Source organism: Pseudomonas syringae pv. coryli str. NCPPB 4273 (assembly GCF_000972175.1).
Taxonomy (GTDB): Bacteria; Pseudomonadota; Gammaproteobacteria; order Pseudomonadales; family Pseudomonadaceae; genus Aquipseudomonas; species Aquipseudomonas syringae.
The window spans coordinates 1-57,671 of sequence record NZ_AWQP01000023.1 but is presented as its reverse complement, the minus strand read 5'-3'; the positions used below and the strand labels follow the sequence as shown (position 1 = coordinate 57,671).

General features: G+C 56.5%; 45 protein-coding genes and 14 pseudogenes (1 of these 59 running past the window's edge). 38 read left to right on the top strand and 21 right to left on the bottom strand.

Going from position 1 to position 57,671, the window contains the following annotated elements:
• On the top strand, positions 1-622 hold the 3' portion of the coding sequence (locus tag P406_RS11820; protein WP_024642059.1) for a LysR family transcriptional regulator. 275 nt of this gene lie to the left of the window's left edge; the window shows 622 of its 897 coding nt (coding positions 276-897); its start codon lies beyond the left edge, outside the window; its stop codon occupies positions 620-622.
• Between the two features lie 22 nt (positions 623-644).
• Here the strand turns inward: P406_RS11820 and P406_RS11815 are convergent, their stop codons facing one another.
• From P406_RS11815 to P406_RS11805, 3 genes are read right to left on the bottom strand one after another with little or no spacing between them, the layout of a single operon-like run.
• Positions 645-1,253, bottom strand: coding sequence for a trimeric intracellular cation channel family protein (locus P406_RS11815; RefSeq protein ID WP_032607581.1), 609 nt, complete (start codon positions 1,251-1,253; stop codon positions 645-647).
• A gap of 7 nt (positions 1,254-1,260) precedes the next feature.
• Positions 1,261-2,517 (bottom strand): M20 family metallopeptidase, encoded by a 1,257-nt coding sequence (locus P406_RS11810; RefSeq protein WP_046236258.1) that lies wholly within the window; start codon positions 2,515-2,517, stop codon positions 1,261-1,263.
• Between the two features lie 50 nt (positions 2,518-2,567).
• The gene (locus P406_RS11805) at positions 2,568-2,996 is read right to left on the bottom strand and encodes a MarR family winged helix-turn-helix transcriptional regulator (RefSeq protein ID WP_024642061.1); all 429 of its coding nucleotides are present in this window, start codon (positions 2,994-2,996) and stop codon (positions 2,568-2,570) included.
• 202 nt (positions 2,997-3,198) lie between these two features.
• On the opposite strand from P406_RS11805, the pseudogene P406_RS11800 reads away from it, so the two are divergent.
• Together P406_RS11800 and P406_RS11795 are read left to right on the top strand one after the other, a co-directional pair.
• Positions 3,199-4,084 (top strand): annotated as a pseudogene (locus P406_RS11800) (alpha/beta fold hydrolase).
• Positions 4,085-4,186: 102 nt separating this feature from the next.
• Positions 4,187-5,002, top strand: coding sequence for a LysR substrate-binding domain-containing protein (locus P406_RS11795; RefSeq protein WP_370737599.1), 816 nt, complete (start codon positions 4,187-4,189; stop codon positions 5,000-5,002).
• Here the strand turns inward: P406_RS11795 and P406_RS30255 are convergent.
• On the bottom strand, positions 4,895-5,296 hold the full coding sequence (locus P406_RS30255) for an IS3 family transposase (protein ID WP_225650235.1): 402 nt from the start codon (positions 5,294-5,296) through the stop codon (positions 4,895-4,897). The two genes, P406_RS11795 and P406_RS30255, sit on opposite strands and share 108 nt — an antisense overlap.
• A gap of 59 nt (positions 5,297-5,355) precedes the next feature.
• On the bottom strand, positions 5,356-5,655 hold the full coding sequence (locus P406_RS11790) for an IS3 family transposase (protein WP_011266541.1): 300 nt from the start codon (positions 5,653-5,655) through the stop codon (positions 5,356-5,358).
• A gap of 65 nt (positions 5,656-5,720) precedes the next feature.
• Between P406_RS11790 and P406_RS11785 the strand changes: the two are divergent.
• Positions 5,721-5,921: pseudogene (locus P406_RS11785) on the top strand (LysR substrate-binding domain-containing protein); the annotation flags it as partial.
• Positions 5,922-5,994: 73 nt separating this feature from the next.
• Here P406_RS11785 and leuD read toward each other — a convergent pair.
• Together leuD and leuC are read right to left on the bottom strand one after the other, a co-directional pair.
• Positions 5,995-6,609, bottom strand: coding sequence for a 3-isopropylmalate dehydratase small subunit (gene leuD / locus P406_RS11780; RefSeq protein ID WP_046236257.1), 615 nt, complete (start codon positions 6,607-6,609; stop codon positions 5,995-5,997).
• Positions 6,606-8,027, bottom strand: a complete 1,422-nt coding sequence (gene leuC / locus P406_RS11775; RefSeq protein WP_024641766.1) for a 3-isopropylmalate dehydratase large subunit — start codon at positions 8,025-8,027, stop codon at positions 6,606-6,608. Before leuC ends, leuD begins: the two co-directional genes overlap by 4 nt.
• A 371-nt stretch (positions 8,028-8,398) precedes the next feature.
• Here leuC and P406_RS11770 point away from each other — a divergent pair, with 371 nt between their 5' ends.
• The 6 genes and pseudogenes from P406_RS11770 to P406_RS11740 all read left to right on the top strand — a co-directional run bounded on the left by P406_RS11770 (position 8,399) and on the right by P406_RS11740 (position 15,422).
• A complete protein-coding gene (locus P406_RS11770; RefSeq protein ID WP_046236274.1) occupies positions 8,399-9,715 on the top strand; it encodes an MFS transporter in 1,317 nt (438 codons plus the stop codon).
• Between the two features lie 40 nt (positions 9,716-9,755).
• Positions 9,756-10,916, top strand: a complete 1,161-nt coding sequence (locus tag P406_RS11765; protein WP_024641764.1) for an L-talarate/galactarate dehydratase — start codon at positions 9,756-9,758, stop codon at positions 10,914-10,916.
• 179 nt (positions 10,917-11,095) lie between these two features.
• Positions 11,096-12,205, top strand: a pseudogene (locus P406_RS11760) (MFS transporter); the annotation flags it as partial.
• On the top strand, positions 12,191-12,361 hold the full coding sequence (locus P406_RS30250; RefSeq protein ID WP_327138670.1) for a hypothetical protein: 171 nt from the start codon (positions 12,191-12,193) through the stop codon (positions 12,359-12,361). The pseudogene P406_RS11760 and the gene P406_RS30250, both read left to right, overlap by 15 nt.
• 227 nt (positions 12,362-12,588) lie before the next feature.
• Positions 12,589-13,641, top strand: a complete 1,053-nt coding sequence (locus tag P406_RS11755) for a LacI family DNA-binding transcriptional regulator (RefSeq protein ID WP_024641763.1) — start codon at positions 12,589-12,591, stop codon at positions 13,639-13,641.
• A 550-nt stretch (positions 13,642-14,191) separates the two neighbouring features.
• Positions 14,192-15,422: pseudogene (locus P406_RS11740) on the top strand (IS3 family transposase).
• On the opposite strand, the pseudogene P406_RS11735 reads toward P406_RS11740, so the two are convergent.
• Together P406_RS11735 and P406_RS11730 are read right to left on the bottom strand one after the other, a co-directional pair.
• Positions 15,375-16,239, bottom strand: a pseudogene (locus P406_RS11735) (DODA-type extradiol aromatic ring-opening family dioxygenase). The pseudogenes P406_RS11740 and P406_RS11735 sit on opposite strands and share 48 nt — an antisense overlap.
• Positions 16,240-16,259: 20 nt before the next feature.
• Positions 16,260-16,889: an NADPH-dependent F420 reductase gene (locus P406_RS11730; RefSeq protein WP_024642388.1), complete on the bottom strand. Its 630-nt coding sequence runs from the start codon at positions 16,887-16,889 to the stop codon at positions 16,260-16,262.
• 100 nt (positions 16,890-16,989) lie between these two features.
• Between P406_RS11730 and P406_RS11725 the strand changes: the two are divergent.
• Positions 16,990-17,890: pseudogene (locus tag P406_RS11725) on the top strand (LysR family transcriptional regulator).
• Positions 17,891-17,978: 88 nt separating this feature from the next.
• On the opposite strand, the gene P406_RS11720 reads toward P406_RS11725, so the two are convergent.
• The 5 genes from P406_RS11720 to P406_RS11700 all read right to left on the bottom strand — a co-directional run bounded on the left by P406_RS11720 (position 17,979) and on the right by P406_RS11700 (position 21,190).
• Positions 17,979-18,929: an alpha/beta fold hydrolase gene (locus P406_RS11720; RefSeq protein ID WP_024642371.1), complete on the bottom strand. Its 951-nt coding sequence runs from the start codon at positions 18,927-18,929 to the stop codon at positions 17,979-17,981.
• A gap of 49 nt (positions 18,930-18,978) precedes the next feature.
• A complete protein-coding gene (locus P406_RS11715; protein WP_024660247.1) occupies positions 18,979-19,773 on the bottom strand; it encodes an SDR family NAD(P)-dependent oxidoreductase in 795 nt (264 codons plus the stop codon).
• Positions 19,774-19,849: 76 nt separating this feature from the next.
• On the bottom strand, positions 19,850-20,464 hold the full coding sequence (locus P406_RS11710) for a nitroreductase family protein (RefSeq protein WP_024642369.1): 615 nt from the start codon (positions 20,462-20,464) through the stop codon (positions 19,850-19,852).
• An 80-nt stretch (positions 20,465-20,544) separates the two neighbouring features.
• Complete coding sequence (locus P406_RS11705; RefSeq protein ID WP_046236254.1) at positions 20,545-20,898, bottom strand: putative quinol monooxygenase; 354 nt, start codon at positions 20,896-20,898, stop codon at positions 20,545-20,547.
• A 94-nt stretch (positions 20,899-20,992) separates the two neighbouring features.
• The gene (locus P406_RS11700; protein WP_024642973.1) at positions 20,993-21,190 is read right to left on the bottom strand and encodes a tautomerase family protein; all 198 of its coding nucleotides are present in this window, start codon (positions 21,188-21,190) and stop codon (positions 20,993-20,995) included.
• Positions 21,191-21,406: 216 nt separating this feature from the next.
• Here P406_RS11700 and P406_RS11695 point away from each other — a divergent pair, with 216 nt between their 5' ends.
• On the top strand, positions 21,407-22,309 hold the full coding sequence (locus tag P406_RS11695) for a LysR family transcriptional regulator (protein WP_024642972.1): 903 nt from the start codon (positions 21,407-21,409) through the stop codon (positions 22,307-22,309).
• A gap of 262 nt (positions 22,310-22,571) precedes the next feature.
• Here P406_RS11695 and P406_RS11690 read toward each other — a convergent pair whose 3' ends face one another.
• A complete protein-coding gene (locus P406_RS11690) occupies positions 22,572-23,471 on the bottom strand; it encodes a LysR family transcriptional regulator (RefSeq protein WP_046236273.1) in 900 nt (299 codons plus the stop codon).
• Positions 23,472-23,614: 143 nt separating this feature from the next.
• Here P406_RS11690 and salA point away from each other — a divergent pair, with 143 nt between their 5' ends.
• From salA to P406_RS11660, 6 genes and pseudogenes are all read left to right on the top strand, one after another.
• Positions 23,615-24,898 (top strand): salicylate 1-monooxygenase, encoded by a 1,284-nt coding sequence (salA, locus tag P406_RS11685; protein WP_024642970.1) that lies wholly within the window; start codon positions 23,615-23,617, stop codon positions 24,896-24,898.
• Positions 24,899-24,956: 58 nt separating this feature from the next.
• Positions 24,957-25,894: pseudogene (gene catA, locus P406_RS11680) on the top strand (catechol 1,2-dioxygenase).
• A 44-nt stretch (positions 25,895-25,938) separates the two neighbouring features.
• Positions 25,939-27,072, top strand: coding sequence for an NAD(P)-dependent alcohol dehydrogenase (locus tag P406_RS11675; protein WP_024642969.1), 1,134 nt, complete (start codon positions 25,939-25,941; stop codon positions 27,070-27,072).
• 44 nt (positions 27,073-27,116) lie between these two features.
• A complete protein-coding gene (locus tag P406_RS11670; protein ID WP_024642968.1) occupies positions 27,117-28,568 on the top strand; it encodes an aldehyde dehydrogenase in 1,452 nt (483 codons plus the stop codon).
• A 175-nt stretch (positions 28,569-28,743) separates the two neighbouring features.
• A complete protein-coding gene (locus P406_RS11665) occupies positions 28,744-29,538 on the top strand; it encodes a SphA family protein (protein ID WP_046236253.1) in 795 nt (264 codons plus the stop codon).
• 265 nt (positions 29,539-29,803) lie between these two features.
• Entirely contained in the window at positions 29,804-30,946 is a 1,143-nt protein-coding gene (locus P406_RS11660) for an MFS transporter (RefSeq protein ID WP_225650040.1), read from the top strand.
• Positions 30,947-30,999: 53 nt separating this feature from the next.
• Here P406_RS11660 and P406_RS29815 read toward each other — a convergent pair.
• Both P406_RS29815 and grxB read right to left on the bottom strand, forming a co-directional pair.
• Positions 31,000-32,408, bottom strand: a pseudogene (locus tag P406_RS29815) (carboxylesterase/lipase family protein).
• A 329-nt stretch (positions 32,409-32,737) separates the two neighbouring features.
• On the bottom strand, positions 32,738-33,385 hold the full coding sequence (gene grxB, locus P406_RS11650; RefSeq protein WP_225650041.1) for a glutaredoxin 2: 648 nt from the start codon (positions 33,383-33,385) through the stop codon (positions 32,738-32,740).
• A gap of 345 nt (positions 33,386-33,730) precedes the next feature.
• Here grxB and P406_RS30025 point away from each other — a divergent pair, with 345 nt between their 5' ends.
• Positions 33,731-33,988, top strand: coding sequence for a LysR family transcriptional regulator (locus tag P406_RS30025; RefSeq protein WP_024642963.1), 258 nt, complete (start codon positions 33,731-33,733; stop codon positions 33,986-33,988).
• 18 nt (positions 33,989-34,006) lie between these two features.
• Positions 34,007-34,636, top strand: coding sequence for a substrate binding domain-containing protein (locus P406_RS11645; RefSeq protein WP_306345887.1), 630 nt, complete (start codon positions 34,007-34,009; stop codon positions 34,634-34,636).
• 379 nt (positions 34,637-35,015) lie between these two features.
• On the opposite strand, the gene P406_RS11640 is transcribed toward P406_RS11645, so the two are convergent.
• Positions 35,016-35,882: a LysR family transcriptional regulator gene (locus P406_RS11640; RefSeq protein WP_024642961.1), complete on the bottom strand. Its 867-nt coding sequence runs from the start codon at positions 35,880-35,882 to the stop codon at positions 35,016-35,018.
• 102 nt (positions 35,883-35,984) lie between these two features.
• On the opposite strand from P406_RS11640, the gene P406_RS11635 reads away from it, so the two are divergent.
• The 10 genes and pseudogenes from P406_RS11635 (at position 35,985) to P406_RS11590 (ending at position 45,943) form a co-directional block, all read left to right on the top strand.
• Positions 35,985-37,106, top strand: coding sequence for a muconate cycloisomerase family protein (locus P406_RS11635; RefSeq protein WP_024659596.1), 1,122 nt, complete (start codon positions 35,985-35,987; stop codon positions 37,104-37,106).
• Between the two features lie 26 nt (positions 37,107-37,132).
• Positions 37,133-37,423 (top strand): muconolactone Delta-isomerase, encoded by a 291-nt coding sequence (catC, locus tag P406_RS11630; RefSeq protein ID WP_024642959.1) that lies wholly within the window; start codon positions 37,133-37,135, stop codon positions 37,421-37,423.
• A 62-nt stretch (positions 37,424-37,485) separates the two neighbouring features.
• Positions 37,486-38,391, top strand: coding sequence for a catechol 1,2-dioxygenase (gene catA / locus P406_RS11625; RefSeq protein WP_046236272.1), 906 nt, complete (start codon positions 37,486-37,488; stop codon positions 38,389-38,391).
• Between the two features lie 102 nt (positions 38,392-38,493).
• Entirely contained in the window at positions 38,494-39,462 is a 969-nt protein-coding gene (locus P406_RS11620) for an AraC family transcriptional regulator (protein ID WP_046236252.1), read from the top strand.
• Between the two features lie 83 nt (positions 39,463-39,545).
• Entirely contained in the window at positions 39,546-40,937 is a 1,392-nt protein-coding gene (locus tag P406_RS11615) for a Rieske 2Fe-2S domain-containing protein (protein ID WP_024642956.1), read from the top strand.
• A complete protein-coding gene (benB, locus tag P406_RS11610) occupies positions 40,934-41,422 on the top strand; it encodes a benzoate 1,2-dioxygenase small subunit (protein WP_024642955.1) in 489 nt (162 codons plus the stop codon). The genes P406_RS11615 and benB overlap by 4 nt, the downstream gene beginning before the upstream one ends.
• A gap of 10 nt (positions 41,423-41,432) precedes the next feature.
• The gene (benC, locus tag P406_RS11605) at positions 41,433-42,455 is read left to right on the top strand and encodes a benzoate 1,2-dioxygenase electron transfer component BenC (RefSeq protein WP_024642954.1); all 1,023 of its coding nucleotides are present in this window, start codon (positions 41,433-41,435) and stop codon (positions 42,453-42,455) included.
• Positions 42,456-42,465: 10 nt separating this feature from the next.
• Positions 42,466-43,227, top strand: a complete 762-nt coding sequence (locus P406_RS11600; protein WP_024642953.1) for a 1,6-dihydroxycyclohexa-2,4-diene-1-carboxylate dehydrogenase — start codon at positions 42,466-42,468, stop codon at positions 43,225-43,227.
• A 56-nt stretch (positions 43,228-43,283) separates the two neighbouring features.
• The gene (locus P406_RS11595) at positions 43,284-44,627 is read left to right on the top strand and encodes an MFS transporter (protein ID WP_046236251.1); all 1,344 of its coding nucleotides are present in this window, start codon (positions 43,284-43,286) and stop codon (positions 44,625-44,627) included.
• A gap of 71 nt (positions 44,628-44,698) precedes the next feature.
• Positions 44,699-45,943: pseudogene (locus P406_RS11590) on the top strand (OprD family porin).
• A gap of 161 nt (positions 45,944-46,104) precedes the next feature.
• On the opposite strand, the pseudogene P406_RS11585 reads toward P406_RS11590, so the two are convergent.
• Positions 46,105-46,437: pseudogene (locus tag P406_RS11585) on the bottom strand (DUF3772 domain-containing protein); the annotation flags it as partial.
• A gap of 2 nt (positions 46,438-46,439) precedes the next feature.
• Between P406_RS11585 and P406_RS29950 the strand changes: the two are divergent.
• The 3 genes and pseudogenes from P406_RS29950 to P406_RS30245 form a co-directional block, all read left to right on the top strand.
• Positions 46,440-47,333 (top strand): annotated as a pseudogene (locus P406_RS29950) (acetyl-CoA C-acyltransferase); the annotation flags it as partial.
• 268 nt (positions 47,334-47,601) lie between these two features.
• Entirely contained in the window at positions 47,602-47,991 is a 390-nt protein-coding gene (locus P406_RS26780) for an MFS transporter (protein WP_050586788.1), read from the top strand.
• Positions 47,992-48,409: 418 nt separating this feature from the next.
• Entirely contained in the window at positions 48,410-48,802 is a 393-nt protein-coding gene (locus tag P406_RS30245) for an MFS transporter (protein WP_370737600.1), read from the top strand.
• 101 nt (positions 48,803-48,903) lie between these two features.
• On the opposite strand, the gene P406_RS11570 is transcribed toward P406_RS30245, so the two are convergent.
• On the bottom strand, positions 48,904-50,199 hold the full coding sequence (locus P406_RS11570; RefSeq protein WP_024642949.1) for a tyrosine-type recombinase/integrase: 1,296 nt from the start codon (positions 50,197-50,199) through the stop codon (positions 48,904-48,906).
• A 1,264-nt stretch (positions 50,200-51,463) separates the two neighbouring features.
• Between P406_RS11570 and P406_RS11565 the strand changes: the two genes are divergently transcribed.
• From P406_RS11565 to P406_RS11550, 4 genes and pseudogenes are all read left to right on the top strand, one after another.
• Complete coding sequence (locus P406_RS11565; RefSeq protein WP_046236250.1) at positions 51,464-53,317, top strand: TnsB C-terminal domain-containing protein; 1,854 nt, start codon at positions 51,464-51,466, stop codon at positions 53,315-53,317.
• Positions 53,317-54,165 carry a TniB family NTP-binding protein gene (locus tag P406_RS11560; RefSeq protein WP_046236249.1) on the top strand — a complete coding sequence of 283 codons (849 nt, stop codon included), beginning with the start codon at positions 53,317-53,319 and terminating at the stop codon, positions 54,163-54,165. Before P406_RS11565 ends, P406_RS11560 begins: the two co-directional genes overlap by 1 nt.
• A gap of 33 nt (positions 54,166-54,198) precedes the next feature.
• Complete coding sequence (locus P406_RS28845; RefSeq protein WP_156174827.1) at positions 54,199-55,290, top strand: TniQ family protein; 1,092 nt, start codon at positions 54,199-54,201, stop codon at positions 55,288-55,290.
• 491 nt (positions 55,291-55,781) lie between these two features.
• Positions 55,782-56,042, top strand: a pseudogene (locus P406_RS11550) (transposase); the annotation flags it as partial.
• Positions 56,043-56,303: 261 nt separating this feature from the next.
• Here the strand turns inward: P406_RS11550 and P406_RS11545 are convergent.
• Positions 56,304-57,321: pseudogene (locus P406_RS11545) on the bottom strand (IS110 family RNA-guided transposase).
• 74 nt (positions 57,322-57,395) lie between these two features.
• Between P406_RS11545 and P406_RS27555 the strand changes: the two are divergent.
• Positions 57,396-57,671 (top strand): annotated as a pseudogene (locus tag P406_RS27555) (IS3 family transposase); the annotation flags it as partial.

Sequence of the window (57,671 nt, the reverse complement as noted above, 5' to 3'; positions counted from 1 at the left end):
GCTGCGTCTTTCAGTGCCGCCCTCATTCTCGCCCTGGTGGCAGCTTGTTACTGACTTTCAGAATGAGCATCCCGATATCCGCGTTCATCTGCTGTCGACGGAGCGTCGTGTTCACCCGGTCGAGGACGGCATCGACGTGGCGCTTCGCGTCGGGGAGGTGGAACACGAAGCACTGATCGCACGGCATCTGCTCGATTATCGCCATGTGCTGGTCGCCAGCCCCCGGTTTATCGCGACCCACGGCCGGCCGATGACGCCGGAAGATCTAAGCCGTTTTCCCTGTGCGACGTGGAGCCTCGGCACCAATACCAACAGAACATGGCGATTTGCAGGTACCTCTGTAGCGCCAAACACAGTGCTGTCGACGAACGACAGCATGCATTTACTGCACAGTGTATTGGCCGGCGAGGTGATTACCGAACTCCCGCCCTTCATCGTAAAGGACGCCATTGGACGCGGCTTGTTAGTGCCGCTGCTATCGGAATGTCCGTTGCCGTCAGCGCCCTTGAATCTTCTCTATCCTGCCCATCGTCATCCTTCTGCCGTGGTGCGCACTTACCTTGAATACTGTCGCCGAAAAATCCCGTGGCTGGTGGAGGCTTGTACGGCAGACGCAACGTAGCGCATTCAGCGGCCCCGGGACTTCAGATGACGGGAAAGCGCCAACCAAAGCGCAACGACCCCAGACGCAGCACGATACAAACCGAGGCGGCGAACCATGGCGTCCACGCCGAGCCTGCAACCAGTTGACTGAGCGCAACCTCGGCAGCGGCCCCTGCCAGCGCGGCAGAGGCGTAGATCTCCCGTTGCAAAATCGTGGGCACGCGGGACAGCAACACATCCCTGAGCACCCCACCTCCCACAGCGCTGACCACGCCCAACGCAATGGCGACCTCGGCCCCCGCACCCACGGCCAGGGCTTTTTTTGCTCCCGCTACTGCGAACAGCCCCAGGCCGATGGCATCGAAGAGTTGCACCGGTGACCTTAGCCGATTCGCCGCCGGATCCGCCCATATCACCCAGGCCGCAGCCACCAGGGATACCCCCAGGTAGCGCCAGTTCGTCAGGCCCGCAGGCGGCAGTGTGCCCAGACACAGATCGCGGACAATTCCCCCTCCGCAGGCGACGACGAAGGTGATGGTGGCGATACCGAACAGGTCCAGTCGCTGCTGACGCGCCGCCACTGCGCCGCTGACGCCAAACGCAAACGTCCCCAGCAAATCGAGCAGTGTGTAGATCCAGTCACTGTGCATCGTGGGTTTACTCGGTGCCTGCGAACCAGGCGAATGACGCACAGAGCATGGTTTCCAGACCGGTGCGCAAGGTAGGGTGCAGCAACGGCGCAAATTTGGGCGAATGGTTGCTTGGAATGCGGTTGATCTGGTTATGCGCCTTGGCTTGAGCGTAGATCTCCGGGTCCGTACAGCCGACAAACCAGAAAACGTACGGCACTTTCCAGGTGCGGCCGAAAACGCTGAAGTCCTCGCTGGCCGCGGCGGGCGCGGTTTCAAATGCGCGCTCGCCAAACCAGTCACCGAATGCGTAAGCCAGACGCTCGGACGCCTCGGCATCGTTGACGGTCAACGGGTAGCGATTGAGCGTGGTGAATTCAGGCATGCGGGGCGCGTTGGAGGCCGAGCATTCGGCGCAGCAAATGCGCTTGATTGCCCCCAGCATGTGCTCGCGCACGCCCTCATCGTAGGTGCGCATGTTCAGCTTGAGGGTGGCGTCATCGGGGATGATGTTTTCCTTGGTGCCTGCCTGCAACGAGCCTACGGTCAGCACGGCGTGCTCCAGCGGAGATATTTCTCGCGAGACAATGGTCTGCAGGCGCAGCACGGTGGATGCCGCCATGATGACCGGATCAATCGACGTCTGTGGCTGCGAGCCGTGGGAGCCCTGGCCGAATAGCTTGATCTTAAAGCTGTCACCGGCCGACAGGATGGTGCCACTGCGGTGGCCGACTGTCCCGGCCGGCCCGACCATCACGTGCTGGCCCAAAATGATGTCGGGTTTGGGGAAGCGTTCGAGCATGCCGTCATCGATCATGTTCTGTGCCCCGGCCCCCACCTCTTCGCCGGGCTGGAAAACGGCTAACAGTGTGCCTTGCCAAGTGTCGCGGTGCTCGGCGAGTACCCGCGCCGCGCCCATCAGCCACGTGACGTGCATGTCATGTCCACAGGAGTGGCAAACGGGCACCTCCACGCCGTCTTCGTTTTGGCTGACCACATCGGCGGCGTAGGGCAGACCGGTGGCTTCGGCCATGGGCAGTGCGTCCGTGTCCGCGCGCAGCATGACTACCGGACCATCGCCGTTGCGCATCACGCCGACCACCCCGGTCACACCGATTTCACGTGTAACCTCGTAGCCATAGCGCTCCAGGTAGTCGCCGGCGATTTTCGCAGTGCGGTACTCGCACATCGACAATTCCGGGTGGCGATGCAGGTCTTTGTAGATAGCCTCAAGCTCCGGCAGCAGGGCATCGAGATCGGGAATCAACTTTTTCAGGGACGACATGGGTTACTCCTTATAAAAAGAGGGCAAAAGATGTGGGTAGATTTAGTGCGTTATGATAGTGGCAGGAGGCTGTTCACCAGCTTGGAAAGCAGTGCGTCCAGCGTTTCACGCTCCTGTGGCGAAAGGCTGCCGATCAGGCGCTTTTCAAGGTCGGCACCCACGATCGAGGAGTCCTCGGCAATCTGGGCGCCCAGGGCAGTGGAACGCAGCCCGACGCTTCGGCGATCGACAGGGTGGGTATGGCGAGAAATCAGCGCACGCGATTCCAGCAGCGCCAGGGTTTTGGACAGCAGGGTCTTTTCAAGCATGGCGCGAGCCGACACTTCCTTGGGCGTAATGTCCGGGCACGCCTGAATCAGGCGAAGCACTCGCAGCCCACGAACATCCAGATCCCAATGATCGCGGTAAACGACGTTGGCGCGCTCCATCAGCAAGGCGCTCGCCATATCGAGTTTGAAGTTCAGAAAGTCGGAATACATGGACGGCTCCAGTTGGATTGCTGAAGCATAACAATATAGTTGAATGTTTCAACTATATTTTGCTGGCGGTCATCCAGACAGCGGACAACTATGGTTCGCTTGCCGTGCTACACACTTCACGAACGTTGCCTCTACGTTTGGCCTATTGCCGCGCGCTTCGGTTGATCTCAGGATTCAGCCTGCGCCCTTACGGAGTCGAATCATGTTCGCTGGTTTCGAGAAACAACAACGCCAGGTCAATGGCCTCACCATCAGCTATCGCATCAGCGGCAGTGGCCCTGCGCTGTTGCTGTTGCACGGCCACCCTCAGACCCACGTCATCTGGCACAAGGTCGCCGAGCAGCTGGCGACGGAATTCACCGTGGTCGCCGCTGACTTGCGTGGCTACGGCGACAGCGATAGGCCGGCTGCCGATGCTGAGCATTTGCATTATTCAAAGCGTGAGATGGCGCTCGACGCTGCCGAGTTGATGAAGTCCCTAGGCTTTGCGCAGTTCAGCGTGCTTGCCCATGACCGGGGGGCGAGGGTGGCCCATCGTCTGGCCCTCGATCATCCACATGCCGTCAAGCAGATGGTGTTGCTCGACATCGCGCCCACCCTGACGATGTACACGCAAACGGATGAAGCCTTTGCCCGCGCCTACTGGCACTGGTTCTTCCCCATTCGCCCGGCGCCATTGCCGGAGAGCCTGATCGAGGCCAATCCCGAACTCTTTTCTGCGCAGTGTGATGGGCAGCCGCAGCGCTGGCATGCAGCCGTTCACGGCAGAGGCGTTTGCCGAGTACCTGCGCTGCCTGCACATCCCCGGCAGCGCGCGGGGCATTTGCGAAGATTACCGCGCCTCGGCCGGCATCGATCTGGAACACGATCGTGCAGATATTGCTGCGGGTAATCAGCTGACGCTCCCATTGTTGGGGTTGTGGGGCGCCGAAGGCACCGTCGGGCGCTGTTTCGATCCGCTCAAGGAATGGCAGCAAGTAGCCACCGATGTACGCGGCAAGGCGTTGCCTTCAGGTCATTACATCGCTGAAGAAGTGCCGGAGCTACTGCTGGAAGAGGTGCTTGGGTTTTTTGCTGAACGCGTCTAGCCAAGCTCCATAAGTGGCGCAGCAACCGCCCGTTGATGCGATGTTATCCTCGCGGTTCCCACCGCCACGCATGCCATTTTGATGATCGACAAGAAAGGCTCCATGCCCCTCCCCGAAGACCTGCGGGTATTCCTCGCCGTGATCCGCAAGGCCGGTTTTGCAGCGGCCGCCGATGAGCTTGGCGTGTCGGCGGCATACGTCAGCAAACGTATTCAGATCCTCGAAAAAACCCTGGCGACCCGTTTGCTGCACCGCACCAGTGGCCGTATCACGTTGACCGACGATGGCGAGCGCGTAAAGGACTGGGCGGCGCGCATCCTGGGAGACTTTCAGCATCTGTCTGACGATCTGGTCGACGCCCATGACAACCCCCGTGGCGGGTTGCATATCTGCAGCACGTTCGGCTTTGGCCGCAATTACGTGGCACCCGCGCTGGCGTTGCTGGCCGACCGCTACCCGGAGCTGGAAATCCGCCTGGACCTGTTCGACCGGGTGGTAGATATCGTCAACGAAGGCTTCGATCTGGAAATCCGCGTGGGTGACGACATTCCCGGCCAGCACATCGGACGTCAGTTGGTTAGCAACCGACGTATTTTGTGCGCGGCGCCCGACTACCTCGAGCGTCGCGGAACGCCTGCGCAGCTGTGTGATCTTGAGCAGCATGAATGCCTCGTCCTCAAGGAGCGCGATAACGCCTTCGGGGTCTGGGTGCTGGAGCGTGACAGCTCGCAGGAAAGCGTGCGGGTCGGCGGCCCCTTGTCATCCAACAGCGGCGAGATCGTGTTGCAGTGGGCGTTGCATGTGATCTGGTCAACTGATTCCGGACACAGTTATAGAAGCTACGCCGCCATTTTTTTCCTGATCCACTGGCGTGCGGTATTCGTTGTAGCTGTGCAGCCTGACCTGGTTGGGGGCTGATACTTCAAATTGGCGGTCCAACAAATTCTCGGCAAATCGGGATTGCACGACGCTATGCCGATAAGGCCTTGGTCGACGCTGACAGCTTTGCAAACCCGCCTCGGCCATCAGACGACCAGCCAAAAACCTGCCAACCTGCTCACCCCGGGCTTTCAAGGCCGCTGACAAACTGCGAGCTCCCATTGATCGGCGACTTTGAGTGTGTAATTGAATCGCCTCGAACTTGAGCCGCTCTCTGTCGGGATCAACTCGATCTCGCTGCTTCAGATAGTCGTAATACCGGCCGCGGTTCATTCCAAACACACGGCACAAGTCAGTCACAGTAAAGCGCTCACTCAATTTCTCGATCAGAGTCACCGATCGAGGGAATCGGACATCAAGAGAGCGGTAGCCTTTTTTAGGATTTCCTTCTCGATTTCAAGCTTGCGAATTTTGGCATGCAGAGCTTGAATCTGTTGTTGTTCAGCGGTCATGGCATTAGCCGTTTCAGGCGTTACTCCCCCGCGCTCCTGCCTTAACTGCTCAACCCAGCGACGCAGTGCTGTTGCCCCGACACCCATAGCCTCGCAGGCCTGAGCGGTTGAATAATTGGCATCAAGAACAAGGCGGGCAGCCTCAAGTCTGAACTCGGTTGGAAACTGACGTTTTGACATCGGACACCTCATCGTTGAGCGGTAGGGTACCGCTCCTTTGGGTGTGTCCGGAATGATTAGGCCACATCAATGGGCGAGGGGTGTTGCTGCGTTCGATGTGGGATGTCAAACCGTTCCTCGATCAGGGCCGGCTGATTCAGGTGCTGCACGATTACGGGCAAAGCGCCAACGTGTGGGCGGTCTATCCCACGCGGCTTGCTCACTCGGGAAAGCTGAGGGCATGCGTCGAGTTTCTCCAAGCGCACTTCGCGCAGCTGTCGATCTGAACGTCGATTCTGGACAGGGCAGGGCGCACGGGATTGTGCGCCTGACCGTGCGGTTATCGAGATAGCCCTTCCATCACGACAACCACGGATTTGCGGCCAGATGCTCGCGTTCAAATGCCTGTATCTGCTCGCTGCGCTGCAGGTTGCTGCCAATGGCATCCAGCCCAAGCAACAGCGCGGTTTTGCGCAAGGTGTCGATCTGGAAGTGAACCACTTCATCCCCGTGCAGGAGAATTGTTTGTTGGTTCAGGTCGATGGTGATCCCGGACGTCTCCGGCTGCGCAACGATCTCGCCGATGCGTTGCACCGTAGCGGCCTCAAGGCTGATCAACAGCACACCGTTACGCTGGCAGTTGTCGTAAAAGATGCCGGCGAAGCTCGTGCCAATCAGCGCGCGAATGCCTCTCTGCCTGAGGCCCCAGACGGCATGCTCCCGACTGGAACCGCAGCCGAAGTTCGGACCGACCACCATGAAGCGCGCACGCTGCCAGGCGGGTTTATTGAGCACGAATGCAGGGTCTGGCTGCCCTGACGGCAAAAAGCGCACGTCGTGAAACAGCCCGTGCTCCAGCCCGCTGCGGTCAATCCCCTTGAGGAATTGCTTGGGCATGATCACGTCGGTGTCGATATTGGCCGCCAGCATCGGCGCAGCGGTGCCGGTCACGCAGGTGAAGGGATTCATGCTCATACGCGTTCCCCTGATGGCCGAACATCCGTCAGATGCCCGCTGATTGCAGCGGCTGCCACCATTGCCGGGCTCATCAAGTGGGTGCGTGCACCGGCACCCTGACGGCCTTCGAAATTGCGATTGGTACTCGATGCACAGCGGTCTCCCGGGGCGAGTACATCATCGTTCATGGCCAGGCACATGGAACAGCCCGATTGGCGCCACTCGAAGCCGGCGTCCCGAAAAATGGCTGCCAGGCCCTCAGCTTCAGCCTGGTCGCGAACGGCGGTGGAGCCCGGCACGACCATGGCGCGCACGTGCGTTGCCACTTGCCTGCCGCGAATCACACTGGCTGCATCGCGCAGGTCTTCGATACGGGCATTGGTGCAGGAGCCGATAAACGCGTGGCTGATGACGATTTCATCCAAAGGCTCGCCGGGCTTAAGGCCCATGTAGGTCAGGGCGCGCTGCATGTCCGCGCGCAGGATGAGATCACTGACCTGCTGCGGGTCCGGAACCCGGGCATCAATGGCAGCCACCTGATCGGGACTTATGCCCCATGTGAGCATCGGGAGGAGGGTACTGACGTCGAGCGTCACCTCATGGTCGAACACGGCGCCCGGGTCGCTCCGCAAGTGGCGCCATCGTTCGACCGCACGCTGCCATTGCTCGCCTTTGGGTGCGCGCGGCCTGCCTTCCAGGTAGTCGAAGACTTTCTGGTCAGGTGCCATGAATGCGCCACGAGCGCCGGCTTCGACGGCCATGTTGCAAATGGTCATTCGCGCCTCGACGCTCAGGGCATCGATGGTCGCTCCGGCAAACTCGATGGCAAAACCCGTGGCACCGGACGCGCCGATCTGACCGATCAGGGCCATGATGACGTCCTTGGATGTCATGCCAGGCGACAAGGCACCCACGACGCTGATTCGCATGGTTTTCAAGCGTTTGTAGACGAGTGTCTGCGAAGCCAGCAGATGCTCTATTTCAGAGGTGCCGATGCCGAAGCCGAAGGCACCCAGTGCACCGTAAGTAGTGGTGTGGCTGTCGCCTGCGGCAATGACCATCCCGGGGAGAATGAACCCCTGTTCGGGGGCGACGACGTGCTCGATACCCTGGCGCTTATCAAGAATGTCCAACAGCTCGATCCCGAAGTCCTGACAGTTCTCGGCCAGATAAGAAACTTGCCGCGCACCACCCGCATCGGGCATGACGGCGGTCCGTTCAGGAGCGGTCCGGTTGACGTGATCGACCACCGCCAGCGCCGCCCCGGGACGCCATACCTTTCGCCCGGCTTCGCGCAAGCCGCTGAACGCCTGCGGGCTGGTGTATTCGTTGATGACCTGACGATCGATGTACAACAGGACATGACCCTGGTCGTCCAGCGAGCACACCGTGTGCGCATCAATGTGCTTTTGGTAGAGGGTTTTGGGGCTGCTCATAATGAACTCTCGGATGGGGGACACTCGCGGGGACACTTCCAACAGGATAGGGACCGGGGTAATACCATCAAGAGCCGCTTCGGAATCCATGGATCTACGATGCGTGTGTGACTGACGAGACCTCCTGGATCCGCAAAAGAGATGAGCGGCCAGTTGAATGATTGCGCAATCAGTATAGTATTTTCACCATCGGGACGTGAGCCGCGAGGAGCGCTCCCTTTTTTTAGCTGGACATGATTGCGCAATCATTACGCCGCCGACGTCCCGTGAAAGGTCCGCCGAGCCGCGTACGACACATCACAATAAGGAAAATAAAAGTGATCCCGACCGACCCTGAAGTGAGGACGAAAGTCCGCTACCTCATCCTCGTGATGATTTTCATCGTGACGGTGTTCAACTACGTTGACCGTGCCACCTTGTCGATTGCCGCCCCCGCAATGCGTGCGGATCTGGGTTTCGACGCGGTGACCATGGGCATTGCCTTCTCCGCCTTCGGCTGGGCCTACACCAGCATGCAGATCCCCGGCGGCATCATTCTCGACCGGTATGGCTCCCGCGCGGTGCTCGGGCTGAGCCTGATTGTCTGGTCGGCGCTGACCTATCTGCAGGGCTACGTCGACATGTTCAGCTCGGCGTTCCTGGTGCTGTTCGTGCTGCGCTTCCTGATGGGTGTCGCTGAATCCCCGGCGTTTCCGGCCAACAATCGCCTGACCGTCATGTGGTTTCCGCGCCATGAACGGGGCCTGGCGACGGCTGTGTTCCAGTCTGCGCAATATTTCGCCCTCGCCGTTTTCACGCCGTTGATGGTCCTGCTCCTCAACAGCTTCGGCTGGCAGCATGTGTTTTTCTGGACAGGCGGGGCAGGGATCCTGATTGGTCTGCTCTGGTTCAAGATGGTCCGTGAGCCCCGCCGGGACAAGCGCGCCAACCAGGCGGAGATCGACTACATCGAGGCGGGCGGCGGGTTACCCAACATGGGGGACGTGAAGACCCCTTTCAGCTGGAAGCGCGTTCGCGCGATCGGCGGCAACCGGATGATGCTGGGCGTGTATCTGGGCCAGTTCTGCCTGACGTCAATCACCTGGTTCTTCCTGACCTGGTTCCCGACCTATCTGATTGAAGCCAAAGGCATGACCATGCTCAAAGTAGGCCTGGTCGCCGCCATCCCGCCGATCGCCGGCTGCCTGGGCGGCATGATCGGTGGCGTCTGGTCGGACTGGATGCTGAAGAGGGGCTTCAGCCTCACGGCGGCACGCAAGACCCCGATCATCTCCGGGCTGCTGCTGTCCAGCAGCATCGTCATTGCCAACTACACCCAGTCTGTCGCGCTGGTCATCGCGGTGATGTCGCTGGCGTTTTTTGCCAAGGGCGTCGGCAATCTCGGTTGGTGCATCGTCGGAGATGTCTCGCCCAAACGCGCTATGGGCATCAGCGGCGCGATGTTCAACTTCTGCGGCAACATCGCCAGCATCGTGACCCCCGTCGCCATCGGCGTACTGGTCAACCAGATGGGATCGTTTGATTCGGCCCTTGTTTATGTTGCAGCGATGGGCCTGCTCGGGGCGTTCGCGTACCTCGTCATCGTCGGGCCGTTAAAAAGACTGGAAATCGACGACTTGGACGACCACGCGGTAGCACCGATTGTCGACGGCCCCGCAAAACCCGATCTCGCGAATTCTCGCGCCTGAATACCTCACCAGACCTCTCTTCAAGACCAAGGAGCGCACCATGCCCGTAGAACAACAAAGCACCATGTCTTCCGACGATGACCAGATTGCCTGGGTAAAAGTGTCGTCGGTGTTTCTGCCTCTGGCCAACCCGATCAGCGACGCCAAGGTGCTGACCGGCCGGCAGAAGCCGATGACTGAAATCGCCATTCTGGTGGCCGAGATCGAAACCCGGGACGGCCATCGTGGCCTGGGCTTCAGTTATTCCAAACGTGCCGGAGGCCCGGGCCAGTTTGCCCATGCCAAAGAGATTGCGCCTGCGTTGATCGACGAAAACCCCAGCGACATCGCCAAGCTGTGGACCAAATTGTGCTGGGCAGGGGCGTCGGTGGGGCGCAGCGGTCTGTCGACTCAGGCCATCGGTGCCTTCGACGTTGCGTTGTGGGACCTGAAAGCCAAACGCGCCAACTTGTCGCTGGCCCGCTTGCTTGGCGCTCATCGGGATTCGGTGCGCTGCTACAACACATCAGGCGGCTTCCTGCACACGCCCCTGGAGCAGTTGCTGCACAACACCGATATGTCCCGCGAGAAGGGCATCGGCGGCATCAAGCTGAAAGTGGGTCAGCCCGATTGGGCGCTCGATCTGCACCGCGTCGCGACCGTGCGCAAACATCTGGGTGATGACTTCCCGTTGATGGTTGACGCCAATCAGCAGTGGGATCGCCCTACCGCGCAGCGCATGTGCCGGCGCTTCGAGGAGTTCAACCTGATCTGGATAGAGGAGCCGCTCGATTGCTACGACGCCGAAGGACACGCCGCGCTGGCTCAACAGTTTGATACACCGATCGCGACAGGCGAGATGCTCACCAGCGTTGCGGAACACGCTGAATTCATCAATAAGCGCGGCGCCGACTTTCTGATGCCGGACGCTCCACGCGTGGGTGGCATCACGCCGTACCTGCAAGTCGCGGCCATGGCCGAGCAGGCCGGGGTCATGCTGGCGCCGCATTTTGCCATGGAGTTGCACGTTCACCTGGCCGCCGCGTTCCCGACAGAGCCGTGGGTTGAGCATTTCGAATGGCTGGAGCCGTTGTTCAACGAGCGCCTGGAAACCCGCGACGGACGCATGCTGGTGCCAACCCGCCCGGGCCTCGGGCTGTCGTTGAGCGAGCAAACCAGAGCGTGGACCGCACAGGTCGCCGAGGCAGGTTCGCGCCCCTGATTGCAGCGGTTCAATCCTTGCGTACATGAGCGAGAGCGCCTGCGAACGCGGCGCCCTTGCCAGCCGATCTATAAGAATAAAACGAGGACTTTCATGTGGAACACGTCAACGCTGCAAGCGCAGCCAGTCCGGCTGTCGCCACCGTGGTGCGCAGCCGGGTGCGCTATTAGATTCTGGCAATGCTGTTCATCGTTACCGCCATCAACGTGGGGGATGGCGCCACGTTGTCCATCACCGGCTCTGCGCTGACCGAAGTGCTGGGGATTAATTCGGTCACGTTGGGCTACATGTTTTCCGCATTTGCCTGGGCGTATGTGCTCGGGCAATTACCGGGCGGCTGGTTGCTCGACAAGTTTGGTTCGGTGCGGGTCTATGGCGTGTCCCTGTTTCTCTGGTCCACCATCACGGTGGCCCAAGGCATGATCGGCTTTTTATCGGTTCCCATGGCGATCGGCACTTTGTTCGTGCTGCGGTTTTTGCTTGGCCTGATCGAGGCGCCGGTGTATCCCGCCAATAGCCGGATTGTCGCCGCCTGGTTTCCGCTGCAGGAGCGCGGGCTGGCGACGGAGATCTTCAACTCCTCGATGTACATGTCAGTGGTCCTGCTCGCGCCAGCGATGGGCATCGTCGCGCATCGGTATGGCTGGGAACACGTGTACTGGTTCATGGGTGGGCTGGGCATCATCGTCAGTCTGGTCTGGTTCAAACTTGGTCAAGCCACCGACGGAGCATCCGCGGGTCAACAGTGCAGAGCTTGCGCATCTTTGTGACGGCGATGCTCAAGTGGACATGGACAAACCCAAGACAAAAGGTGATTTCGTGCCGCGTTTTCGGACCTGAAAGTGCTGCTGAAAAGTCCGATGATGTGGTCGATTTATCTGGGCAAGTATTGCGATACCTCACTGCAGTACATCTTCCTGACCTGGTTTCCGGTGTACCTGGTCAAGGGCCGCGGGCTCAACATCATGGAGGCAGGCGCTATTGCGGCGATCCCGGGAATTTGTGGTTTGCTCGGTGCATTGTGCGGCGGGGCAGTGTGTGACTTTCTCCTGCGCAAGGGCTTTTCTCTCTCCGTGGCACGCAAGATTCCGCTGGTGTGCGGCATGACCATGGGCGCCACTCTGGTGTTCTGCAATTTCACAGAATCGATGTGGGTGGTGACGATCCTCATGTCCCTCGCGATCTTCGGCAAGGGCGTGGTAGCGGTGGACTGGACTCTGGTATCAGACACCTCGCCCAAGCAAATCACCGGCATGGCGGGCGGTCTGTTCAACATGTTCGGCAATCTATCGGGGATATTTACGCCGATTGTGATCGGCTACATCGTGCAGTCCACCGGCTCGTTCGAAGGCGCCATGTACGTCGTGGCGGCGCATGCGCTGGTTGGCGCGCTGGCGTTCCTCAGCATGGGCAGCCTGCGACGTCTGGAGTTGCAGCCGCGCTAGTTCAACGCGCGTGGGGCATACTGTTCCCACGCGCGTTGCCCACCGAGTCGCCTGGCGCAGCGCTGCATCGGGCAATCACGGTGCTCGACATTCCGGCTTCATTTCCCGCTCGAGCGAGCGAGCGAATATTTAACTGGGTGCTTGTGGTCCCAAGCTTTGTTAAATTCCCTTCGACACAGCGTGTCTCAGAGCTGAGCCAGCCCCCAGTGTTGAATCCGGAATCCTTCATGCCCAAAAAATCAGGCGGGCCTGCCCAGCAGGAACTGTCGTCCGTGCCGAGAAAGCCTTCCAGTCTCACGTTGATCGATGTTGCCAAAGTGGCGGGGGTGTCGCCCATGACCGTTTCACGGGCATTGCACCGACCTGATCTGGTGAGCGAGGACACCCGCGAAAAAGTGCGCGAAGCCGTGCGAAAAACCGGGTATGTGCCCAACATGCTGGCGGGCGGGCTGGCGAGCAACAAAAGCCGTCTGGTCGCGATCTTTTTGCCCACTATCGCCAACAGTATTTTTGCCGACACCGTTCAAGCCCTGATGGATCGGCTGACTCAAGCCGGTTATCAGACTCTTCTCGGGCTTACCGGGTACGACGCCGAGCAGGAAGAAAAGCTCCTGGAAGCGGTATTGGGGCGTCGGCCGGACGGCATCGTGCTGACCGGTACATTACACACTGCGTCCAGTCGTACCCGACTGGCGCAGGCGGGTATTCCGGTCGTGGAAGCATGGGACTTGAGTGAAGACCCTATCGACATGCTGGTGGGTTTCTCCCATGAACGGGTCGGGGAAGAAACGGCTCGGCATTTACTGCGAAAAGGCTACAGGCGCTTCTCCGTCGTGGCGATCAGCGACCCCCGGGGTCTGCGGCGGTGCAATAGCCTGATCGCCGAACTCAAAAGGCACGGCATCGCCGATGTACCCATGCAATTGCTCGCGCCTCCGGCGACGTTGCAAGTGGGACGGGAAGGGCTGGCTGGACTGCTCGAACGGGGCATCGATACTGACGTGGTCGTGTGCAGTTCGGACACAGTCGCGCAGGGGGTGCTGGCCGAGGCGGCGAGTCGTGGTCTTCAGGTCCCCAAGGGCCTGGCGGTCATGGGGTTTGGCGATCTGAGCAGCGCAGCTCAGGTGTATCCGGCGTTGTCGACGGTCAGCGTCAACGGCAGTCGCATCGGGTTGCAAGTAGCCCAAGCCTTGCTTGACCGGTTTCAAGACCACACATCCCCCAGCACGCGCATCCGTGTTGATACCGGTTTTGCTTTGATTGATCGCGCTAGTACTTGATGCGGTTGCTTGAACACTCACTCAGACCGGTATTTCGGTCGGCCTCCGCATCCCGCGATGGTAGGGCCTCTGCGCAGCGACACTTTTGTCCTGGGTGTGTAAAAACCTGTTCACGAATCCTTGCTACTTGCAACACTAAGCGGGTTATGAACGTTCCCCGCTTGAAAAGGCCAACGCACGGGGTGTGAGTCAGCGGAGCCTCTCGACACACCAGCCGATATTCGGCGCCGGCTATGAGCGGTTGTTGTCGGCTTTCTTGTGGGCATTCAGGCTCATCTTCAACGCCGTTTGCTGTTCATCCCGGCGCCCCAGCGTGTACATCGGTAGCGTGCGGCCCCGGGTGACGGCTAGCAGTTCCCACCCCAACTTTGAGCAACTGGTTGAGCAAGTCATCATCGTCCGTGGTCTGAATCTCGGTAGCGTCTTCGAAGCTCATGGAGCGCTCCTGTTGCAAATGGTTGCCGCTGCGAAGTGAACGGCGCGGGCTTGATCCGTTTTGGACTGCCCCCAAGAAGTTGGACACCAATCCGACCTAATGGGGGGTGTTCAAATGGCCAAGTATTCAGAGCAATTCAAGCTCACCGTCGTCAAAGCGTACCTTGCAGGCAACATCGGCTCTCGCAAGGTGGCCAGCCAGTTCTCGATCGATTTCAGCCTGCTTCGACGCTGGGTCGCCAATTACAAGAGCCATGGGCACACAGGCCATCGCAAGCTTGGGAACAGCAGCATTACAGTGACGGTCTAGCCCCGCGTGTTCCCACAAGAAGAAAGCCTGCTGCCATGCCCAAGAAGCCTTATCCCACCGAACCCGTAACCGCTGACGATACGCACAAGACACGCGACCAGTTAATGGCCGAGCTTGAATACCTGCGCATGGAGAACGCTTACCTAAAAAAGTTGGAAGAGTTGAAGGAGCAGCAACGACGGCAAAAGAAAAAGCCCTGATCGTCAAACAACTGAGGAACCGGTTTCCGATGTGCGCCCTTCTGACGCTGGCGGGCCTGGCGCGCAGCACGTTTTACTATCAGGCTCAGGTGCAATCCAGACCCGATCCAGATGCTGCTCTAAAGCAGGAGATAGAGCGGATTTATCACGAGGAGAGAGGTCTTTATGGAGCTCGGCGCATCACGGCGGTTATCCGCAACTCAGGCACGTTGGTCAACAAGAAGGTTTGTGGAGCGATTGATGGCTGAATTGGGCCTGAGATCAGTTGTGCGACCCAAGAAGTACGCTCCTATAAGGGCACCGTCGGGAAAATTGCGCCGAATTTGCTGGAGCGCAAGTTCACGGCGCAACGCCCGAACCAGAAATGGGTGACCGATGTGACCGAGTTTAAAGTGGCCAATCGAAAGCTGTATCTCTCGCCCGTGTTGGACCTGTACAACGGTGAGATCGTGGCGTACGAAGTGTCTACCAGGCCGTGCTTCGAGCTGGTCACCAATATGCTGGACAAGGCTCTCCAGCAGTTGCAGGACGAGCCGAAGCTTGTGATGCACTCGGATCAGGGCTGGCAGTATCAACACGCGCAGTACCGTCAGAAACTGGCGGTAAAGGGTGTAAAGCAAAGCATGTCTCGTAAGGGAAATTGCCTGGACAATGCCGCAATGGAAAGCTTCTTTGGTACGCTGAAGTCCGAGTTTTTCTATTTGAAACGATTTGAAAGCATAGAAGAGCTGAAGGCAGGTCTGGATGAGTACATCCGCTACTACAACCATGACCGCATCAAGCTGAAGCTAAACGGCTTGAGCCCCGTAAAATACAGGGCTCAGGCGGCGAGCTAAAACTGTCCAACTTTCGGGGGGCAGTCCACCAGCCGAAGTAAATAGGTAGCTGTCCATTGCCAATACCCCATAGGTCACGCCGCCTTCCACGACGCGTATTTCATAGTATTCACCTGCCGCACCGAGCGCGATGAACAGTGGCAGGTAATGCTCATCCGTAGGATGGGCGCGCTCAGCGCGACGGCGCGTATTGCTTGTAGTCCAGCAGTTGGTCCAGGTCGCCCGAAGCCAGAGTCTTAGCAGTCTAGGCAGCGAAATCCTTGACGTACTGCGCACCATGAGGCATGGCACCGCGGAATTCGTACAGATTGTGAGTCAGGCTGCCCGAGGCCACGATCAGTACGTTCATGTCCCGCAGAGGTTTAAGCGCCTGGCCCAACTTACAGGCTTCGCGGGCATCAAGCGAAGCAGGCATTGAGACTTGCACCACTGGAATGTCTGCGTCAGGCGCCAGGTACAGCAATGGCACCCAAGCGCCGTGATCCAGTCCCCGACTGGCGTTCAGGCTGGACTTCCACCCTGAGGCATGGAGCATGTCCACGATCTTTTCCGCCAACGCCGGTGCACCTGGCGCTGGATATCGAATCTGGTACAGAGCGTCGGGAAAACCACCGAAATCGTGAATGGTAGAAGGTGCGATGCTCCCGGTAACGCCAATCTCGCCGTGGGTCATCCAGTGTGGAGACAGGATGACGATGGCGTCGGGGCGCGGCAGTTCGCTACCGACCTCGGCAAGATGTTTACCAGCCAGACCGGGCTCGATTGCAAACATGGGAGCACCATGAGACACAAACAGCAGCGGGAAGGACGTGTTCAAGGGGCGTACTCCGTATTGAATTACTTCTTGAGCCAGGCGGGAGCAACCGAAGTCCCCAGGCCGGCACCGTAACCGAGATAGATATTGAAGCCTACCAGTGGCTCCAGATAACGCGCGTTGACTAACCCGCCCGCATCAATGGTGTTCCAGCCCATGCTGCGTGCGAGTGCTACCGCAGTCTGTTTGGCACGTTCACTATCGCTGGCGACGGATACGCTGCCTCGCTGGTTGTCGGCAAAAAGAGGGCCGTCGTCCAGCACCTGAGCGAACAGAGTGTTGAAGGCTTTGACAACCTGTGCGCCAGGCACTGCTTTGGCTATTTCTTCGGCGGCACTTGTCACATGACCAATGGTGAGCGACATGTAGTCAGCGCTCAGTGGGTTAGTGATGTCGATGACCACTTTGCCGCTTAAATCGCCCAGACTTTGGAGCGCAGAAGCTGCATCCGCAAATGCGGTTGCTACGATGACGGCGTCGCTGTCGCCCAATGCGTCGTTGGCGTCATAGGCGTTGACGTTGGTCAACGATGCGGCCACAGCCTTTGCCTTGTTCAGATCGCGACCAGTGATGCGGATAGCGTGACCAGCAGCACTGAGTTGTTTTGCGAATGCCGAGCCCATGTTGCCGGTACCGATTAATGTAATTTTCATAGCTACCTTAGGAGAGGTGGTTTGCCTTTTCGATGAGGTCAGTTTATAGCGTTGAATAATGAGATAACTATGGTTAATAGTTCCACTGAGCGAGACAATCATGGATCGCGCACTTGAGATGCTGGTGTTCTGCACCGTGGTCGACAAAGGGACCTTCGTTGGCGCGACGCACCCGCTGAACATGTCCAAGGCCGCCATTTCACACTATGTCAGCGGGCTCGAAGAAAGACTGGGTGCCCGATTGTTGCATCGCACCACGCGCCGACTTTTGCTGACGGATGAAGGACGGCAGTTCTACCATCAAGCAAAAGATGTATTGGCCATGATGGATGCGGCGGAAGAAGCCGTATCGTCTGCAGCGCCCGAGCCCGTCGGGGTGTTGCGAGTCAACGCACCGGTCAGCTTCGGCGTTTTGCACCTGGGCCCGATCTGGGCGGAATTCATGAAGGCCTATCCAAGGGGCGAACTGGATATCAGCCTCAATGACAGGCTGGTTGATCTGGTAGAAGGAGGGGTTTGATGCAGCAGTACGCATTGCTCGCATGGAAAGCTCCTCGTTGGTCGGGCGCCGTCTGGCTACGACGCGCATGTGCTTGTGTGCCTCGCCAGAGTATCTTCAACGACATCCTCCTTTAATGACCCTGACGGACCTCGGTACGCATCGTGTCGTCGCTGACACGAACTTCGCCAGTGGCAATGATTGGGAGTTTGACGGCCCGGCTGGACCTGAGAGCGTGCGCACGCGATCGGTCGTCCGGTGCAACAATGGCGACACATGTCATAGCATCATGTTGGCGGGGGGAGGTATTTCCTTGCAACCGAGCTTTATGGTGGCTAGGGATCTACGTGCTGGGCGGTTAGTGGAAGTTCTTCCCGAATATCGCTCTATCGAGCTTGGCGTCTACGTGGCTATCCATCGCGCAAGCATTTGCCTCCAAAGTTGCGAGCTCTGGTCAATTTTCCTCGCTGAGCGATTTGCGCATCCGGCATTGGATGTGTGACGTGGAGGCGTGAAAAAGCCCCGCCGATGAGGGAGAGAACCATCGGCGGGGCAGGAAGTCGTAGACGTTTCTGTCCAGGCAAATGCCCTCAAGCGTTGTTGAGAAAACGTCTGAGGTCGTTGGCGAACTTCTCGGGGTTCTTGAAAGCCAGAAAATGATCTCCGTGCTCGTCTTTCTTGTAGACGTGCAATACCGAGCCTGCGATCACCGAATTCATCCAGCGCTGGCTGTGCAGCCAGTCGCTGTATTCGCCAGTAAAGATCGCGGTGGGCACATCGACCTTGGTCCGGATCACATCGCGCCAGTCGTTGGTGGTGTGATCGAACAGCACCTGTGCGGTATAAGTCATGTCGTCCTTGATCACCGCCTGCGCGAGACTTAGGACGTTATGAAAATACGGCGATGACAGATCGACCGCTCTTTCAAGCACCCGAGTTGCGGAAATCAGCATGTTACTGGTGCCGCCGGTATATGAGGCGATCATGCGTTCCGGGGAAGTCGTGAAAGCTCCCGCCTCAAGGCGTTCCTCCTCGGTCCAGTCGGCGTGGCAGTAAATGGATGGCGCCTGGTCAATAATACTGAGGGTGCGAATGCGCTCGGTCCCGAACAAATCGATGTAGGCCCACATGACTGACGCCCCCATCGACCAACCGCAGTAGTCGGCCTGGTCCAGCCACAGATGCTCGGAAAACTCTTTCACGTCCATTGCATAGCGAGCAATACGGTTGCCAAAGCTTACCTTTTGCGACAAGCCCTGATTGCGTACGTCTAGCACGTAAACGTGGTAGTGCTTGCTTAACAACTGCATCAGGTGGAAGTACATCGCACCGTTGGCTGACCAGCCGGGAATAAATACTAACGGTCTGCCGCTCCCGGCCTCCCAGTAGCAGAGATCAACTGCGTCGCTTGTGGTAAAGCTGCCGATCTTGATGTCTGCGAAGTCTGATGCCCTGGAGGGCTGACCCGGAATGTCGTGGGGGAATTTAAAATCTTCGCTCAGTAAATCGCGAAGCGAAAGATGTTGTATTGGGTAATCCACAGAGTGCTCCTGGAGAAGGCTGAGATTGCGACATATGCCTTCCGGCATGTCAGACGATGTCGTCGACCACGCCGCCGTCGACCCGAAGCGAGGCGCCAGTGGTAGCGCTGGCTTGAGGAGAGCAGACGTAGACGACCATATTGGCGACTTCTTCGGTAGACGCAGCACGCTGGATAATTGAGCTGGGACGGTGCTCCATCACGAACTCTGCGGCCACTGATTCCAGTGACTTGCTACCACGCTGCACTTCGGCCTGCAGCATATCGGCCAGGCCGTCGGACAAAGTCGGCCCGGGCAGCACGCTGTTCACCGTGACGCCGCTGCCGGCGACCCGCTTTGCCAATCCTCGGGCCAGGCCCAGCTGCGCTGTTTTGGATACACCATAGTGGATCATGTCGGCAGGGATGTTGCGGGCCGATTCGGATGCAATGAACACCATCCGGCCCCACCCGTTATCTACCATGGCTGGCAATAACGCACGACTCAGGCGTACCCCGGACATCACGTTGGTTTGCCAGTATTGGTCCCACACCTCATCGTCGGTTTCAAAGAAGTCCTGAACGCCGTAGATGCCAGCGTTGTTGACCAGTACGTCGATCTTTCCCGCAGCGTCAGCCAAGGCAGCTGCGCCTTGTGCGGTGCCCAGATCGGCAGTGGCACCCATGACCAACGCCTCTGGTAATTCTGCTTTCAGACGTGCCACTGCGGCATCCACAGATTTGTCGCTGCGGCCGTTGATGATGACAGTGGCGCCGGATTCAGCCAGGCCTCTGGCTATGGCATAGCCAATACCGCCGGTGGAAGCGGTGACCAGTGCGCGTTTACCGTTTAGATCAATTTTCATGCTGATTCCTCAAGAGCAAGGATGAGAGGTTCGAGCCCTCTACCAAACTAGCCGACTCCTCCCAGCGTGGTCGCAGTCAAACGAACTCCAGCACGTATTGAACTGCCTTGCGTGGTTTCTGTGGCCAATTGGCCTCGCCGGCATAGCCGACGGTCACCATCATCACCGGAATTTCATCAGCTGACAGGCCGAAGGCGTCGGCGACCGCGCCTTGGTCAAAGCCAATCATGGGCGCCGACACCATACCGAGGTCAGTTGCAGCGAGCATCAGGGTCATAGCTGCTAGCGAACCGGAGCGAATGGCCTCGTCGCGTTGCAATGCGGGGTTTTTGCTGTACATGCCTTGGGCGGCACCTATCCACATGTCGAATACAGCCTCATCAAGGATACCGGCATCAACGGCGGGCTTGAGCGCGGCAGGCAGGGTGGCATGCGGCTTCAGGGTGCCGCACACGATAAAGGTGACCGCTGCGTCCACAACCTTCCGCTGACTGTAAGCCAGCGGCAACAGGCGCTCCTTGGCTTGCGCGCTACGCACAGCTACGAAGCGCCAGTTCTGCAGGTTGAAAGCCGACGGCGCGCGAGTCGCCAGATCGATAAGCTCGGCAATCTGCTGATCGGAAAGCTGGCGCGTGGGATCGTAGCTGTTGGCAGAAATCCGGTGTTTGATGGTTTCGACAATGGCAGACATCGTTATCTCTTTGAAAGCAGGTAAAGGGCTGACGGCGGCGCAGACCAGGATTGCATTCGGATCTGCGCAGGTCGCTGCTATCAGCGGCTGAAGCCGTCGAACGGCGTCATGTACACAGCACCGAACGGATCGAGACGCTTGCGAACTTCTGCGTCGGGCGTGCCGTATACCGTCAGGCTGGTGATGGTGCACAGCTGCAGGAAGCGCTCGCCGAAAGGTGCGAAGGTGGTATCGACGTGGCTGACTACAGCGTCGGCCCTGTAGCGCTCCAGAATATGCGCGGTGCTGTTGTCTTCATTGACGCTGTATTCGTAGATCAGGGTGCCGGGCTCCTTCTGGGTCTCAGGAACGATTTTGGCAATCAGGGCTTTGAATTCAGCGAATTCCTCAGGCTTTACCGAGAGGGTGAACAGGCAGGAAATATACGGATGCATAACAAGGTCTCTTACAAAGATGCTGATGCTGGATGTAGACGGGCAAGGCAATGCACCGCTCAAACGGCCGGTGCATTTATGTCATACAGACACGTCAGGACTTGTCAGGAGCACCGCCGAACAGCTTGCCGGCACCCGCCCAATCCGAGGGCGCGACATCTTCGAAAATGACGTAGATGTAATTGGCATCGGTACCCGTATTCTTGACGATGCTCTCGGTGATCTCTTCGGCAACCGCTTCCTTGGCGGCGTGCTCTTTACCTTCGAACCAGCTGACACGTACTACAGGCATGGGATTTTCCTCTTGAGTAAAATCAATGATGAAGTCGGCGGCCTTCCAGCCTTCGTTCTGACTTCACGCTCGCAGGCAAAAGGCAGATGTTCCAGCGAACAGACGTGGAGGCCAGGTCACTTTTAAGATAAATCCATGCTAATGTAGAAAGCGTTAGCGATAAACAGCCCATGACTCTCATCTGGGTAGATATATTGTCTGCAATGGTCGGTTCGTATGCTTCCTACAGACTCCCTCCAGGGTGTGCTCACCTTCGTCGCAGCTGCCAATGCACACAGTTTCACCGAGGCCGCCGAACGCCTTGGCATTTCCAAGTCAGCGGTTGGCAAATCCATTGCGCGTCTGGAGGAGCGTCTGGGGACTCAGCTTTTTCATCGCTCCACTCGACGTATCAGTCTGACCGCTGACGGCGAAGCGTATTTCTCTGCATGTTCTGCCGGCCTGGAAGAAATAATTACTGCTGAGCGGGGTTTGGGGCCGGGAGATCGCGAACCTTCAGGCCGGTTACGGGTTGATATGCCAGTGGCCTTCGGACGGCGAGTTGGGGCACCGTTGTTGTTTGAGATCGCAAAGAAATACCCAGCGCTGCAACTCAATATCACCTTTTCGGACCACTTGGTTGATCCCATCGAAGAAGGTATTGACCTACTGGTGCGCTTTGGCGAACCCAAGGATACCCATGGGCTGATTGCGCGCTTGCTTACACGTCAGCGCTGGGTCATCTGCGCGTCGCCAGGCTATCTGGCTCGGGCAGGAGAGCCACGAAGCCTCACAGAGTTGGCGACTCATCATTGCATCGTGGGCCATCGACGCGGTCAGCCCTTGAGCTGGCGCGTGAATCTAAACGGAGAAACTGTCCGCTACGCGCCACCCTCGACTCATCAGATCGGCGACGGTGAGGTCATGATCACCGGCGCTGTTGCCGGGATAGGGCTGTGCCAGATGCCGCGTAGCCTGCTGGAGGACGACATTGTTGCCGGCAGGCTGGTGGAAGTATTGCAGGACTTTGAGCCAGAGGCGGTGGATGTCCATGCCGTGTGGCCGAAGGTTTCACATTTGCGGCCCAAGGTCCGCTATGTGGTCGACGAACTGGTAAAGGTTTGCGAGGACTGGTCCTGACGACATGAATGCTTTCAACTATTCACGTTTCACGTTGACTTCCCGATGCCCGGAAGCAGTCCTGCCGCACGCGGCCCTTCTGTGCAGGTGGAGCATTTGCTGAATCATCAATGACACGCCATGGGAAATCACTGGCGAAGAGTAATCCATCGTAACTGTTACCTGCGCGTCGGTGGCAAGGGTACCAGTGAGCGAGGTGGTGGTTGATAAGGCCCTGGATGTACGTGTCAGGTTGCGCGAAAGCGCGCTATCAGGTGCGGGCCTAGTCGCTGAACAGTTCGAACATCAAATTGCGAAACCAGACGTTGGCCGGATCGCGGTTGAATCGCATGTGCCAGAACAGGTTGATAGCTATTTCGGGCAAGGGGAGCGGCAATGCCACCGTAGTCAGCCCGAACGGACCGGCGCAGCTAGTGGCAAAACGTTCGGGTACAGTGGCGATCAAATCGGTGTTTTGCAGTATATGGCCCACCGCAACAAAATGCGGCACTTCAAGGCGAATGTCGCGCACCAGCCCCGCACGCTGCATAAACGTGTCTATCTCTCCGTGCCCCGTATTCGCGGCCACAATGCGCACATGGCCGAATTTGCAGAAAAGCTCCTGAGTCATGGCGCTGCGCGTAATCGGGTGATCCTTTCGGCAAAGGCACACGTAGCGATGATGGAAAAGTCGGCGCTGATAAAATCCTGCCTGAAGGTCTGGCAACAAGCCTACTGCAAGGTCGACATCGCCATTGGCCATTCCCTCGGACAGCCCCGCATGGCTGCGTACGGTGCTGACCGAAACCCCGGGAGCGGCGGCCAATAACCGCTCGATCAGCCGCGGCATGAAGTAGATTTCCCCAATGTCAGTCATTGCCACCGTAATGCGTTTATGCGCGGTGGCAGGATCGAAGTGGTCATGCCGATTGAGGGCGCCATGCAGTGTCGCAATAGCATGGGATACCGGCTCTGCCAGTTGCACGGCATAGGGCGTCGGGTCCATCCCCAGGGAAGTCCTGACGAAGAGATCATCAGCGAGCACGCCGCGTAGACGCTTTAACGCATTACTCACTGCAGGCTGGGTCATGCCTAGATTTTCGGCGGCCTTGGACACGCTGCGATCGATGAGCAACTGATGAAAGACCACTAATAGATTGAGATCCAGTTCGCGTAGCCGCATGAGAGTTGCCTCGAAATTAATGGGAAAACGCGTCGGGGTCCTATTCACAGTGGTGATAGTGTGTATGGAGTTCGCGGCATTTATCAATGGGTTGTGAATAGTCATGATCGGGCTATTCCAGAAACAACACATAAGGTTTTGCCATGAGTAGTCCCGATCCGAAACTCCAGGTCAGTATCGTTGGCGGAGGTATCGCTGGCGTCGCGCTGGCACTGGAGTTGTGCTGCCATTCCCATCTTGATGTTCAACTCTTTGAAGCCGCACCGGCGTTTGGAGAAGTAGGCGCAGGTGTTTCCTTCGGTGCCAATGCCGTAAGAGCTATCGAAGGGCTTGGACTAGGTAAGCCATACAAGCTCATCGCAGATCGCACTGCGGCGCCATGGCAAGACATATGGTTCGAATGGCGTCGCGGAGAAGATGCAGGGTATCTGGGCGCCAGTGTAGCCGAAGGTGTGGGCCAATCATCTGTTCACCGCGCCGACTTCCTGGACGCGTTAGCTACGCGTCTGCCAACGGGCGTCGCGAACTTTGACAAGCGTGCTACGCGGGTTGAGGAGCAGGACGAGCGTGTCCGTGTCCACTTCGCAGATGGTACCGCCCATGAATGCGACTTGCTGATCGCGGCTGACGGTATCAAATCCAGTATTCGTGACTACGTGCTTGAGGGGCTTGCCCAGCCCTTGGCCGCCCCCCGGTTCAGTGGTACCTGCGCCTACCGCGGGATGATCGACAGTGAGCAACTTCGGGCTGCCTACCAGGCCGCTGACATCGACGAACACTTGATCAACGTCCCGCAAATGTACCTCGGCCTGGATGCACATATCCTGACCTTCCCGGTCAAACAGGGCAGATTGATCAACGTGGTCGCGTTCATCTCGGATCGTAGCGTTGCCAACCCTGTCTGGCCACAAGACATGCCCTGGGTGAAAAATACCTCTCAACAAGAGATGCTCGAACCCTTTGCCCATTGGGGCGATGCCGTGCGCGTGCTGCTCGAATGTATTCCGCAACCCACTCTTTGGGCGCTTCACGAACTCGATGAACTGCCCTGCTATGTGCATGGCCGCGTTGGGCTGATAGGTGATGCCGCGCACGCAATGCTTCCTCATCAGGGTGCCGGAGCGGGCCAGGGTCTGGAAGACGCCTGGCTTTTGGCGCAACTGCTGGCGGATCCCCGTGTGACACAGGCGAGTCCGACTGAGGTTCTGAAAGTGTACGACGAGATCCGCCGCCCACGGGCCTGTCGCGTGCAACGCACTTCCCGCGAAGCCGGCGAACTCTACGAATATCGGGACCAGGAGGCGAAAGACAACGAAGCGCTGCTCTCAACAACGCTGGCAAGCCGTTTCGATTGGCTTTGGAGCCACGATATGGCCGTCGACCTGGCCGACGCTCACGTCCGGCTGGGATGGACCGTAGCAGCGTGACCTGATGGAGCAGCAGCGCCGCGCTGCTGCGTGCAATCAATAATAAAAAGGTGAAATCATGCCCCTGACAATTGCCAACTCACCAGAAGTCCAAGACCTGCTGCGGGACGCCGCGGGCTACAACAATCAGCAGGGCAGTCCACGAACCAAACTAATCGTGCTACGCCTGTTGCAGGAGACTACAAAGCTTATCGAAGAACTGGACATCAGTGACGACGAGTTCTGGGCCTGCGTCGAGTACGTCAATCGGCTAGGCAAAAACAACGAAGCGGGGTTACTGGTTGCGGGGCTTGGCGTCGAGCATTTTCTGGATCTGCTTCACGATGCCAGGCAGGCTGCAGTCAGCAAGGCGGGCGGCACGCCGCGCACGATTGAGGGCCCTCTGGACGTAGCGGGCGCGCCCCTGCGAGAGGGCTATGACCGTATGGACGACGGGAGCGAAGACGGCATTGCCACTCCGATGTTTCTGGATGGCCGAATCCTTGACCTTGAAGGCCGACCGATTGCGGGGGCATTGGTGGATCTATGGCAAGCCGACAGCAAGGGCAACTACTCCCATTTCGACCCTAGTCAATCCGAGTTCAATCTTCGCCGCAGGATCATAACCGACTCTCATGGCCGTTACCGTGTTCGCAGCATCGTATCCTCAGGCTATGGCTGCAACCCCGCCGGTCCTACGCAGGAATGTTTGAACCCGCTGGGTCGCCATGGCCAGCGTCCCGCGCACATGCACTTTTTCGTATCTGCTGCTGGATACGAGCACCTGACCACCCAGATCAACCTCTCCAACGATCCTATCTGTGGGACGACTTCGCCTATGCAACCCGTGACGGTTTGATTGGCGAAGTGCGCTTTGTCGAAGATCCGACGTTGGCCCCAGAGGACGACGTAGTCGGCCGTTTTGCACTGATGACCTTCGACTTCCATCTTCGTCCAGCTGCTACGGGAAAGGCACAGCACCGCAGTAACCGCCCGCGCGCCTTGCAGGAAGTTTGACGAATCCCTCCCACGCCACGAAAACAATAAAAGAGGATCAATACATGTCCATCAATGAACTCGAGCCTGTTGAAGTCACTGTCGCTGTACTGCGGGAAGCAGGGGCAGCATTGAAGTTGGAGCGCGCAAATCTAGGTGTACCTCGCGCTGACGAAGTTCGGGTACGTATCGTAGCCACTGGGGTCTGCCATACCGATATGGTGGTACGCGATCAGCTATTTCCTACACCGTTACCTATCGTCCTTGGGCATGAAGGCGCGGGTGTGGTGGAAGCCGTTGGCGCGTCAGTCACCACCGTTGCTCCGGGTGACCATGTGGTGATGACGTACATGTCCTGCGGCCTGTGCCCGCCATGCGAAACCGGGCATCCGGCGCACTGTTCGCACATGCATCCCCTGAACTTCGGTGGCGGTCGCCTTGATGGCAGCACCTCGACCTGTAGCTGTGAGGACAATGCGCCGCTCCATGATCACTTTTTTGGCCAGTCCTCGTTTTCGACCTATGTTGTGGCCAACGAGCGCAACGTTGTCAAAGTTTCGAAGAATGCTCCGCTGGAATTGTTAGGTCCATTGGGGTGCGGTATCCAGACAGGTGCAGGTTCGGTGCTCAAGGCGATGAAGGTCGAAGCAGGAGCCAGCTTCGTGGCCTTCGGTGCTGGTGCAGTTGGCCTCGCGGCCGTGATGGCGGCCAAGGTTGCCGGAGCAACCACCATCATCGCCGTCGACGTTACCCCCAGTCGCCTGACACTGGCGCTCGAAGTCGGCGCAACTCATGTCATCAACAGCCGCGAAGAAGACCCTGTACAGCGTATTCGCGAGATCACTAATGGCGGGGCGAACTATAGCCTCGAGTGCTCGGGCCGCGCGGACGTCCTGCGCCAAGCTATCGATGCAGTCACCACGCTGGGTACCTGCGGCATAGTCGGCGCCACGAAGATGGGCACAGAAGTCGCCTTCAACATCAATGACGTCATGATCCCTGGCAAACGCATCATGGGTATCGTGCAAGGAGACGTCGTCGCCAATGCATTCATTCCTACCCTGGTCGACCTGCATCTGCAAGGGCGTTTTCCGTTCGACAAACTCTGCCGCTTCTACTCGTTCGAGCAGATTAACGACGCGATGGCGGACAGCGAGAGCGGTATGACTATCAAGCCTATCCTGCGCATGCCTGTCTAGGCCCGCCAGCTCTGATTTTCACGACTAACAAAAAGGTATCAAGCATGAATGTTCAACTGCTGATCGATAACGTCAAACAACCCGCATCGGAAGGCAAAACTTATCAGCGCCATGATTCGCTGAGTGGCAAAACCGTAACAACTGGCGCTGCCGCCTCAGTAGCGGACGCGCTCACAATTGCCCGTTCCTCGCAGCAGGCTTTCGAACAGTGGTCGAAGGTTGGCCCTACCGAACGCCGCCGTCTTTTACTCGCAGCCGCGGACATGCTCATAAGCAAAATGCCTGAATTTTGTAGCGTAATGGCTGAGGAAATTGGTGCCTCGCAACTTTGGGCACAGTTCAATGTAGGGGCTTCGGCCAACCTTTTGCGCGAGGCCGCAGCGCTGACGACTCAGATCAAGGGCGAAACAATCCCGACCGACAAGCCTGGCACGCTGTCGATGACGCTGCGTCAGCCTGTAGGAACGGTGCTTAGCATTGTCCCATGGAACGGTCCGGTCATCCTCGGCGCTCGCGCCATCGCGTATCCGCTTGCGTGCGGCAATACGGTGATTTTCAAAGGATCAGAGAACAGCCCGAGAACTCACGAACTGCTCGCTGAGTCGTTCATTGAGGCCGGTTTGCCGGCTGGCGTGCTGAACTTCCTGGTCACGGCCCCTGAAGACGCGGCTGCGGTCACCGAAGCGTTGATCGCCCATGATACGGTCCGACGGGTGAACTTTACCGGTTCGACCCACGTCGGCCGCATGATTGCTCAGACCAGCGCCAAACACCTCAAGCGTTGCCTGCTGGAGCTTGGCGGCAAAGCGCCTTTTGTGGTGCTTGACGACGCGGATCTGGAAGGGGCGGTCAATGCGGCGATATTCGGCGCGTTCCTTTACCAGGGTCAGATCTGCATGTCGACCGAGCGCTTTGTAGTGGATGAAAGCATCGCAGATACCTTTGTCGAGAAATTCGCAGACCGCGTGCGCAAGCTGGAACAAGGTAATCCCGTCGATACTCCTTCATGCGTCATCGGCCCTGTGATCGCGCAGGGATCTGTTCAGCGGATCAACCAACTGCTCGATGATGCCATCGGTAAGGGTGCCAAAATCGTTGCAGGTGGCTTGGGTGATCAAGCTTTGATGAGGCCGACACTGGTCGACCGGGTCACGTCCGCAATGTCAATCTACGACGAAGAAACCTTCGGCCCCGTGACCACTATCGTACGCGTCAGAGGTGCAGAGCACGCCCTCCAGATCGCTAACGATAATGCGTATGGACTTTCCTCTGCCATTTTCAGCCGTAACGTGAGTCGCGCTTTGGATCTCGCCAGCCGCCTGGACGCAGGGTGCGTGCACATCAACGGCGCTACTGTACAGAACGAGCCACAAGCGCCCTACGGCGGTATGAAAAACAGCGGCTACGGCCGTTTCGACGGTAGTGCTGTGATCGACGAATTCACCGAAGTGAAATGGGTGACGGTCGAACCTGCCGATCAGCAGTATCCCTTCTGATTGCGCGTTGGATCCGCAGACCTTCAACTTCTTATGGTTGCGACAATGAATAATAAAAACGTCCGTAAGCTGATCAGCTATCTCGTTAGAACATCGCTCACCCTGGTTGGGGTCGCCTCGGCGGCCTTCCTGCCAAGTGCGCACGCTACAGAAGGAGGGGGGGTCCTCCTACCCCATGTGCGCTGAAAACTACCTGACGGGCGCCATGCCGCCCGCGGGCCTCTATGGGCAAGTGTTTGCCGAAAGTTATCGCGCCGACCGGTTGCTCGATAACAGTGGTGACAAGGCAGTTGACGATTTTCGTCTAAGCGCAGATGTTATTGCTCCCCGCCTGATCTGGGTCACGGGCCAAAAGCTGTTTGACGGTGATCTTGCTTTTCACCTGAATGTGCCGTTGGTGGACCTCAAGGTCGAGATCAATGGGCAGCATCAACGCAAGTCCGGTAGGGGGGATATCATTTTTGGACCGGCCCTGGGGTATCACTACAGCCAAAACTTTCATGCGATATATGCGATAGACATTTTTGCTCCAACCGGTGAGTACGATCGTGGTGACCTGGCTAACATCGGCCGCAACTACTGGGCAATCGAGCCGATCGCGGGGTTCTCGTATGTTGACCCTGCCGGATTGAATGCTGACTTGAAGATGATGTATGACTTCAACCAGCGAAACCGGGACACCGATTATCGTTCTGGCCAGGAAGCACACGCCGACTATTCACTAGGATGGGGGCTGGGGAACGGTTGGATAGTCGGTGTCGGGGGGTACGTGTATCGGCAGACCACCGACGACCGTCAAGATGGAGACTCGGTCAGTAACGCCCGAGGACGCGCTTTTGCTATCGGCCCATCGATCAAGTACACCGGCACTTCGGGTTGGTTTTTGAAGGCTAAATGGCAGAAAGAGAGCGACGTCCGCAACCGTCCGGAAGGGGAGGCGTATTGGCTCAAGTTGACTATTCCGCTCTAAGTTACGGGCCCTGACCGAGGAGCTCGAGCGCGGCTCAGGACTTTACTGCGCCGTTATCATAAATGCCGCCACGTGCCCCAAGGCTTTGCGATGAGAGCGCAATTTGATACCCTCCGTCCCAGACATGGCGTTTGCGGACGCTCTGCGTAAGCGTTAACGTCTACCAACGCACACATGGGATGCCTTCATCCCTCTGTCGTGCGTGGGTAAAATGTCAAATTCCTCCCCGACCGTTCGGGTCGAAACCACTGTATTCGGATCTTCCTTGCTGCTGGGTATCTTACTCATTGCAGCCAATCTGCGCGCCCCCATCACCTCTTTGGGGCCTGTCCTGTCTCAGGTGCAAGAATATTTCGGGGTGAGCTCGACTGCATCCGGGTTGCTCAATGCGCTTCCTCTTCTGATATTCGCAGGTGTGTCTCCTTTGACCCCCTGGCTGACTCGCCGGCTTGGGCTTGAGCGTGCGCTGCTGGGCGCTCTTGTCCTTATTGCCTTGGGTTGCCTGGTTCCTTCCGCAGGCTGGTACGCTGGTCTATGGCTGGGGACGTTGAGCATCGGGGCTGGCATCGCCGTAGCCAACGTGCTCGTTGTGCCGCTGGTCAAATGTGACTTCCCTGGTCACGCAGCGCTGTGTGTCGGCCTTTATGCAGCGACGATGGCATTGATGGCCGCTTTGGCAAGCGGGATCGCAGCGCCACTGTCGGGCTTTTCGAATTATGGGTGGATGGTATCACTGGGCGTTTGGACCTTACTGGCTCTCATCGCGGTTGTCTGCTGGTGGCCTCATGCCAAAGCCGCGCATCCGCAGACTGCTGCCGTGGCCTCTGTCCGGCGTAACAGCGTCTGGTCCAGCGGCATCGCCTGGCAGGTGTCCATTTTCATGGCACTACAGACCATGACCTTCTACACCCTCATTGACTGGTTTCCAGCCATGGCGGCGTCGGGGGGCGTAAACGCTTCCCAGGCAGGTGCCTACTTGTTTGTCTACCAAGCTATCGCCGTGCTAGCAAACCTGGGAACCTCGGCAGCCATCAAACGCTTGGACGATCAGCGCGTGCCGGGAGGTATCTGTTCATTAACCATCGTCGTTGGTATCTCCGGCTTACTTCTGGCGCCATCATTTTCATTGGTCTGGCTAGCGTTCGCTGGAGTGGGGGCGGGTATGTCGATGGTGACTTGCCTCAGCCTGTTCGGTTTGCGTACGCGCGACCACCATCAGGCAAGCGCCCTGTCTGCCATGGCGCAGTGCGTGGGATACGGCCTCGGCGCCTGTGGACCTTTTCTGACAGGTTGGCTGCATGCACTAAGCGGCGGCTGGGAGCTCCCTTTAGTGACATTGGTTGCGGCTGCCTGCCTACAAGTCATTTTTGCTGTGTTGGCCGGACGTAACCGGTATGTAGGGGAATAGACGCGATCGGGGGCCACAGCGTGACGTCCGCCCTGAACCCCGCAACCCTGGTATCAGAAGAGCGACAGCTGACCCCCTCTGGTTATGAACTGCTCGTAAAATCGCCGCTTATGCGAGGGGAGCATTGACTGCATGCGAGGATTGGAATCAAGTCTCATCATCAAGGGGTTGTCGATATCGAATTCCGCCCATAGGGGCAACCCGGATTTATTGGGGTTGCCTGTTTTCACGAGGTTTTCCCAGTAACCTAACATCAGGTCTGAAACTCTCTTGTCTTTGTCGGAAAACACGCGAGCGGTTGGAACACTCAAATTGCCGAGTGCATAGGGCACTTCTGACGTATGAAATGCCCCCCACTGCTCGGTGCCTGGTTCGACGTGCGCGAACAGATACAGGTAGATCGGCTGACGACTCGATTGCGCTCGACCAGCGACCCAAAGCCAGGTGGACGCCAAGCCACGGTCACGGCGAATTTCCTTCGCGGTCGACCTCGGGTCGCTCGTTGCCTGAGTGCTGTATAAGGCATCGAGCTGATCCGTCATGCCGCCATACATCGCCCTTAATTCAGCGCGTAAGGCTGGCAGATCTTCAGGCGGAAGACTGAACGATGCGTCGGCGTTCATTCCAGCCAGAATCGGCGTGTCAGCGTACGAACCCACCGCATTGTTGTATGGGTCATGCGGGATCAGATCGCCGTCAATGACTGGCGCAAAACGAAGGAGGCCTGGGCCAAGGCTTTTTTCTGCCTTTCTTACCTGATCGGCCGGTAGCTCGCGCAACTCAGCGAGGGACGAAACCTTGGCGGCCTTGAGGAGTTGTTGCCCTATCGTTTCGGCTTCGGCCAATGACATCGGCGGTCGGCCCATACCCGGACCACTTTGTGGTATTACCTGGCAAACAGGTTTTTCGCTGCTGGGCTGGCGATCATATCGTGGATCGCCATGGAGCCCGCCGACTGGCCCGCAAGGGTAATCCTGTTCCCGTCTCCGCCAAGTGCAGCGGCGTTTTCTTTTACCCATTCCAGAGCAGCGATAACGTCGGCAAACCCGAAGTTACCGGAGCCTTGGCCTTGCTTGGTCAATTCCGGATGTGCAAGGAAACCGAAGACGCCAAGTCGGTAATTGATGTTAACGACGACGTCCCTAGATGCCATCGGCGCTCCATTGTAGATGGGCACAGAACCCGAGCCTGACGTAAATCCTCCACCAGGAATCCACACCATGATCGGCAGCGGCGTGCTGGAACGCTTGGAGGGGCGCCAAATATTGAGATAAAGACAGTCTTCGCTGACACCCTCAGGCACCATGTACTCGCTAGCATAGGGACCGAACCCACCGCTGATGTCTTGCCCGCAGCTTCTCGCGAATTGGGTGGCCGAACGCACGCCCTGCCAAGCTGGTACTGGCGACGGCATTCTCCATCTTTTCGATCCGACAGGAGCAGCCGCATAGGGAACACCCAGATAGCTGTCGACGCCGTCGGCGCTGGATCCGCTTAAGGTCCCTTAAGCGACGTGAATCGTAGTCCCATAGCTCGCGGCTCCGAACGACAGCATCCCTGCGGCCGCAATAAAGCAAGACAACTTTTTCCGGAGCATACATTTCCTTGAATAATGGTTGAAGGGCGACCCGCCCCTTCGTTGGCGATCCACCTCAAGCTACTGAAAGGACATTACTTGAACGCTGAACCAAGTGCTTCCAGGGGCGAACGTTGCCACCGCTGTCGGATCAGTGTGAACAGTCGTGTCGTAAGCTTGCTGACCTTATTGTGGTTAGCACGTCGCTAACATCGCTACATCGCAATGTGATCATGAAGATCGACCCCGCTAAGCTCGGCCATCCGCATCCGATAAGCCTCGACTGCAGGCGGATAGACTATGCCCCGCACGATTGACATGCTCCGCAACGTCGCAAAAAGATGAATATCGTCCTTCGAAAGCTCGCCGTTCACCGCATCCGGGGATTGAATCAAAGGCTCAAGCGCCAGCAGATGGCGGTTAAGGTTGGCGATATAGTCGGCGCTGGCATCCAGATGCTCTTCGAACCGTCCGATAATTCGCTCTTTGTTTCTGGTGAAGTACGCCCGCGCAGCCGGGGTAGAGAACTCTCCAAAGTCTGCGGCCGCCCAACGGGGGAGCGCCAGCGGAAAGAGTGAATCGGCGGCAGCATTGTTCCAGTGAGCCACTGACTGGTTACCAGGGCCGGACAACAACCTGGTGCCAGACATGCCATCAACATGCGCCACGATATCCATGCTCTCGGCCAGGTAGCCGTCAGCATCCTGAAGGATGGGCGCCATTTTTTTGCCAATCATACGAATAGGCGTAGCCTCGTCGTCGTTCAGGAGAATGACTAGATCGAACGCTATCTGCCTCAACCCGAAAATCATCCGGGCTTTGACGCAAAACGGGCAGTGATCGTACACATAGAGCTTAATCATGTTTGAGTTCCAGGTTGTAAACGAGATCGACAGCGGCTTACCGTGCACCAGTCTGAGTGCGGGCCGAAGCGTGTAAACCCGGGCCGCTACTATGCCATGTGCAGCATCACGCACCAGACTTGAATCCGCGTATTGCATGAAGAAAGATTGGCTGCATGCGACTCCCGTGCCATTGGAAGGCGCGCTGAGGGCGGGCGCCTATGGACAGCACGGTGTTGCCGTTTACTATGACAGCCGTCCGCACAGGGGATTATCCGTAAGACGAAACAACACTCTAACGGCCGCATGATTGAAAGGGAATGTATACTCATGAGACATTGCCTTTCAGAATGAGAGGAGCTTTCCATGGATCTCAATGCGTTGCAGATGCTGGTTACGATCGTCCAGGCTGGGAGTATGACCGCAGGCGCTGAACGTTTGGGGGGGCCGCTACCTACTGTAAGTAGGAGAATCCGCGCGCTTGAGCAGACACTCGCAGTTGAATTGCTCGAGCGCTCGGCCAAGGGTGTAAAGCTCACCGAAGCTGGGACACGTCTTTTCGAGCATGCGAGCCGAGGCCTGGAGCTGTTGCAGGAAGGGCGCGACGCCTTGGAAAGCGATTAGGCCCATATCAAAGGGAAGTTGCGGCTTTCAGTTCCTCCATCGTTTTCGCCCTGGTGGCAGCTGATGTCGGATTTTCAAAAAGATCATCTCGATATCCGTGTTCACCTTCTCTCGACAGAGCGCCGGGTTCACCCTGTGGAGGATGGCGTAGACGTGGCGCTTCGTGTGGGCAGAGTGGAACACGAATCGTTGGTTGCAAGACACCTGCTTGACTATCGCCATATCTTGGTCGCAAGTCCGCGCCTGCTCGCGTCGCACGGGACGCCGAAGAACCCGTATCACCTAAACCGGTTCCCCTGTGCGACATGGACTTTGGGAACAAACATGACCGGGACGTGGCGATTTCCAGGCGTAATCTTGGAGCCCAACGTAGTGCTGTCAACGAATGACAGCATGCATCTGTTGCACAGTGCAGTGGCAGGGAATGTAGTCACCGAGTTGCCCCCTTTTATAGTCAAGGACGCCATCAAACAAGGGCTACTTGTGCCTCTGCTTCCGGACCATGTGCTGCCTGAGTTTTCCTTGAACCTTCTATATCCGGCGCATTGCCATCCTTCTGCCGTAGTGCGCACTTATGTTGAGTATTGTCGCCGGCGTCTGCCATGTCTGCTGGACGCATGTAGTATTTCCCCAGGCACGAGTCGGTGATGCTATTTGCTGAAACCGGAATATGCGTATGTCGAGAAACGGATTGAAGTAAATCGGCAACACGTCGGTAGAGATGAGGCTGTGCGCATAGCCAAACGGAGGGGGTTGAACTGGTCTGATGCATTGAACATTTCAATCGGGCGCTATGATGGAGTGCTGAATGGAGTCAGCCGCAGCAGCTTCAACGCGTGACGCGAGCGGGCTGCCAGTGCTTGCCATAAGCTCCGCTCTTCATTGCTTGCACGTGGTCTGGGCCAGAATGTGAGCGGTGGAAGAGAGTGCTGCGGCAACGCAGCGATACGGTGTCCTTGGGGTCCGTTTCTGCGCCTTGATGAACCCTGCTGATCGCAGCTCGCAGCCGATTCGTGTAATACCTAGTTCATCTGCTGGAAAGCAGTCGAAGACATTGCTGCAGGACAGGGGATACGTCTCCGGCCCGGTAGCTCACAACGATTGGCGAAGTGGCGCTGCTGTCCGATAGAGGCGTGTAGCCGATGTCGTCGCGATGGAGCCTTTGAACCGAGGCGGGCACCAGCGTGATGCCGATGCCTGCAGCGACCAGGCCTATGGCGGTCTGCATTTCGTTCACCGTCTGAGCCACGCGAATCCGCAGCCCCTGTGCAGCGAAGATTCCGAGCACGTGATCTGCGTAGCTGGGACGGGGTGTGCCGGGATAGAGAACAAAAGGCTCGGCCGCCAGTTGTTTAAGCGTGGCTGGCCCGGACAGTAACGGGTGGCCCGCCGGCAGGGCGGCCACCAGCGGATCCTGGCGGAGGATCTCCTGTGTGATGGTCGGGTCGTCGAGCAGCATTCTTCCGAAGCCGATATCGATGCGCCCACTTTTCAAGGCCTCCAGCTGCTGCAGGGTGATCAACTCTGACAAGCCTAGTTCCAGATCACCGAAGCCCCGTAGCTGACGGATGAGCTCAGGTAGGGCCCCGTACAGAGTCGAAGGTGCAAAACCGATCCCGAGCCAGCGTTTCTCGCCCTCCGCGACGCGTCGAGTGTCATCCCCGATACGCGTCAGCTGTTCAAGTAACTGGCTGGAGTGCTCGTGGAAAAACCGGCCGGCTTCAGTCAGCCTTAGCGGTCTGGATCGCTCCAGCAACGCTACGCCTAGCTCATCTTCAAGTTGCTGTATCTGCCGGCTCAGCGGCGGCTGAGCGATATTCAATTGCTCGGCGGCACGGGTGAAGTTCAGGGTCTGGGCCAGCACCCGGAAGTAGCGTAAATGCCGAAGTTCCACGATACCTCCAGGGTATGAAACGAGACTTAATCAATATTGGACGTTCCGCTTCACCAGCGTCAACCTCTGCTCAAGAACAAACACAACGCAGACGGAACGCTCATGACTGCTATCACCATCGAACGCTTCGATACCCAAATCGTAGACCTTCCTACTATCAGGCCGCATAAGCTGGCGATGCATACGATGCACGGCCAGACCTTGGTCATCCTCCGGATTCAATCCAGCGACGGCATCGTCGGCGTCGGTGAGGCGACTACTATCGGCGGCTTGGCGTACGCTGGTGAGAGCCCGGAAAGCATCAAGACCAACCTCGATAAATGGTTCGCCCCCCTGTTGATTGGGCAAGATGCCAGTAGCCTCAACGCTGCCATGCAACGCGTTGATCGTGCCATTCGAGGCAACACATTCGCGCGCTCAGCAGTTGAAACGGCACTGCTCGATGCACAGGGCAAACGCCTGGGTTTGCCTGTGGCGGAGGTGCTCGGCGGACGAGTGCGCGATGGCGTGGAAGTGGCTTGGACGCTGGCCAGCGGTGATACCGGCCTGGACATTGAAGAAGCTGAACGCATGTTGGATATGCGTCGCCATCGCCACTTCAAGCTGAAAATCGGTGCTGGAGAGCCAGCTCGTGACATTGCACATGTTGCCGCTATCAAGCGCGCGCTAGGCGATCGGGCCAGCGTGCGAGTCGATATAAACCAGGCGTGGAGCGAAGCTGTGGCCGTACGGGCATGTCGACGGCTGGCCGATGCTGGGGTTGAGCTCATCGAGCAGCCTTTGTCCCGCTACGATTATCCGGGCATGGTGCGTCTTAGTGCCCACAGTCCCATTCCGCTGATGGCCGATGAAGCGATCGAATCAGTCCAAGACAGCTTTGCCTTGGCACAGATGGGTGCCGCTTCGATATTCGCTTTGAAAATCGCCAAGACAGGTGGGCCTCTGGCTGTCTTGCGGACTGCCGCCATCGCCGAAGCAGCAGGTATCGGGCTGTATGGCGGCACGATGCTCGAAGGCAGTGTTGGAACGCTGGCTGCCGCTCACGCTTTTGCGACGCTGGACAAGCTTGAGTGGCATACCGAGCTCTTCGGTCCACTCTTGTTGACCGAAGATATCCTGGTCGAGCCCCCGGTTTATCGTGACTTTCAGTTGATGGTCCCACGTACGCCTGGGCTCGGCATCGAACTGGACGAACATCGTCTTTCGCGCTTTGCGCGCCGCTGATCTGCCATAAAGAGGACACCCACGACATGCTTTTCCACGTACGCATGACCGTCAAACTCCCTGCTGATATGTCAGCGGAGAGGGCCGCTCAACTCAAGGCCGACGAAAAAGAACTCGCTCAGCGTCTGCAACGCGAAGGTACCTGGCGCCATCTCTGGCGGCTTGCCGGGCTCTACGCCAACGTCAGCGTCTTTGACGTGCAGGACAACCAGGCGCTGCACGACACCTTGATGCAGCTGCCGCTGTATCCCTACATGGAAATCGAGGTCACGCCGATGTGCCGACATCCATCTTCGATCCATACCGACGACCGTTGAGTCCACCTAATTTGAAGCACTGACATCGACAATAACAATGAGTATTGATGAGGGCACAAGCCATGACCGTTCGTATCTCGCAAACCGCTGAAGTACAGCAATTCCTGGAGAAAGCATCCGGCTTCGATCAGCCAACCGGAAGCCAGCGAATGAAAACCGTCGTCCATCGTGTTTTGAATGACTCGGTCAAGATCATCGAGGATTTGCAGATCACTTCGGAGGAGTTCTGGAAGGCTGTCAGTTACCTGAATGATCTCGGCAGTCGTCAGGAAGCGGGGCTGGTAGCTGCAGGTCTGGGTCTGGAGCACTATCTGGACATGCTGATGGACGCTGAAGATGCTCAGGCCGGCCATGTCGGCGGCACCCCACGGACCATTGAAGGCCCCCTCTACGTTGCAGGTGCTCCTCTCTCGGAACACTTCGCTCGCCTGGACGACGGCCAGGATCCCGGCACCGTGTTATACATGACCGGTCAGGTGCGCGGTACTGACGGAAAGCCCTTGGCCGATGCGGTTGTCGATGTCTGGCACGCCAATACTAAAGGGACCTACTCCTATTTCGATCCTTCCCAATCCGAATTCAACCTCCGCCGCCGGATCCTGACCGATGCTGAAGGACGCTACCGCTTCCAGAGTATCGTGCCCTCGGGCTACGGCTGCTCGCCGGACGGGCCCACCCAGCAACTGCTTAACCAGTTGGGACGTCACGGCCAGCGTCCCGCGCACGTTCACTTCTTCATCTCTGCACCTGGATATCGTCACCTGACAACTCAGATCAATCTGGCGGGGGACAAGTACCTGCACGATGACTTCGCTTACGCGACCCGTGATGAGTTGATCGCTGAGATTCGTTTCAGCGACGATGCAAATGGCCCGCGCGCAGATATCGAGTTCAATTTCGTCCTTCAACCTTCTGCAGCTCCAAAAGACGAAAGTCGTCCTGAGCGCGCAAGGGCGCTGGAAGTCTGATTTACCGTTTCACCTGAAGCCACTGAGCCTCAGCAGCGACTGCTGTCGGAGGCTCAGTGGCTTCAGCCCGGCCTTGAATAAAACAACAAGAGAGGCGCGAACATGACCGTGTTACTGAGTGAGCGCAGTCAAATTTTCGACCGTGCGGATGCGTACACCGTGTCGGATTACGTCAACCAACATGTGGGCAGCCATCGCATCCGCCTGCCACCCAAAGGTCGCCCTGAAGCGAGCATCAGCCATCGTACGTTCTCCAGCCTGGACCTATGCCGCATCAGTTACGGCGCGCCGGTACGGGTTACATCTGCTGCGCTGGAAACCATCTATCATCTGCAAATTCTGCTTCAGGGACACTGCCGATCTGCCGCCCGGGGGAAGGAGCAGACATTCCGCGCTGGCGAGATTCTGCTAATCAACCCGGATGATCCAGTTGACCTGACGTACTCGGCAGACTGCGAGAAATTTATCGTCAAGGTACCGGTGAGGCTGTTGGAAAACGCTTGCCTAGAACAGCACTGGACGCTGCCGGCGCAGGGTATACGCTTCGCTGTCGAGCGCCACGAAGTGGGTGCGATGAGTGGTTTCGTCCAGTTGTTGGGATTGGTTTGTCACGAGGCCGAGAATGCGGCCCAAGGTGAGATTCAGTCTCTTTATGAGCGGATAGTCGCCAATAAGCTGTTAGCTCAGCTGACAAGCAACGTATTGAGAGTGCTACCACGACCTGATGAGAGCAGTGGTTTCGATCGCGTGCGGGAGTTCATTGAGGAACATCTGGTAGAGGACATCAGCGTCGAGCAGCTTATGGCGGTCGCCCGGGTCAGCGAGCGGTCTCTATACACGCTGTTCGAGCGACAGGTCGGGCTGTCCCCTAGAGACTATATGCGCCAGCGAAAGCTGGAACGGGTGCATGCGCAGCTGCGAGCGGCCACTGCCCGAAGCGTTACCGAAATCGCGCTGAACCACGGATTTATCCATCTGGGACGCTTCTCCGAATCCTATCGTAAGCGCTTTGGCGAGCTGCCTTCACAGACCTGGCGGCGTCACCATCAGCATGTTGCGCCAGGCGGATAGTGAATTGCAGCGAGCGGATATTGGTGCCATGGAGGAACACGTAGGGTGAGGGGCCTGATACAAGAGCAACCGAGGGCCTCCCCATGATCAGCAATCTCGACAGACTCGCCCTTCAACTCAGCGAGTCCGTGCAGGAAGATCCCGCTACCGGGGTCTTCCGCTGCCGCCGCGATATCTTCACTGACACGAAACTGTTCGCGCTGGAGATGAAGCATATTTATGAAAGTAGTTGGGTCTACCTCGCGCATGAAAGCCAGGTACCTGAGATCAACGACTACTTCACCACCTACATCGGCCGTCAGCCGGTTGTCATTACCCGCGACAAACACGGTGCGCTACACGGGCTGGTCAACGCCTGCGCACACCGTGGCGCCATGCTTTGTCGACGCAAACAGGGGAACAAAGGTTCGTTCACCTGCCCGTTCCATGGCTGGACATTCAGCAACGCCGGCAAACTGCTTAAAGTCAAAGATGCCAAGTCCGGTGCCTATCCCGATAGCTTCGATTGCGATGGCTCTCACGACCTCAAGCGTCTGGCCCGATTCGAAAACTATCGTGGCTTTCTCTTTGGCAGCCTCAGTGAGGGGGTTCCAGAGCTCAGCGATTACCTGGGCGAAACCCGGATCATCATCGATCAGATGGTCGATCAGGCGCCCGAGGGGCTGGAAGTGCTGCGTGGCAGTTCATCCTATATCTATGACGGCAACTGGAAACTGCAAATCGAGAACGGCGCCGATGGCTACCACGTCAGTTCGGTGCACTGGAATTACTCGGCAACCATGGGGCGGCGTAATTACGAGGCAGAAGGCACACGTACCGTCGACGCCAATGGTTGGTCGAAAAGCCTGGGCGGCGTCTACGCCTTCGAGCATGGCCACATCTTGCTCTGGACCCGGTTGCTCAACCCGGAAGTGCGTCCGGTGCACGCCCATCGCGCAGCGCTTGCCGAACGCCTTGGGCAAGAGCGTGCGGATTTCATCGTCGATCAGACTCGCAACCTCTGCCTCTATCCCAACGTTTACCTGATGGATCAGTTCTCGACCCAAATCCGCGTGGTGCGTCCCATCTCGGTCGACAAAACCGAAGTAACTATCTACTGCATGGCACCAAAGGGTGAAAGCGCCCAGGACCGCACAACCCGGATCCGTCAATACGAAGACTTCTTCAACGTCAGTGGGATGGGAACGCCGGATGATCTGGAAGAGTTCCGCGCTTGCCAGACCGGCTATCAGGGTGCCACGACCATGTGGAATGACCTCAGTCGCGGGGCTAAACAATGGGTCGAGGGGGCTGATGACAACGCTCGTGCCATGGGCATGAATCCCCAGCTCAGCGGTGTGAAAACCGAAGATGAAGGTCTGTTCGTTCGTCAGCATGCGTACTGGGCCGCGAGCCTGAAGCGCGCGATCGAGCTCGAACAGAAAGACCTGATCGCCACCGACCGGATTTCCCCTGACAAGAGTGAGCGCTCATGAGTATTTCCCGGGACTGCCTGCTTGCCTTTCTCTACCGTGAAGCGCGCCTGCTGGATGACCGGCAGTGGGACGAGTGGTTGGAGTGCTACTCGCCGAAAGCCGAGTTCTGGATGCCTGCGTGGGACGACCACGACACGCTAACGGACGATCCCCAGCGCGAAATTTCGCTGGTCTATTACCCCAGCCGTGACGGTCTGGAGGACCGCGTGTTTCGCATCAAGACCGAACGTTCCAGCGCCAGTACTCCTGAGCCGCGCACTGCACATTTCATTACCAACGTTGAAGTGCTCGCCCAAGACGCGGCACATGTGGAACTGCGTTTTAACTGGCAAACCCTCAGCCATCGCTACAAGACCACGGATATGTATTTTGGCACCTCGTTCTATCGCCTGGATGTCAGGGCGGCGCAACCACTGATTACGCGCAAGAAGGTGGTACTGAAAAACGACTACATCCATCAGGTCATCGATATCTATCACATCTGAGGTCAAACCCATGACGTATTCCATTGCCCTCAACTTTGAAGACGGAGTAACCCGTTTCATCGAATGCAAAGCGGGCGAGAAGGTGCTTGATGCTGCTTTTCGCCAGCGTATCAACCTGCCCATGGATTGCTCCGACGGTGTTTGCGGCACCTGCAAGTGTCGATGCGAGAGCGGTGCTTATGATCTTGGTGACGAGTACATCGAAGACGCTTTGAATGAGTCGGAAGTGCAGGAACGGCAGGTACTGACGTGCCAAATGGTGCCGGAGTCAGATTGCGTGATCGCCGTACCCGTCCCCTCCAGCGCCTGCAAGACCGGCACCAGTCAATTCACGGCCAGCGTCAGCCGGCTTACGCGCCATGCCGATGCCGCGCTGGAAGTCAGATTCGAACTGGACCAGCCGCCCGTTTTCCTGCCTGGGCAATATGTGAATATCGAAGTTCCGGGCAGCGGCCAGACGCGTTCGTATTCCTTCAGCAACCTGCCCGGCGAAAAGCACGCGAGCTTTTTGATCAAACACGTCCCCGGCGGGCTGATGAGCAGTTGGCTTGAGCGCGCCCAGACATCTGACAAAGTCGCCATGACCGGCCCCTTAGGGAGTTTTTATTTGCGAGAGGTCAGGCGGCCGTTATTGTTCCTGGCTGGCGGCACCGGCCTGGCGCCGTTCCTGTCGATGCTCGAAGTCCTTGTTGAGCGCAACGAAAAGCAAAAGGTGTCTCTGATCTACGGCGTGACCCGCGATCAGGATCTGGTAATGGTCGACGCTCTAAAAGCTTTCGCCGCACGGCTGTCCGGTTTCAGCTTCGTTACTTGCGTGGCGGATCCTGGAACCAGCCATCCCCGACAAGGCTACGTAACGCAACACATGGCAGCGGAAGTGCTCAATGGAGGCGACGTCGATGTTTACCTGTGCGGACCACCGCCGATGGTCGACGCGGTGCGCGAGTATTTCAGGGATCAGAGCGTCAGCCCGGCCAGCTTCCATTACGAGAAATTCACACCCAACGCAATCGTCACCGGCGACGCAGCCTGAGGGCACCGAAATGAACCCACGTTTCAATGACAAGGTTGCGCTGGTTACCGGCGCAGCCCAGGGCATCGGTCGGCGTGTTGCTGAGCGATTGCTGGAGGAGGGCGCCTTGCTTGTCGCCGTCGACCGCTCGGAGATCGTTCACGAAATGCAGCATGAGCGTGTGTTGACGTTGACCGCTGATCTTGAGCACCACGCGGAGTGCGCAAAGGTGATGGCCGCGACCAAAGAGCGTTTCGGACGCATAGATATCCTTATCAACAACGTCGGCGGGACCATCTGGGCCAAACCTTTCGAGCACTATGCCGAGGATGAGATCGAGGCTGAAATCCGCCGCTCTTTATTCCCCACGTTGTGGTGCTGCCACAGCGTATTGCCTTACATGCTCGAACAGCGCAGTGGTTCTATCGTCAACGTCTCCTCGATTGCCACACGCAGCGTAAACCGCGTGCCTTACGGCGCGGCCAAGGGTGGCGTCAATGCGCTCACCGCCTGCCTGGCTCTGGAGACCGCCGGCAGCGGAATTCGCGTCAACGCGACAGCGCCCGGCGGCACCGAAGCGCCGCCGCGACGGATCCCCCGCAATAGCCAACCGCAAAGCGAGCAGGAAAGTGTCTGGTATCAGCAGATCATCGAACAGACGATCGACAGCAGTTTGATGAAACGCTACGGCACCATAGATGAGCAGGCGGGCGCGATTCTTTTTCTGGCGTCAGATGAAGCTTCCTACATCACCGGCGTGACGCTGCCGGTGGGAGGTGGCGACCTAGGCTGACTCAACGGTAGTACCTGCGTATCTCACACACAACAAAAATAATGAGAGTAAATGCCATGCGGACCATCGACGTACATTCGATTATCGACGGCGCCCGTTTCGGGCCCTTCCACTGGCTAATCATGGGCTTGTGCGCCTTGATGTTGATCTTTGATGGCTATGACCTGTTCATCTACGGTGTGGTCTTGCCAGTCATCATGAAGGAGTGGGGGCTGACACCTCTACAGGCTGGCGCGCTGGGCAGTTATGCGTTGTTCGGCATGATGTTTGGCGCCCTGATATTCGGCAGTCTCGCCGATAGAATCGGCCGCAAAAAAGGCATCGCTATCTGTTTCGCTTTGTTCAGCGTGGCGACAGTTATCAATGGGTTTACCACTACGCCCAGCGAGTTCGGCGTTTGCCGTTTTATCGCCGGGCTTGGCTGCGGCGGACTAATGCCTAACGCGGTCGCATTGATGAACGAGTACGCCCCCAAACAAATGCGTAGCACCTTGGTCGCATTGATGTTCAGCGGCTATTCGCTCGGAGGTATGCTATCGGCCGGGGTTGGTATTTACATGCTGCCGCGCTTTGGCTGGCCGTCCATGTTTTTCGTCGCGACCCTTCCACTGCTGCTGCCGCTGATCCTTCACTACCTTCCGGAATCCGTCGGCTTTCTGATCAAACAAGGCCGTACCGAGCAGGCGCGGATGCTAATCAAGCGTCTGGCGCCTGAGACCGTGATCACTTCGCAAGACATCCTGCAGGTCGATGATGCCAAGGGCAAGAGCAAGGGTGCTTCAGTATTGGAGCTGTTCAGAGGAGGGCTAGGCGTAAGAACGCTATCAATCTGGGTAGCATTTTTTTGCTGTCTGCTGATGGTGTATGCGCTGAGCTCATGGCTACCCAAGCTCATGGCCGGCGCCGGTTACAGCTTGGGCTCAAGCCTTTCATTCTTGCTGGCCCTGAATTTCGGGGGCATGGCAGGCGCTATTTTGGGAGGCTGCCTTGGGGATCGTTTGAATCTGGTGAAAGTCATGATCGGATTCTTTCTTGCCGCCGCGTTATCTATCAGCTTGCTGGGTATCAAAAGCCCGATGCCCGTGCTTTACCTGCTCATATTCATCGCTGGCGCAACCACGATCGGTACCCAGATCCTCCTGTATGCCGGGACCGCGCAGCTATACGGCTTGAACATTCGCTCCACAGGCCTGGGATGGGCGTCAGGTATCGGCCGCAACGGCGCGATCGTTGGTCCGTTGCTGGGCGGTGCGCTGATGGGGATCGAGTTGCCGTTGCAACTGAACTTCCTGGCGTTCGCCATTCCTGGTGCGATCGCCGCTCTGGCGATGACTATGTTCGCCTTCAACGAATGTAGGACAGCACCAGACGCAATCCCTACGCCGCCAGCCCAGGCCTGATGTAAGCATCAAGCCCGGGCGTTCTAGTGCCGGGCTGATAGCTGTCGATAACAATAAATAAGAGCGACGACATGAATCAGCAGACCATACAGCGTCTATGGCTTTCAGTCCCGGGCGTTCCATTTGCCGCTTCAAGGATAGATAAGGGCTTTGTCGAGGAATCCACCGCCACCCAGCAGGCGCGTAACTATTATTTCAGTCGCGACTACTCCGAGATCAAAGGCACTAATCCGCAATCCAGAGCAGAGGAATGGGGACAGAGTTTTATTCTAACGTTATACAGCAGGGCCAGTAGGCTTTGGCGTTGATGCGCTCGGGATGGCGGGCTTGAAGCTCGACAGCAGCCCCGACCGGGTTAATACCGGTTTGTTGCCGATCAACAGCGATGGTCGTGCGGCCGATGATTACAGCCGTCTCGGGATAACTCTTAAAGCAAAGGTTTCAAAAACCGAACTCAAGGTTGGAGAGTTGCAGCCCAATCTTCCGGTGCTGACCTTCAGCGACATTCGTTTGCTGCCGCCGAGCTATCAGGGCGTGAGCGTAAGTTCCAGTGAGATAAGTGGCATTAACATGCAGGCAGGTCACCTGACCACGACCAGCCTGCGCAACGAAGCCGGGGACGAAAAAATGGTTGCCATGCTTGGGCATGTGCCGCAACGACAGGCCGACAGCGATGCTTTTGACTACCTTGGCGGCGAGTACAGCTTTAACAGGAAACAGACCAGCATCAACCTTTAGCACAGCCGGCTGACCGACATCTATTCGCAGACCTTCATTGGTCTCAAGCACAGTCAGCCACTTGGCGACTGGGTTCTAGGTGCCAGCCTCGGTTACTTCGACTCCAGCGAGAACGGGAGTGAAAAGCTGGGGAGGATTGATAACCAGGCATTCTTCTCACTGCTGTCGGCCAAGCGTGGAGGTCACACCTTGTACGCAGGCTACCAGGCAATTTACGGCGATAGTGCATTTCCAAGCGTATTCGCCAATATTACCCCGCTGGGTAACGAAGTGCCGACTTACGAGTTTGCATACACCGACGAGCGTTCCTGGCAGCCCGCTATGACTATGACTTTGCAGCGATGGGCATTGCTGGTCTCACAACGACGGTCCGTTATATCGCGGGCAACAATGTCACTACGGGTGCCGGTTACGAAGGTCGAGAACCCGAACGGGACCTGGACATTGGCTATGCATTTCGAAGCGGAACCTTGAGCGGACTGGGTGTACGGCTGCGAAACGTCATGGCGCGGTCGAACTATCGCAGCGACATCGATGAAAACAGGCTGATTCTGACCTACACCTGGTGGCTCCTGTGAGCCGGCCGGCTGGCCAATACCCGTCATGGCAGGTGCCTATGATCTGATACGTGGCATTAGCTTCTGCGACCATTTATTTACCTGGAGTTTTTGATCGACCCGGGGCCAGAGCAGGTGCCTGCATCACCTGTTCTGGCCATTAGCCCTAGTCGAAGCTGTCCCTACCGTTCGGAGTGCTCTTTGTCCATCGTTTCATTGAGCAGCACTATGCTCGGCTGCGTAGACAGTGTAATGCCCAGTTCCCGCCGGCGACCCAGAATAGTAAACAGCAGGTCGCTTCTCGCTCCCCCCACAGAGCGTGGACTGTTAACGTAACCGCTGACGCTGATGATCAAACCTGAGTTGGTCAGGTCCTTGAACGAAACCGATGGAGGTGAAATGTCGAGGATGGCCTCGTGCTCGCTGAAGGCCTGAATCAGTAGTTCGCGTATCTTCAGTACATCTGTGTCCAGTGGAAGGGTCAATGTAACTCCGACGACCCCCAGCGCATTGCCATGGTGTGCCCGCAATGACCTTGAACAAGGTACGCGGATCGGGTTTGAAGGCAGCGCATCTCGCCGCCCAGGCTATCCGTTGCGGCGATGCGGACATCATCATAGCGGGCGGGCGGGCGGGAAAGCATGAGCCTGGCAGGGTATGTACTACCTGGGGCGCGTAACGCGTTCAATGACTATCACATGGGCGTAACGGCTGAAAACATGGTCGAGAAATATGGCTTTAGCCGAGAAGATCAGGACGCCTTCGCCGCCGCCTCCCAACACAAGGCTACTGAAGCAATCGAATCGCGGCGGTTTCGCAGCGAGATTGTCCCCGTCAGTGTGCCACAGCGTAAAGGCGACCCAGTGCAATTCATCGACGATAAGCAACCGCGTCCCGGCACTACGGTCGAGGCGCTAGCCAAACTCAAGCCTGCCTTCAAAAAGGAGGGCACTGTTACTGCAGGAAATGCCTCGTCCCTCAACGATGGCGCCGCGGCCGTCATGCTTATGAGCGCTGAGAGAGCCGCTGCCCTGAGAGTCCCGGTGCTGCAGGCATAGCTGGCTACGCAAATGCCGGGGTAGACCCGGCTATGATGGGCATCGGGCCAGTAGCTGCGACGCGACGGTGCCTGGGCAAAGCGGGATGGGCGCTCCGCGATGTGGACTTGTTCGAGGCCAATGAAGCATTTGCCGCCCGAGCTTTAGCGGTCTCTGTAGAGCTAGGCTGGGACATGCAGAAGGTTAATGTAAATGGCGGTGCAATTGCTCTGGGCCACCCGATCGGTGCCTCTGGCTGTCGTGTACTGGTCACGCTCCTGCATGAAATGATCCGCCGGGACGTGAAAAAAGGCCTTGCAACGCTTTGTATTGGCGGCGGCCAAGGGGTGGCTTTAGCCATCGACCGGCCATAAGTCGGGGCTGCTTCTCTCTGGATTGCCAGGTTCGTGGTCATGGCTGATACGAAAGAGCTCAGCCATGGCGGCGCTGACATGGCGCAACCGTCCTGATCCATAGGCTCTTGTTATGGGGCAGTGCGTAGTCAGTCACGCATGACTGGCCATTTGTACGTGATGCCTTGTGGGTATCGACATCCATACAAAATGTATTTCGACCTGTCGTGCAATTTTCTTATAGTTTCCAGGCGTACCAATAGTCCCAATACACGCTGAGGGTGCCGCCTTGGATGCCGCAATACCCCCCCGCGCGCTGATTGACCAGCGCCCGCTTGTCGCACTGCGAGTGCGTGTGCTTGCACTTTGCTTTTTTGTCGCACTATTCGATGGTTTCGACACCCCGGCCATCGCTTATACCGGCCCTGCTATGCTCGCGAATTTCTCTCTGGCCCCCACGGCGTTGGTTCCAAAAATGACAGCCGGGGTGATCGGTATGGCACTAGGCGCGATGCTCTTGGGCACGCTGGCAGACCGTTTCGGTCGTCGGCCGGTGGTAGTTGGAGCAGTCGTGTGGTTCAGTCTGACCATTCTGGTCACCGCTTGGACCTGCGACCTTAATCCATCCTCGTCCTACGTTTCATTGCCGGACTGGGCATGGGCGGAGCAACGCCGGTAATGCTTGCTCTTGTGAGCGAGTACGTACCTACTTGCCATCGAGGCGCCGCGCCGTCACCGGCATCCTGCTAGTCTTGCCCGCAGGGGCGATGCTTGGCGGCCTTCTTGCTTCGCGCGCGTTACCTCTTATCGGTTGGGAAGGAACTCTCATCGTCGGTGGGCTGACACCTGCAATGCTGGTTTAAGTCTTGCTGTTCGGATTACCCGAGTCGACGCAGTACCTGATCACTCGCAAGGGCGCCTCCCAAGCGGCCGACCAAGTTGGACGTCTTCTCGGCATTGAACGAGATTGCGCCGCCGCGCTTGTGGTTGACGAGCCTGTCGAGCGCGGCGCTGTCGGCGTGTTATTGGCGCCTACATTACGTCGAATCACCCTAGCGATCTGGGCGACGTACCTGTTCAATTGGGTAGCGTGGTTCATGTTGTTATCCTGGTTGCCGCCCGTGCTTAAACAACTGCGCCTGAGCGCTATCCAGGCCCCAATTGCTACGGTAACAGTGAACGCTGCCTTCATCGTTTTCGCCTTACCGCTGTCGATCCTCTTGCCCCGTGTGAGCCTGCGCCGGGTATTGTTGTGGCTACTGGCTGTCGGCATGGTGGCACGCCTTGGGCTGAGTTACGCGGGGAGTCACTGGCAACTGGTCTTTGTCTGCGTCGCTCTGGCTGGCGTGGGCGTAGGAGGGCAGCAGCTGGCGCTGAATTATCTGGTCGTTTCGGCGTACTCCACGGCACTGAGAGCAACTGCTACCGGCTGGGCGATCGGCATGGGCCGCGTGGGTGCCATCATGGGTTCACCTAGCAGTAGTCGTTGATCTGTTCGCCCGCAAAGTCGTGGGCTGGGGGTTTATCTGACCAACGATGCCAACTTGGTTAGCAAGGCGCTGAGAGATTCTCTGAGCGCCAGCGTATGGCCTCAGCGCTCTTTCATCGGCAGGCGCTTTACCGAATACGCCCGTTTCTCATCTTCTGAGTTGTAGTAGACGTTCTGCGTAGTACTGAGGCTGTTATGGCGCAGATCCACCTGGAGATCCTTCATGTCCCGATGCGGCGCATCGAAGGTCGCCGAGGTGTGCCGCAACCAGTGCAGTGAGGCGGCGCGCAAGCGGCCGACGTCTTCATCCGGCCAGCCTTCGTCCTGCATGCGTGCCAGTGCCCGATCGAACACTTCTTGAAGCAGCACACGAATATGCCGATCAGAGAGCCCGGCGCGGCCACGCTGAGTTGCGATCAGCGGCGTGGTTTCGCGGAAACCGGGCAGGGGGGCCAGTCCCTGATGCAGCCGCCAGCGCTTCAGATAATTCTCGACATAATCGTCGCGCACGCTGATCTTGCCGGCCTTGTTGCCTTTGCCCACCACGTGATACCACCAGTTGCCCGCGCTGTCCTTTCGCAAATCGCCCATTGTCGGTTGCCAGTTATCACGCCCGACAAGGTCGGAAACCCGTAAATACATAGCGAATATCGTTGCCACAATGAACAGCGTGCGTTCATATCGAGGGTCCTCAGCAGCCAGATTCTCTGCAGTCTCCAGCACAAAGTCCCACTGCAATGAAGTTAGAATCCGAGTGTCTTGGTCATCGGTGTTGCGCTGTTTGTACTTGCTCTTCTGCTTGACTGCCCGAAACGGATTTTGCTCACAGAATCCTTCGTCGATCGAATGCTGGAAGAAACTGCCGCACACCGCAAAGATCTGCGCGATGGAGCCTTGGGCAAGCTTGTAGGCGTCAGGCAGAGCGGGGCGGTTCCGCTCCTTGGCGCGCTTGCGTTCTTCCTTGGAGACTGTCTGATTGAACGGCCGCCAATCGGGGTTTACCACGTACGTATCGGTCGCGGTTTTCTTGCGCGCACCGACGCGGTTGAAGCGGGATTTGACCACTGGCCCGACCCAGACGGGATCCGGCGCCAGGCAGAATTCCATGAAGCTTTCAGCATGTGTGCGTCGCATTTCCAGCAAAGGGATTCGCGCCTTGAGCAGCGTCCACAGCAGCAGGCGCTCGACGTGGGTACGATAAGAGTTGAACGTAGCCTCGTTGCCCGCGTAAGACTTCAGGAAACTGCGAACGGAGCGGTAGCCGTCGAGCGCCTGGATGTGCTCTGGAAACTGCCCGAGATACTGGGTGACGGCAGAACTTTCTTCTTTTAGAGAACTGAAATTGAGCTCGCCAAATCGCGCATAGGTTTCAAACAGCGGATGTGGCATGGAAGGCACAAGCATAAAATTAGTTTGAGCAGGCAGATGAAAGGACTGACATGATCCTAGCAAACACCGGGCTATGCAATATCCGGGTCTGGGGATTATCGGATATTGCACAGATCAAATCGCCCTCCTAGAGATCCTGCACATTGATCGGCTCTACTTTGCCGGCCAAGCACGCCGACGCTTTCATCCGACTGACCATTCCCCACTTTGCATCACGTATTTCCCGGTGGGGGATACCCCGCGGCGGCGGTGGATGAGCATCCCGGAGAGCCGGTCATCGCCCACTTAGACTGCGATCTGGTTGATCTGTGGGTTGGACGATGTATGGATTACCACACGTTAGTGACACCATCGGCAAACTTGGAATGCGCCAGCATCGCAACCTCGAGACTACTGGCCAGATTGAGCTTGGGGGCGACAGGGGGCGTTTGCACGTAGCGGCGATGCGATTGAGATTTCGATAGGCGCCACCGCGGCACGCTGTAGTAAACCGCGGTGGATTAAGCCGCACAGATGCATATTGGCTGCAGAGATCAGAGTAATTAGTCCACGAATTAATGACCAAATGGGCAAATCACCGTCAAACCGTTTGCCTTTGGTATCGGCTGGCAGCTTCAGGAAACGCCAGGAAAACCTTGTTAAACAGGAAGTTCCTGCTATGCAGGCTAAGAGTCATGGTCACTATTCGGTGGCCTTGGCAGAGCGCCATGATCGTTATTCAATGGAATTCTCCTCAAATTAGGCGCTTTTTCCGGTGATAAACGACCGTGGCGCTAACCTGAGCCCGAACGGTTTGCTTCAGAAACGAGGTTTCACAGATTCAGACGTGGAATGTAAGCCAGAGGAATCAACGGGTTTACGTTGAAAATGGTGAAGCGCCATGGTTATTAATCGCTGGAGTTCACCGGGGCTTGGATCGTTAATCGGTGGAAAAGCCCTGCATTAGGGAATTCACCGACATCCTAGCACAGGATTCCGGCGATTAACGCCCAAATCTGGAATACGCATTTTTGCACAAGCTGTATTTGTCTAGCAGAATCAACGGCTTATTACCTGACGGCAGCTGTCCATTAATAAATGACCGGCGACATAAACGGTAATTTAGTTTAGTTGTGAGGATTTTTCAAAGATTATAAAGCGCTAAGTCTTTGATATATATAACCATTATCATTAGAATTTTTTAAAAGGTAATATTCTCTCCGCTCGTTCTGCGTTTTTCTACTTTTTGACTACTCTTAAGTCAACTCACATACGGCAGAGTCGCAGGTGGACTATGAAGCGTACAGAGATCCACGCAGGGTTAACGGTTCTGTATGAGGGGCAATTGGCTACGATAACCAAATGTCTCGAGAATTCCCACGTTGAGCTTTTAAGACGATTTGATGGGCATTCGTTACGCGTGCCTCTCCATGATGTAAATTTGCTTCCAAGCACTGACGCATCGGGCGAGCCACTATTTGATGCTAAAACGTTGTTAAGCTTAGATGAAGCTACTCCTTTAGAGATACAGTTCGCGGCCGAGCGTTATGAGCTTATAGCGCAGTTTATTGCTGGCAAGCTCACGAAGGCTGAAATATGTGCGCGCCTAGAGATAAGCATGCCAAGATTTTACCAGCTTTTGAAATTGTATGACCCGGAAATTGGCGTGGTTTGCATGCTTAGACGCAAGCGTGGCCGTAAAGCTGGTGTCCTTTATATCTCTGAGCAGATTGAAAAAATATTAACCACCGTGTTTAAAAGAAGGAGAGTTGGCAGAAAGATCACGCCAGCTAAAGCCTATCAAGAAATATGTATCGAGTGCGATAGGATAGGAATACCTCCGCCGAGTAAAAGCTTGGTATCAGCTCGAATTAAATCTCTGTCACCTAGGGAGGCTTGCGCGCTCCAATACGGAGCTGAAGCGGCTAATCAGCAGTTCGGGGCCAAGCCTGGCAAGCGCACTGTGGTCAAGCCTCTAGAAGTTGCACAAGCAGATCATACCCTTATCGACATAATACTCTGTGACCATAAAACGCGCAAACCGATTGGCAGGCCATGGCTAACCGTAATCATCGATACATATAGCCGTGTGTTGCTGGGTTACTATATAGGTTTTAACGCTCCTTCCTCGATATCAATAGCAACAGCTCTATGTCATGCAGCATTCCAAAAAAATCACTTTATGAATAGTCTTGGCCTAGATCCAGAGCATTACCCATTTTTTGGTCTGCCAAGCATACTGCATATGGATAATGCTAAGGAATTTAGAAGTGCAAAATTGGAACGGGCTTGTGCTATACATGATGTTAAAACAGAATTTAGGCCTTTAGGAAGAAAACATTACGGGGGGACCGTGGAGCGTTTTATAGGCACCATGATGACGAGCAAGGTGCATTTTCTGCCGGGCACTACTTTTTCTAATACACAAAAGAGAAAAGGGTATAATAGTGAAAAAGCGTCTGCTTTGTCCTTAAAAGAGTTCTATAAGTGGTTTGCGCTTGAAGTTGTTATGTATCATTCAACTCCGCATAGAGGATTGGATAAGGGACGCAAGAGTCCAAAAGATGTGTGGTTGGAATACTACAGCTCCGGCGATGTTGTTAAGTATCCTCCTATCTTGCAAGATCCACTAAGATTTAGGTTGGATTTCTTGCCGGAAGTTCGTCGAGCAATTACGACCAGAGGAGTTGAGTTTAATACTGAATATTATTGGTCTGCTGGTTTGTCGCCTTATATTGGTCTTAAGCAGCAGCTTGTAAAATATGACCCTCTTTCTATTGCTTCAGTATGGGTTTGGCTTGGAGGAAACTATGTAAAAGCGAGTTTCAGTGACGTAACTAAGGCAGATAGCACGTTGGAGGAGTCCAAGATCTCGAGATATCGGCTGGACAAAGAAGGTTCTGCAGGTTCTGCAGGTTCTGCATTTGTTTTTGGCCTGAAAAACCAGGCAGATACTTTGGTGAAAACGGGAATATCTGAAACGAAGCGCGCCAGAAAGAAAGAAGCGGCTACTGCGGAATACAAAGAATACCTTCAAACTCTCGATGATTCTGAGGAGGATCAATACAAAATTGGCAGAATCGCCGTCCAAATCGACGACATAGATTACTCTCGAAAGCCCAAACCATTTTCTAGTGAGGATTTATAATGGATGCTTGCCATGTTAAGGAGGCTAAAAGACACTTACTTAAGCTGTCGTCAGCTGAGAGGGTGCGAATTGTCCATCAGGATATTTGGATTGACTACCCTCAATCAAAAATAGCGTTAAACATGATAAGGAATTTAGTCCAATCTCCTCGGCAGTTACTCGCGCCTTGTCTGCTTATCTGCGGGGAAGGTGGTGTAGGCAAGACCAGTATCATACGTCAGCTGAAAATGCAGTCCCGTAATTGGGAAGAGAAAATAGTATACATTGCGCTGAATGACAATCCACACAACCTTCATTTCCGAGATCTCTTGCTTTCGGCAATGAGTGTGCCCACTGCTGGACGTGGTAAATCCAAAAGAATTTTCCCCGACGAGCTAGTGCAGTGGATAGTTTTTCAAAATATAAGGGCAATAGTGATAGACGAGCTCCACGACGCGTTAATCACTCTGAGAAACGAACAATTGAAGTTTCTTTCACTTTTAAAAGGGCTGTCCGGGGAACCTTGGCAATTATCTGTTATAGGCGTTGGGACGGCTTTAGCGAAAAATGCGCTGATGCATGATACGCAGTTAGCTCGCCGGTATTTTATTCACGACATACCCCGCTGGAGCGAGTCTGAGAGTTTCAGGCAGTTCCTGGCCTCTTTAGAAGAAAACCTTCCACTAAAACTGCCATCTCAGCTTTATTCTGAAGAGATAGTTAAGTTTCTCCTCTCAAACTCTAATGGTGTTATGGATAATGTACTCAAACTCATTAGGTATGGGGCCATAAATGCGATAACAAGTGGAAGGGAGCTCATTACTGTTGACGGAATGCGCGCCGCCATGAGAAATCCTTGGAATTTCTAGGGTGCATAAATCCAGCTGCGTTTGAGGTGGTTTATGAAAATAAGGGGCTGGCCTCGGGCGCATGATGATGAGTCCTTCACATCATGGTTGTGGCGATGCGGTCTAAATGCATCCTGTAGAGAAATTACTGAGAAAGATGTTGCGGATTACTGCGAGTATGGCTACGGGACTAGCCCCCTTAACAGCAGGTTTTTTGATCCGGACTTCGATTTTGAAAGTGTGGTAACTAAGTCGTTTTGTGAAAAGTTTGGGTTGCCCATCAAGATCGTGGCTTATTTTTTTACCCCAGCGTGCCATATGGTTATCGATTATGTGCATCGCCGCAACTACTGCCCGAAGTGCATAGATGATGATCTAAGATTACATCGATTTCCGTCTTGGAAAAAATCATGGAGCTATAGCTTCGTCGCATGCTGTAAAGTCCATAACCTCCTTTTAGTGCCCTTGAGCAGTGAATATTTTGCAGACAGCAATAAATCCTGGTGGGCGTTTACTGAAATCAGTAATGGCGTGCATTGCCGTTTTTCATGCACTCGTGGTCATGGGGGTATTCGAAATGAGCTGCTACCAACAAAGATTACTTTAGCTGCTCAAGCTTGGATTGAGTTACGATTGAAGGAAAAAGCCAGAATAATAGAGTTTAATTTTTCTTCTTCCGCAGAGCGCCTACTCAGAGCATACGAGACTCTACTGACAATATTTTTGCGCGCGAGAAACACTAAAAGATGCGCCGGAGCCGCGAGAGAAGTCATGAATCACGGATCTGACACTATAAATTATGATTTATACACATACGAGGAGTGTCTAGCCTTTGGTATTTCCAGTGCTGTTCCATATCATCGGATGATCGCACTGCTAATGGTTGCTGAACTATTTAGCTTGCTGAGTGGTGGCGATCTAGATGAGTTGAAAAAAGTCTCTAAACTTTCATGCTGCTTATGGGCTTCAGCTGATTACGAACTAAAAAGTTATAAGGGGTTTTATGTAATAGATGACTATAAAGCATTTCTGTCATTGTTTGAGGGCTTTCCCGTGCATATTTACGATCGCTGCAAGGTTGCCTTGTGTGACGCCGAAACCTTCGCGTACCGTTATTTCAATATTATGGGGCCTCCGCGGAAATAGTTAAAGTTGGGCGCGCCGCCAGCTCACTAAGTTAGCCTATGTTGTTTGCATAGCGAAAACAGGCTTTCCGTGTTTACATTCGAAATAGTTTATAATGATTTGGTATCCAAGCCGTTATTAGAATTCCAAGCCGCGAATCCGCGTTGCATCGAGTGTATGCATCAACGGGAAAAAACGTCTTGAGCGCAGCGGTCTTGGAAGTAGTGCCCTGATGCTGACGGTCGCCCTTGCTGCAGGGGAGATTCAGCGTTATTCCTGTGCCAGCCTCAACTTGGATATTTTCCATGCGCAGATGAGCTAGTTCGTCGCCGCGACCCCCCGCTATAAACCGATCAATATCAGCGCAATATCCCGCCGATACCGCATGACGGTTTTATATAATTTCTATCCGCTGCGATTAATGCTTCGCCTCCAGCCAGCCGACGGCTTGTAGTGGTCTAATGATCCCGGACACTCATTTAGGCGAGAATATCGCCAGATAGAGGTGTCTGATGACCAAACAACGCCGTATCTTCTCTGCTGAATTCAAACGTGAGGCCGCAGGCCTCGTGCTCGATCAGGGCTATAGCCACATTGAGGCCTCCCGCTCGCTAGGGGTGGTCGAGTCTGCGCTGCGTCGCTGGGTGAGCCAGCTCCAGCAGGAGCGCAATGGCGTAACGCCTCAGAGCAAAGCCCTGACGCCGGAGCAGCAGAAAATTCAGGAGCTGGAAGCGCGGATCGCTCGTCTTGAGCGGGAGAAATCCATTTTAAAAAATCTATGGTCACCCCCTTTTTTGCAATGCTGATTCATGGGCGAAGTAGTTGGCTTGCTTAAATCTATCCGGCGTCTATTGGATGATTCACCCGCGCCATGATGAGAGTCGCGCCTAACGATCCTGAAAAGGCTAACGGCTTCTTGCTGAGCCAATTTTTAAAACAGGTTCTTCGTCAGGCCGATAGGCCGTTTACGTCATCCACTATTCAGCTATCGCAAAACCTGAAAGGTAAATCGTGGTACATCAACAACTGCCGAATCAGGCGCCTGGCCCTGCTTCGTACTGCGTATGGTGCGCGGCTATCGCCCAAGCGATTCGCGCCAGCTTGTTAGCCAAGGCACAGGCCACAACATTGGAGTGGCGTCGACTCAGCAATGAACGAACCCAGTCGGCCAAGGCTCCTTTCTGGTGATCGAGTCTCTGCATGTAGACCCTGGAACATTGCACGAGCAACTGTCGAAGGTGCTTGTCGCCGCGTTTACTGATCCCTAGTAAGTTGGCCTTGCCGCCGGTGCTGTATTGCTTAGGGTACCAATCCCACTGATGCGGCAAAGTCCCGGCTGCATCGGTACTGCTTGCCATCGCCCATCTCCACAGCTAGAAGGCTGGCGGTGATCGGGCCTACACATGGAATGCTCAGCAAACGGCTACCTAAATCATCATCGGCCACTTGGCATGCCAGCTCTTTATCCATTGCCTTGATTTGCTCATCCAGATAGATGAGGTGATTGTGCAAACGCTGCAGCAGCATTGTCAGACGAACCGGAAGTTCATGCTCAGCCAAAACAACCGCCAGACGCTTCATGATGTTCAAACCTCTGGGCAGGCTGACGCCAAATTCCAATAGAAAACCGTGCATCTGATTAGCGGTTCTGGTGCGATCACGCACCAACGATTCGCGCATCCGATGGAGTACAGAAAGGGTTTGCTGGGATTCAGTCTTGGGCGTAACGAAACGCATCGAAGGACGAGACGCGGCTTCACAAATCGCCTCAGCGTCGACAAAGTCGTTTTTGTTGCCCTTGACGAAGGGCTTAACGAACTGCGGGGAAATCAGCTTGGCCGTGTGTCCAATTGCCGCCAACTGACGAGCAACACAGTGCGACCCCGCACAGGCCTCCATTGCCACGACACAGCTCTGCGAGCTAGCGAAAAATTGCATCATTTGCGCCCGTGAACATTTTTTGCGAAATACCTCCCGGCCTAACTTATCCTGGCCGTGCAGATGGAATGTATGTTTACCGATATCAATACCTATCAGCGCTGGCTCGCTCATGATGATGTCCTCCGAAAATAAAGCACCCTGCTAAAGCTTAGCCCTCGCAGGGTGTGGGGGTGACCATCTCATTAGGCTACCGCTCTCTTGATGTCGGAAGAACACGAGCGCTTGCGCTGATCGATCAGCTAGCTGCCCATGAGCCGATCGAATTGCTGTGCGAGGTGTTCGAGACACCTCGCTCGTGCTACTACGACCATTGCCAGCGGCGTCGGGCTCCAGACGCCGAGCGGGTTCGTCTGCTCAGTCGAGTCAATGAGCTATTCGGGCAAAGTCGAAGCGCTGCTGGCAGCCGCAGTATCGTTTCGGTATTGCAGGAAGATGGCGAGCAAATTGGTCGGTTCAAGGTA

Coding starts and splice junctions, on each gene's coding strand:
- P406_RS11815 (WP_032607581.1), bottom strand. CDS start 1,253: ATGCACAGTGACTGGATCTACACACTGCTCGATTTGCTGGGGACGTTT.
- P406_RS11620 (WP_046236252.1), top strand. CDS start 38,494: ATGACCGTGTTACTGAGTGAGCGCAGTCAAATTTTCGACCGTGCGGAT.
- leuD (WP_046236257.1), bottom strand. CDS start 6,609: ATGAGCATGAATCCCTTCACCTGCGTGACCGGCACCGCTGCGCCGATG.
- P406_RS11710 (WP_024642369.1), bottom strand. CDS start 20,464: ATGTCTGCCATTGTCGAAACCATCAAACACCGGATTTCTGCCAACAGC.
- P406_RS11615 (WP_024642956.1), top strand. CDS start 39,546: ATGATCAGCAATCTCGACAGACTCGCCCTTCAACTCAGCGAGTCCGTG.
- P406_RS11770 (WP_046236274.1), top strand. CDS start 8,399: ATGATTTTCATCGTGACGGTGTTCAACTACGTTGACCGTGCCACCTTG.
- P406_RS11700 (WP_024642973.1), bottom strand. CDS start 21,190: ATGCCTGTAGTACGTGTCAGCTGGTTCGAAGGTAAAGAGCACGCCGCC.
- P406_RS11670 (WP_024642968.1), top strand. CDS start 27,117: ATGAATGTTCAACTGCTGATCGATAACGTCAAACAACCCGCATCGGAA.
- P406_RS30250 (WP_327138670.1), top strand. CDS start 12,191: ATGTTCGGCAATCTATCGGGGATATTTACGCCGATTGTGATCGGCTAC.
- P406_RS30245 (WP_370737600.1), top strand. CDS start 48,410: ATGTTGTTATCCTGGTTGCCGCCCGTGCTTAAACAACTGCGCCTGAGC.
- benC (WP_024642954.1), top strand. CDS start 41,433: ATGACGTATTCCATTGCCCTCAACTTTGAAGACGGAGTAACCCGTTTC.
- P406_RS11690 (WP_046236273.1), bottom strand. CDS start 23,471: ATGCGGCTACGCGAACTGGATCTCAATCTATTAGTGGTCTTTCATCAG.
- P406_RS11665 (WP_046236253.1), top strand. CDS start 28,744: ATGTGCGCTGAAAACTACCTGACGGGCGCCATGCCGCCCGCGGGCCTC.
- P406_RS11635 (WP_024659596.1), top strand. CDS start 35,985: ATGACTGCTATCACCATCGAACGCTTCGATACCCAAATCGTAGACCTT.
- catA (WP_046236272.1), top strand. CDS start 37,486: ATGACCGTTCGTATCTCGCAAACCGCTGAAGTACAGCAATTCCTGGAG.
- P406_RS11705 (WP_046236254.1), bottom strand. CDS start 20,898: ATGCATCCGTATATTTCCTGCCTGTTCACCCTCTCGGTAAAGCCTGAG.
- P406_RS11790 (WP_011266541.1), bottom strand. CDS start 5,655: ATGTCAAAACGTCAGTTTCCAACCGAGTTCAGACTTGAGGCTGCCCGC.
- grxB (WP_225650041.1), bottom strand. CDS start 33,385: ATGATTAAGCTCTATGTGTACGATCACTGCCCGTTTTGCGTCAAAGCC.
- salA (WP_024642970.1), top strand. CDS start 23,615: ATGAGTAGTCCCGATCCGAAACTCCAGGTCAGTATCGTTGGCGGAGGT.
- leuC (WP_024641766.1), bottom strand. CDS start 8,027: ATGAGCAGCCCCAAAACCCTCTACCAAAAGCACATTGATGCGCACACG.
- P406_RS11765 (WP_024641764.1), top strand. CDS start 9,756: ATGCCCGTAGAACAACAAAGCACCATGTCTTCCGACGATGACCAGATT.
- P406_RS30025 (WP_024642963.1), top strand. CDS start 33,731: ATGGATCTCAATGCGTTGCAGATGCTGGTTACGATCGTCCAGGCTGGG.
- P406_RS11810 (WP_046236258.1), bottom strand. CDS start 2,517: ATGTCGTCCCTGAAAAAGTTGATTCCCGATCTCGATGCCCTGCTGCCG.
- P406_RS11715 (WP_024660247.1), bottom strand. CDS start 19,773: ATGAAAATTGATCTAAACGGTAAACGCGCACTGGTCACCGCTTCCACC.
- P406_RS11675 (WP_024642969.1), top strand. CDS start 25,939: ATGTCCATCAATGAACTCGAGCCTGTTGAAGTCACTGTCGCTGTACTG.
- catC (WP_024642959.1), top strand. CDS start 37,133: ATGCTTTTCCACGTACGCATGACCGTCAAACTCCCTGCTGATATGTCA.
- P406_RS11795 (WP_370737599.1), top strand. CDS start 4,187: ATGCCCCTCCCCGAAGACCTGCGGGTATTCCTCGCCGTGATCCGCAAG.
- benB (WP_024642955.1), top strand. CDS start 40,934: ATGAGTATTTCCCGGGACTGCCTGCTTGCCTTTCTCTACCGTGAAGCG.
- P406_RS11595 (WP_046236251.1), top strand. CDS start 43,284: ATGCGGACCATCGACGTACATTCGATTATCGACGGCGCCCGTTTCGGG.
- P406_RS11600 (WP_024642953.1), top strand. CDS start 42,466: ATGAACCCACGTTTCAATGACAAGGTTGCGCTGGTTACCGGCGCAGCC.
- P406_RS30255 (WP_225650235.1), bottom strand. CDS start 5,296: ATGAACCGCGGCCGGTATTACGACTATCTGAAGCAGCGAGATCGAGTT.
- P406_RS11755 (WP_024641763.1), top strand. CDS start 12,589: ATGCCCAAAAAATCAGGCGGGCCTGCCCAGCAGGAACTGTCGTCCGTG.
- P406_RS11805 (WP_024642061.1), bottom strand. CDS start 2,996: ATGTATTCCGACTTTCTGAACTTCAAACTCGATATGGCGAGCGCCTTG.
- P406_RS11730 (WP_024642388.1), bottom strand. CDS start 16,889: ATGAAAATTACATTAATCGGTACCGGCAACATGGGCTCGGCATTCGCA.
- P406_RS11565 (WP_046236250.1), top strand. CDS start 51,464: ATGAAGCGTACAGAGATCCACGCAGGGTTAACGGTTCTGTATGAGGGG.
- P406_RS11560 (WP_046236249.1), top strand. CDS start 53,317: ATGGATGCTTGCCATGTTAAGGAGGCTAAAAGACACTTACTTAAGCTG.
- P406_RS28845 (WP_156174827.1), top strand. CDS start 54,199: ATGAAAATAAGGGGCTGGCCTCGGGCGCATGATGATGAGTCCTTCACA.
- P406_RS11695 (WP_024642972.1), top strand. CDS start 21,407: ATGCTTCCTACAGACTCCCTCCAGGGTGTGCTCACCTTCGTCGCAGCT.